Origin of the sequence: Yokenella regensburgei ATCC 49455, from assembly GCF_000735455.1 — a bacterium.
Classification (GTDB): domain Bacteria; phylum Pseudomonadota; class Gammaproteobacteria; order Enterobacterales; family Enterobacteriaceae; genus Yokenella; species Yokenella regensburgei.
On record NZ_JMPS01000068.1, the window covers coordinates 1 to 56,683 of the forward strand.

Here is a 56,683-nt window from a genome sequence, read left to right on the forward strand (position 1 = left end):
TAACCCGGATGCGGACTTAATGATGAACTGCTGCAAGCTCGAGGCCAAAGGCATTCGGACGGTGCTGCTCACCGATGAGTACGCCGGACGCGGCGGCGAGAGTCAGTCGCTGGCGGATGCACATCCGGCGGCGGATGCGGTGGTGACGGCCGGAAACGCCAATGCGCTTATCACACTGCCGCCGATGCAGCGGGTGATTGGGCATCCGGTGTATGCCGACATGATAGCGGGCGGCTTTGACGGCAGCCTGCATGAAGACGGCAGCATTACTGTTGAGCTACAGGCCATCACTGGCGCCACCAGTGAACTGGGGGTTCATACCCTCTCGGCGCATAGCGGATAAGGAGCACGCAAATGAGTTTACGGATCCTGCATTACCTGAACCAGTTCTTTGGTCAGAAGGGCGGGGAAGATGCAGCAGGCTATCTGCCTGAGACGCATCAGGGCCCCGTCGGGGTAGGTTTACAGCTGGAGAAGATGCTGGACGGCGGTGGAAGCATCGTTTCAACCATTATCTGCGGTGACAGCTATTTCAACGAAAACAACGAGGCCTGCAAACAGTACGTGCGCGAGGTGCTGCAGGAGGTACGCCCGGATATGGTCGTTGCCGGGCCAGCCTTTAACGCCGGACGCTACGGGATGGCCTGTGGCCAGGTGGCACAGGTGGCCGCCGAGATGGATATTCCGGTTATCAGCGGCATCTACCCGGAAAACCCCGGCTATGAGCTGTATCGCTCGTGGATGTACGCCGTCGAAACCGGCAACTCCGCCGCCAGTATGCGTACCGCGCTGCCGGCGATGGTGGCGTTGATTAAGCGGTTTATCGCGACCCACGGTAACCCCGGACTGCCGGAAGAAGCCGGTTATCTGCCGCGCGGCGTGCGTATCAACCATTTCGAGAAACAATCCGGCGCCGAGCGTGCCGCCGATATGCTGGTCAGCAAGCTGAAGGGGGAAGCGTTCCGCACCGAATATCCGATGCCGGTGTTTGACCGCGTCGACCCGCAGCCACCGGTGGCGGATATGTCGCAGGCCACTATTGCGCTGGTGACCTCGGGCGGGGTGGTACCGAAGGGCAACCCGGATCACATCGAGTCGTCGAGCGCTTCCCGCTACGGTGAATACTCTCTGGAGGGCATTAACGCGCTGAGCGCCGCAAGTCACCAGACCGCGCACGGCGGTTACGATCCGGTCGCCTGTAATGACGATCCGAACCGCGTGCTACCGGTGGACGTGATGCGCGACCTCGAACGTGAGGGGGTGATTGGCAGACTGTACTCGCACTACTACGCCACGGTGGGTAACGGCACGTCCGTTGCCAACGCCCGCAAATATGGTGCGGATATCGCCATGAAGCTGCAAAAAGCCGGAGTGACCGCCGCCATCCTCACCTCGACATGAGGCACTTGTACTCGTTGCGGCGCAACGATGGTGAAGGAAATTGAAAAAGTGATGCCGGTGGTGCATATCGCGACCGTGGTACCGATCTCACTGACCGTAGGGGCTAACCGTATTGTTCCTGCTGTGGCAATCCCGCATCCGCTGGGGAACCCGCTGCTGGAGCCTGCGGATGAGAAACAGCTTCGTCGTCAACTGGTGGAAAAAGCGCTGCAGGCGCTGCAAACCCCGGTGACGGAGCAGACGGTGTTTTAAAACCTGTGCGCCGGCCTGCGGGTCGGCGCCGTAAAAACGGCGGGCAAAGGTGATGGCAAAACGGCTGATTGTGACCAATAACCCGGTGGTTGCGGCGCGCTACGCCGGGCATTCGCTCAGCTGGCAGGCTAACTATTTGCAGGTTCTGCTGGCGGCACGCGATGCGATTCATCAGGGGCAGAAGCTGCTGATGCACCCGGAAAGCGGCAGCGTAAAGCCGGGGCAGACCCCGTATCGCTCGCTGCTGCTCGATGGGAAAACGTCGGCGCTGGATCTGCGCTCGCTTGAGATGATTGAAAACGCGCTGGCGCGTTACCGCCACTTCTCCGGTACCGGAAGGCCGCTGTCGGCCTGGTCGGAACAGATAAAGTGTGATTTTCAACTGATTGATTTGAGTCTGCTGCGTGAGGCTTTGCAGGCCACGGATAAATACGCGCTGACAGAGGGGTAACGCTATTTCCTTATGGAAGTTGATGGGGCCCGGTGGTCCCCGCGGTCTTCAAAACCGTCGTCAGCTTATCGGCTGAGGCAGGTTCGACTCCTGCCGCTTCCGCCACATTTTGGTATTCCTTTCATCTGTGACCAGGAGGGAAAGCACATCATGCATGCAGTCATTGGTACCGCCGGACACGTCGATCACGGTAAATCTGCGCTGATCCAGGCGCTGACAGGTATTCACCCTTCGCATCTTCCCCAGGAGTTCGCCCGCGGCATGACCATTGATTTAGGCTTTGCCTGCCTGCGCAGCCCGGACGGCGATGAGATTGGCATGATTGACGTTCCCGGGCATGAACGCTTCTTACGCAACATGCTGAGCAGCCTGTGGGGGCTGGATCTGGTGCTGTTCGTGGTGGCGGCAGATGAGGGGTGGTCACCGTTGAGCCAGGAGCACCTGCGGGTGATAAGCGCGCTCGGCCTGCGGCAAATCGTGGTGGCGATTAACAAATGCGACCTGGTTGATGAGGCGCGGATAGCCGAGGTTGAGGAGGAGATCCTCGAACACTTTCTCTGCGAGTGCGACATGCTGCCGGATATCTGGCGGGTGAGCGCCAGAAGCGGGGAAGGGGTGCAAGCGCTGCGCCAGGGGCTGCTGGCACGGGTGCGCTCGCTGGCAACGGCCAGTGCGCTGACCGCAGGACCACATTTGTACATCGACCGGGTTTTTTCCGTGAACGGCATTGGCACCACTGTGACCGGTACGCTGCGCGGTGAAGGTATCGACGTGGGCGACGTGCTGCGCCTCTATCCTGGCAATCAGCTGGTGAAAGTAAAATCTATTCAGAGCTATCACCGCGCCCGCGAGCGGGCACAGCCCTGCAGCCGGGTGGCAATGAGTTTTCGACAGCTGAAAAAAGAGTCGGTAGCGCGCGGCGATTGCCTGGCAAAACCGGAAGCTGGGATCTCCGGCAGCCGCGAGTGGGTGGTGCAACTTCTCCCGGGAAGCCAGCTCCCCAAAAAACAGTGTGAACTGGAAATCGCCCTCGGTACCTCTCATGCGCAGGTGCGCTGTTACTCGCTCGCCGACGGTCAGCTCGCCCGCCTGCTGCTTTCAAAGCCGCTGCCGGTGTTCTGGGGACAGACGGTTTTGCTGATGACCCCGGGCGGCAGCCGGATGGTGGGCGCCGGGCGAGTCGTGTGGAGCGGGGCACTCAACCGCGAGCAGCGGCCACGGCTTATTGCCACGCTTCGGGGGGCGCCGGACGGCGACCTGGCCAGTCTGCACTGTCGCGTACAGCTGGCGGTGAAGGGCTACGTGCGCGGCAGTGATGCGCTGACGCCGCCAGCGGCCTGTCATGTGCTTGAAGGCTGGTGGCTGGCGGAACATTACCTGCTTCTCGCCTTAGCTCGCCTCAACCTTATCCTCCAGCATGCCACTTCGGCGTTAACGCAGGACGAGCTGGCGGTGCGCGGGAATATGCCGCCGGATATGGTGAGTGCACTCGTCCACGAACAGTGTGCGGCAAAGTGCTGGCAGTTGAGTCCGGAGGGGGTTTCTCTCTATGGCGCAAGCTTCAGCCAGCTTAACCACGAACAACAGGAGCTGCTGGACGAAATCAGCACCGCGGGCAGGCTGTGCTTCTCAGCGATGCAGCACGAGCGCCCGCGCCTGAAGCAACAGCTCAAAGCGTTGATGGAGAAAAAATACATTGTGCCGATGGACGACAAGCTGTTTATCGCCCGCGAGCACTACCAGACGCTGCTGGAAGACATTTTCTGTGAATCTAATCCTGGTGAACTGCTGTCGATTGCCGATGTCCGGCAACGAACGGGACTTGCCAGAAAACAGCTGATCCCTCTGCTCAACAGAATGGAGCGGGACGGTTGGGTCCGGCGGGAAGGCGATCTTCGTCGGGTGCGAAAAAGTATGTTGGCTGAGGCTTAAACCTTGCCTTTGGGGGCCGGAGTTGAAAATTTAATCCTGAGAGTCTGATAACACAGGCTCTTACGCGCAAACGAGGAAACTCATATGTTAATTGGCATACCGAAAGAGATAAAAAACAACGAATGTCGGGTCGCGATGACGCCTGCGGGCGTCGCGACGCTGGTGAAGCACGGGCATTCCGTGATCGTCGAACAGCAGGCTGGCCTTGGCGCTGGCTTTGCGGATGAAGAGTATGTGCGCGCGGGCGCATCGCTCGCCACGGCGGAGAAAGCCTGGGCCGCTGAGATGGTGATGAAGGTCAAAGAGCCTCAGCCCGATGAGTTTAAATACTTCCGTGAAGGGCTGGTGCTGTTCACCTATCTGCACCTGGCCTGCGAGAAAGCGCTAACCAAAGCGCTGGTCGATAACAAAGTTGTCGGTATTGCCTATGAGACCATTGAGCTTGCGGACCATAGCCTGCCGCTGCTCGAGCCGATGAGTGAGATTGCCGGCAAGATGTCGGTGCAGGTGGGGGCCAATATCCTGTTCAAACATATGCAGGGTCGGGGGATCCTGCTCGGTGGCGTCAGCGGCGTGGAGAAAGGAACGGTAACCATCATCGGCGGCGGCTTTGCCGGAACCAACGCCGCGCGCATCGCCATCGGCCTTGGCGCGAAGGTGAATATTCTCGACACCAACCCACGGCGGCTGAGAGAGCTGGTGGATATCTTCGGCGACTCGGTGACGACGGTGATGTCGAATGAAGAGAATATCCGCAAATGCGTGACGGAGTCAGACATGGTGGTCGGCGCGGTGCTGATCCACGGCGCGCTGGCGCCGCATCTGGTTTCCGCCGAGATGGTGCAGCAGATGCGCCCCGGGGCGGTGATTGTGGATATTGCTATCGATCAGGGTGGGATCTTCGAAACCATCGACCGTGTGACCACCCACGATACGCCGGTGTACGAGAAATTCGGCATTGTGCACTATGCCGTCGCAAACATGCCCGGCGCCGTGCCGCGCACCTCAACCCAGGCGCTGACCAACGTCACTACCCGCTATGCGCTGACTATCGCTAACCACGGCTATCAGCAGGCCTGCCTGAACGACCCGGCGTTGCTGAAGGGCATCAACACGCTGAACGGATTTGTCACCTACGGCGCCGTCGCCGAGGCGCTGGGGTATCCGTACTGCCCGGCACAGACGCTGTTGCAGTAGTCCGCGCTGCATTTTAAAAATGTGATCGAAAATTGCGCACCAATGATGACGGATGTTATATTAAAATATAATATTTTGAGGTGCGCTATGTACATCACTCGTCTGAAAAAGGTTGGTGGATCCGTCATGCTGGCGGTTCCACCAGCAGTACTAAAAACGCTGTCGCTGTCGACGGACAGTGAGGTCAGCCTGACCATTGATAACGGCTGTCTGATTATTGAACCTCAGAAGCGACCCCATTATTCGCTGCAAGAACTGCTGGCGCAGTGCGATCCGCAGACTGAATTGAATGAAGAGGATCGGGCATGGGTTGATGCTCCGGCGGCGGGTAAGGAGATCCTGTAAATGGAGAGAGGGGAAATCTGGCTCGTGTCGCTTGATCCGACGAGCGGACATGAGCAAAACGGGAAGCGCCCGGTACTTATCGTTTCTCCCGCCGCATTTAACCAACTCACCCGATTACCCGTTGTGGTTCCCATTACCAGCGGTGGTAGCTTCGCCCGTACAGCGGGTTTTACCGTTTCTCTCGAAGGGGTAGGCTGTCAAACAACAGGGGTTATTCGTTGCGATCAGCCGGGAACCATCGATATGGAAGCCCGGCACGGTAAGCGTCTGGAATGTATACCTGAAGCTGTTGTTAATGAGGTGCTGGCCCGCCTGGAGGCGATACTTAGCTAAGCTTCAATCGCTCCCTAAGTTCGCTCACCAGAGACACATCATCCAGCTCTGCACTGATCTCATGGCGAATAGCGTAACTGAATTGTTCGCTACGCTCACAGCCATCATGGTAGCCATGAGAGAGCCAGTTCCAGCTGCCGAGTACAATGTAGCGGCCGTCGATCATCAGTACTTTTTCGTGCGTTCCCTCAGGCAGGCGTATGACGTTGTCCCGGCCAAGCTGTTCGCGATACTCCGCAACCAGCGATTCATCATTATCCTCAGCGCGTTCGAAGCGCTGGTGGAAATAGCCATAATAGACTTTCACGTTGACTCCACGCTGCTGCGTTGCGACCAGCTGCGCCAGCTCTGGTCGTTGATATCGTTTACCGCTACGGCGGATCCAGGGAGTTATTACAACCAGCTCTTGCTCGCTCTGTGCCGCCAGCGCGCTAAAAGCAGCTATATGTTCGCAGTCACGATAATAACGGTTCAGGCGAGGTGTTTGGCTCAGGTTAACGAAATCCGGATGCTGGCTACCATGTTCCAGTAGGAAATCTTCAGCAACACTGTCGGCTAAAACCTTCAGATAGCCACCGGCCTGCCGTAACCGGTGATAGTTGCCTACCACGATAAATTGCTGTTTCGCGCGGGAGACAACGACATTCAGCATATTAGGGGCATCGTTCTGGAAATTAGAGTTATCAAGAGGATGGAAAATTACGGGACTATAAATAATCACCTCAAAACCTACCCCCTGGAACTGGTGCACGGTGCCGATGCAGTTTTTCTCCCAGTGGCCCATACGTTCAGCAAGCCGTTTAATCAGCAATGATTTCTGGTTGGTATAGGGAGTTACAATACCGATGTCAGCAGTGAGAGAATATCCTGCATCTTCTAGCTTATTCAGTAGTTGCTCAATGGCATCAACCTCATCCAGATTGGTGTTAACCATATCGCCTTTTTGCCCTTCGACACTGTAGAACATGAGGTTATGCCCGCCAGATTTTTCAAAGGCGCTGGCGATGCGTTCAGAAGGTGGGGCGGTTTCCACGCTGACGCCGTGATAGCCTGCCAGCCTGATAAAGAGATTGGCGATGGGTTTTTGACAACGACGATGTTCATCAAGAATAATGCCATTTCCGGTGTCGTCGACTCTGCCTGAAAGGGCACCAGCAGCCCGGTGCCAGCCAGTTACGGTTGCCGGAGAGACTCGTTCGTAGAGTGAATTGTTACTGGCAAAGTGCTGCTCCCGAAGCTGTACTTGCATATTTTCAGAAAGGTTACGGATAGGTTCAATTTGCAGCGGATCGCCGACGATAATCGCTTTTTCGCTACGACTGAGTAAAGGAACCAGCGATTCCAGAGAGATCATTCCTGCTTCATCGCACAGGGCCAGATGCCAGGGTTTGCGGCCCTTAAGTTCACCGAGCTTACGGTAACCGGCAACTTTCCAGGCAGATACCAGCGTGGTGGCCATGACTGGATAAACCAGCGAGAGGGCACGGTAGAAGTCATCCAGTTTATCGAGCCAGCGATAATAGCCTGCGCTTTGCCGGCCACTCAGCAGCGCTCTCCAGTGGGTCAATACCTCTTCGAGTTCACTTTTACGCTTAAGTTGTTCCTGCCATAGGTAACCAATAGCGGCCTCAAACATCTGTCGGTGTTCATTGATAAAACGCTTACGTAAAATGTCACACCAGCTCCCTTCCGGATATTGCTGCTGGTACTGCGCCATAACCTGTTGAGCGTGAACCACCTGGCGCCATTGAGACTGCCGTTCGGTAATATTGATTAAAAGCCTCTCAAGCTCAGTTTCCTCTTCAGCGTCGGGTTCTTCCTGCAACAATTGTTGCAAAAGATTGAGATTGTCCGTCTGTTGCGCCAGCAATTCACCGGCATCTGCAAGCTCGGCCAACTGCTGGTGGTTGAGAGATGAAAGACCGAACGACTGAAAGTCTTCCGGGACAGCCTGATTCATTTGCGCTAATCGCGTTGAATATCTGCTTTCGAAGAGGCGAGTGAGGTGACGCATTAAACCTTTTCGCGGATAGTCCCGGTAATGCAGCTCCAGCGCTGGGCGCAACGGTGAATCTATCCAGTCTAGAATCTGCTCCAATCCGTGCTGATGGGGCCATGTGGCTTTTACCGTCTGATGAAGTCGATGTGCTTGTTGGCGCCGTTCTTTTATCTCGCGAATGTCCTGGAGGCGTTGTTCGACAAGGTGGGCTAGATTATTTAGCGAGTCAGGTTTTTTCAAAGAAACGTCTATTCCCCAGGCCTGTGCACGAGCGGCGAGAGAAGGAAGTTCATCCAGGAAAAGTGTTGTGAGTGCCTCGGCATTTATCGTGCCCAACGCGCAATCCGTGACGGCCTGAATTGCGGAGGTTTTGTGGTTCAGATAGGTCCGATAGCAGGAATCCAGCGTACTACGATGGCTAAATAATGTGGCTAAGTATTGTTGCTGAGCCTGCTCATCATAATTTTCCTGACGCCATTGGCTTATAAGCCGCTCCACCCGCGTGAGTTCCTGCTGAACCTGCTCCTTTGAACCACTATGGAACCAAAGCCAGTCAAGATTTTGCGTAACAGGATCGCTTCGCAGATCCTCAATAATATTTTCTACCGCTTTGATGGCTGTGGAGGTGACCAGCATGCCAAGATTGCGGTCATTTCCATCAGCAATTGCCAGCGCCCGAGAAACAAGTTGTTGGGCAATCAGGGATTTAAATAGAGTTGTTTTTCCTGTTCCCGGTGCGCCCTGTACGGCAATAAGACGTTCATCCTGATTAATGGCTTGAATTGCCTGCATCTGGCCCTGACCAAGCGGGTATTTTGATTCGAATAAACCGCCTGTGACGACCTCATAAAGGTCTGGTGTATTCTTCTCATCGTGAACATGATTGAGATATTGTTCCAGCAAAGGAAAATCCCCGTCAGCATTCTCGCTAAGCCAGGCAAAATCTTCCTCGTCACGCTTGAGGTTATAATCTTCATTGTGAAGCGGAGCGACGAGAGCGTTGAATGCAGTTTCCAGCTTTGCTTGTTTGCGTCCTGGTTGTTTTCCAACCCAGCTCAGGAGTGCTGTAAAAGCGTCAATGAAGGTTTCATATTTGCACCCTGTCAGCGCGCTGACAATGCTCATCATGTGCCGGTTTTCCCCCAGCTCATCCAACTGAATACCAAATAATTCACGAAACGCAAAAGGGAATGCGCTAACTAACTGTCCGTCCTTTACCGGAATCAATAAGGAAGGGTTATTACGTTCAAAGAAAGATTTAGGCAGCGGGAAAGAGAACAGGGGAAGGTATTTTGCGTTGTTTTTTCCGCGCTCTTTTTCGACACAACGAATCAGAGGAAAAAGCAGGTTGACGGATTCAACATGGGTTATCTTGCCTTCTTCATCATACTTGACGAAGCGCTTGAGCCAGTTTTTGCGCACTTCCGGTGGAACGTTTAGCATGACACCGTTTGGGCTTTCGGAGCAGTTCGTTCCACTCAACATGATTTGTTGATATTCGTGCACCTGGCTTGCAGGGATCTTACTTTTCTCTGCACCGCCAAGTCGTAAATAGTCTTGCCATGCAGAAAGGATGATTTTAGAGGTATTTTGCATTGGGTTAGCTACGCCGTATCGGTCCGTGACATCGAAATGTGATAACCCAGAATAACATAGGTGTATATTTATAATACAAACTGCTTACTTAAAAATGTTTTAAGTATGAGATAGTTGTATCAAAGTATCGGCTGGAAGCAGAAAAGCAAAAAGCCTGCTCGAAAGCAGGCTTTTCTAAATTTGGCTCCTCTGACTGGACTCGAACCAGTGACATACGGATTAACAGTCCGCCGTTCTACCGACTGAACTACAGAGGAATCGTGTGAACGGGGCGAATACTAATGGCTCCCCATTTTTGTGTCAACACTAAAATTAACATACTGATTCAATTGCATGAATTTAGCGCAGAGCGCTGTTTTAGTGTACTACGGGCGAATCGTTATCTTCATACAGCCCATTGTCACGTAATCTCGTCAGCGGATCCTGGCGATAGAACTGGCAGAAACGCTGCCACAGCGCCGGGAAGCGGGGGGCAAACAGCTCCGGGGCGCTGAAGAAGTATTCTGATAAAACCGCGAAGCACTCCGCCGGGTCGCTGGCGGCGTAGGCGTCGATGCTTGAGGCACTTTCGCCCACCATATCGATTTCATCCTGAATATTGTTCATTGCCGCATGCAGGTCGTGTTCCCATCCCGCCACTTCACGCAGGGCGATGAGCGGCACGCCGCTGGCGCGATCGCCGTTGCGGGTGTCGAGCTTGTGCGCCACTTCGTGGACAATCAGGTTAAACCCGGAGGCGTCGAAGGAGTCCTGGATATCGAGCCAGTTGAGGATGATGGGCCCCTGTTGCCAGCTCTGCCCGGACTGCACCACCCGCTGGCTGTGCACGAGACCGATATCGTCTTCCCATTCGTCGTCAACCACGAACGGGGCAGGGTAGATAAGCACTTCGTGAAAGCCGTCGAGCCACTCGATACCCAGCTCGAGCACCGGCAGGCAAAACAGCAGGGCAATGCGCGCCTGCTGCTCTGCAGCAAGCTCAAGCCCCTGGAGCGGAACCAGACGCTTTATCTGCAAGAAACGTTCTGCCAACTGGACGAGCTTGTCCTGTTCTTCATCAGTCAGGTTAGCTAAAACAGGAATAGCAAGCGCCTGCTCCCAGGGGAACTGCGGGTTGGGGGACGTTTCTTGTGCTTTCCAGGGCCACTTTATCATCGCTTTGCTCGCAAACTCGTCACTTGAACAGAATGGGAGGAACCGGGTCTGTTAAAATGCCAAATAACCTGGCATCATGGCAACCATCAAAACGGAGAGATGCCAGAGCGGCTGAATGGACCGGTCTCGAAAACCGGAGTAGGGGCAACTCTACCGGGGGTTCAAATCCCCCTCTCTCCGCCACTATTCAATCACTTACACCGTTTTGTTTCAACGATACCCATCACAATTGAAGCGCTGCTGGTGATAATTTCCTATCAGTATTATCCGCTTTCCTCATTTAGCAGAACAGTCTCAGTATGACTCCGTCCCGGAATGCCAGGCGTCGAAGCGGCACTCCCACAGGCGTGCGGTTGCGGCGTTGCGGTCACTGTGTCGACCACACAGGGTAGTGGCATCGGCGCAGTTTTTGATTTTACTGACCCAGCGGCCCTTCTGCTGAATAATACATCCCACCGGCTGGGTTCGGTAAAAGAGAATGGAAATATAATTTTTGTGCCGCAGAAAATATTGCTGGTTCATTTTATTAATACCTAAGTATTTGTGAATTACCGGCACCAGTAGGGCGGTATTCCTGTCTTCTCAACGATAAAATCAATAAAGGTGCGAACCTTACTCGAAACTATTTTTTTACTTGGATAAACAATCCATACAGCGGTTTCCGCATGGAACATGCTGAATTCCCACTCTGTCATCACTCGCTGCAGGCGCTGGTTTTTTTCATCCTTCCAGGCGAGCCAGTCGGGCAATATTGCGATACCCGCGCCGTCCCGGCAGGCAAGAAGCATGGCCTCATCGTCGTTCGCGCTAAAGCGGAAATTCACCGGTACCCGCACCCAGTCATCACCGGAATTCTCTTTGCGTGCATACCAGCCGTCGCCGTGCAGGCGTGAAAACATCAGGACAGGCGAGTCCTCCTTCTGACAATCGGCCAGCAGTGGCTTCGCATGATGGGCCAGCCATTCCGGGCTCGCCCAGGCATAGCGGCGCTGCGGCGCCAGCTTGCGGGCATGCATGGTGGAATCCGGCAGCGTGCCGATGCGCACGCTAAGATCGATATGCGTTTCGATCAGGTCCTGAATATCGTCGTTGAAAATAATATCCAGAGAGATATCCGGGTGCCGGTGGAGAAACTCGTCAACGAAAGGAATTATATGCAGACGTCCGTAGGCGCAGGGTACGCTAATGCGCAATAAACCCGCCGGACGCTGATTTAACGCTGAGGTCGAGCTGCGCGCATGTTCCCACTGCTCCAGTAACAGCGTAGCGTGAGAATAGAAAAGAATACCGGCTTCCGTCAGCGCTAAACCCCGGGTTGAGCGGTTAAATAATGAGACATGTAAATCATCCTCAAGGTGCGTAACATGGCGGGATACCGTTGAGGTCTCAATATTCAATACTTTAGCTGCAGCACTAAAACTGCTTAAATCCGCCGCGCTAACGAATGTCCTGATCGCAGCAAAGTAATTCATAATATTCATTCATCCTTTGAGGTGCCGCGGACACGATTTCTCCAGAGTTGTGCGCACTGGCTATTCATCAACATGCGGGTGGTTTGCGATCCGCACCTGACGGTACTTGAATCACCTGTGAGAAACAGCGTAACCCATTGTGGATGGGAAATTTAGCTACTGAGATCAATATTAAAGCGGGGAATTTGTCATTTTGAATGACTATTTCGATCATCAGCATCCTGCTCGCTAAGCGGCCCCTATGGGTACCTGAATTAAGGCAATACAGTTTTGCTGAAATTGGCCTTACTTGCCTGATTCTGCAAAAGCTAAAGTGACAATACGTTTCCACCAGGGTTTGACCTATCGCTCATAAAATAAAAAGGTAACACGATGAAATTAAATGTGTTGACGAGAAAGGCATTGCCGATAGCACTAAATACAATTCTCAACCATGTTGATGAAGCCGGAATGGAAAAACTATTCAGATTAGGAGCCCGAATAGCGAAAGAGAGTAAACAGGAATTACTGCAGTTGGCTGATATGTGTCGTGATAAAGATCCGCAGGTCCAGGGGTGGCTTGAAACGCTGCGCAAATTAAATCCTGTCGCGCGTAAAAAACTCATTGGTAATTTAATATTTAATCATATTGTTTCTGGCGCTAATCTGCGTGACGATGCCGGTGAAAAATATGCGACTCACATTCCCTTCCTGGTGCTGATTTCACCCACTTATGAGTGCAACCTCGAGTGTAAAGGCTGTTACTCGGCGCTGTATGGCAATCGCTATCATTACACCGAAGAGGAAATATTCGATCTTATCCAGCAGTTTTACGATCTGGGCGTGCGCTTCTTTACCTTCACCGGCGGAGAGCCCTTTGTCTATAAGCCGCTGATGAAACTCTTCGAGCACTTCGATGATTGCTATTTTATGGTCTTCACCAATGGCACCATGCTGACCGAAAGCCGGGTGAAAAAACTCGCCAGAATGGGCAACGTCGCGGTCACTATTTCGGTGGAAGGGTTTGAGGAGATGACGGACTGGCGCCGTGGCAACGGTACCTGGAAAAAAATCCTGGAAGCCTACGAGCGCCTGCAGCGCTACGGCGTCATGCGCGGGGCATCAGTGATGGCAACCTCGAAAAACCACGAGCAAATTTGCGGAAACGAGTTCTGGAACTTCATGCTGGATAAGCTGGAAATTCAGTATGCCTGGATCTTTCAGTACATGCCTATCGGTCGTGATGCGACGATGGAACTGGTGCCTAACGCGGAGCAGCGTTACGAGCGTTTTCACTTCCTTGAGGCGATGCGTACCTCGGGGCGTCTCGGTTTTCTGGCCGATTTCTGGAACCACGGATTCCTGGTGAACGGCTGCATGTCCGGCGGGGCGAACTACCTCCATGTTAACGCTAAAGGGGGAGTCGAACCCTGCGTCTTCCAGCCCTATGCCACCGACGATGTGCGTAAAAAACGTATTGTCGATATCCTGAAGAGCCCGTTCTTTGAAGGCTATAAGCAGCAGATACCGTTCAATGACAATCTGATGCAGCCGTGCCCGATAATTGATAACCCGGCCAAATTCCGCGAGCACATTGAAAAACACGGCGCGGTACCGCAGCACGACGGCTCTGACAGCTATTTTAAATTCTCGCACGAGCTGGATGAGCTGGCGGATGAATGGAAAAAATACGCCATCAAGATATGGAAAGATGAAGGGTACGGCGATGAATATCATGCCGAGCACGATCTCTATGTGAACCCCGAGAAATCTGCGAATAAAGCCGCCAGCGATGAGCATGTCGGGTCCTGATAATCGCGCAGGTCCCTCGTGGCCTGCGATATATCCTAATTATCACAAAGGGTTAGATTATTCATGATGTGAATGCTTATGATCGTGATCATATTTTGAAGTGATGCATCGATCGTAATATATATTTTTATATAGCGATCGAGCACCTTCATGAAAACGATAAGTAAAATAGCAGCGCTGATGCCGCTGTTCACCTCTTTTGCCCCACTTGCCGCCTCCACTCACACCAGCAACGAAGAAACCCTGGTCGTCACCGGAAAGACCACAACGCCTGAAGATGAAAGCGCTGCCGGTGCCGGGTTCAAAACCAGTGATATCGATATTGGCCCGCTGGGGAATAAAGCCTGGCTGGATACCCCCTATTCCTCAACCACCGTGACTCAGGAGATGATTGCCAATGAACAGGCAAAAAGCGTCAGTGAGTTGCTGAAATATTCGCCGAGCACGCAAATGCAGGCGCGGGGTGGCATGGACGTTGGCAGGCCGCAGAGCCGCGGGATGCAGGGGAGCGTGGTGGCGAACAGTCGACTCGATGGTCTGAATATCGTCTCTACCACGGCGTTTCCGGTAGAGATGCTGGAGCGGCTGGACGTGTTAAATAGCCTGACCGGTGCGCTTTACGGCCCGGCAAGTCCGGCGGGGCAGTTCAATTTTGTCGCCAAACGGCCCACCGAAGAGACCTTACGCCAGGTGACGCTCGGCTATCAAAGCCGTCATGCGATTAACGGCCAGGTAGACCTGGGCGGGCATATTGATGATGAGAAGAAATTTGGCTACCGAATCAATGCGCTCAGCGAAGATGGCGAAGGGAATGTTGATGACAGCACCCGGCGGCGTAAGCTGCTGGCGGTAGCATTTGACTGGAATATACAGCCGGGAACGCAGCTCCAGCTGGATGCCAGCCACTATGAATTTTTGCAAAAGGGCTACCCCGGGGGTTTTAGCTACGGTCCGAACGTGAAACTGCCTTCAGCCCCCGATCCGCAGAACAAAAACCTGGCGCTCAATACCGCCGGGAACGATCTCACCACCGACACCATCAGCACCCGCCTGATCCATTATCTTAACGATGACTGGTCCGTCACCGCGGGCGTGGGCTGGCAGCAGGCCGATCGCGCCATGCGCTCGGTGTCCAGCACCATCCTTAATGATAAAGGTGATATCAAGCGTTCACTGAGCGACTCCAGCGCGGCGGGGCGTTTTCGGGTGTTGAGTAACACCGTCACCCTTAACGGCCACGTTGATACCGGCGGCCTGGGCCACGATCTCGCGCTCTCGACGACCGGCTATGTCTGGTCGATGTACAGCGCGAAGGGGGCCAGTCAGCGTTACGATTTCGATAACAGCAATATTTACGATCCGTCGCAGATGCATGAGCCGGGTAATGGGCAAATCAATACCAACGGCGCCCGCTATAAGTCTGGGGTAAACACCCAGCAAAGCATAACCCTCGGTGACACGATTACCTTTAATCCTCAGTGGTCGGCCATGTTCTATCTGAGCCAGAGCTGGCTGCAGACCCAGAGTTTTGACAAGTCAGGCAATAAGACCAACCAGAACGATCAAAATGGGTTAAGCCCGAATGCGGCGCTGATGTACAAAATCACGCCGTCGCTGATGACCTACATCAGCTATGCCGATTCTCTGGAGCAGGGCAGCACGGCGCCAACCGGTGAAGGGATCAAAAATGAAGGACAGACGCTGGATCCTTACCGCAGCAAGCAGTATGAAATTGGCCTGAAAGCCGACGCCGGAGGAATGAATCTGGGCGCCGCGCTGTTCCGTCTTGAGCGCCCCTTTGCCTATGTTGACAGTAACGACATGGTGTTCAAAGAGCAGGGCAATCAGGTCAACAACGGCCTGGAGTTGACGGCAATGGGTCGAGTCTATGAAGGGCTTAATCTGTTTGGCGGGGTGACCTTCCTCGACCCGCGGCTGAAGGATACCGTCTCTGACAGTACCAGTAATAAGCGGGTGGTGGGTGTACCGAAGGTGCAGGCCAATATGCTGGTCGAATATAGTCTGCCGTCCATGCCGCAGTGGGTTTACAGTGCGAATCTCCACTACACCGGCAAGCGCGCCGCGAACGATACCAACACCTCCTGGGCCGACAGCTATACCACGCTGGATTTGGGGACGCGCTACACCACCACCATCAGCCAGGTGCCGACGACCTTCCGTCTGGCGGTGAACAACGTGACGAACGAACACTACTGGGCATCCATCTTCCCGTCAGGTACCGACGGCGACGGCGGCTCACCAAGCGCATTCCTCGGCGGCGGGCGTGAGGTCCGTGCTTCAGTCACGGTCTCCTTCTGAGAGGCATAACGATGAGAACAACACGTTTTGCTGCGCTGATGTTGCTCCTCGGCGCGTGTTTGAGTGCCAGCCTGTGGGCGGCTCCGCTGCATAATGATGTCCGTATTGCTTCGCCGTGGCCGGCGCAGAATACCATCATCACTATGCTGGGCTACGGCGATAATCTGGTGGGCACCTCGCTGGTGGCAAAGCAGATCCCGCTTTTTCGCCAGAGCCTGCCGGGTATCGAGGCGGTGCCGGTGGTCAGCGCCAACAGCGGCAACGAGCTAAACCCGGAGCAGATAATCTCTCTGGGTACCCAGCTGCTGTTTGTACCGAAGGGAATGAAGGTGCCGCAGCCTGAGCTGCTCGAGCAGGCGGGGGTGCGCATTCTGGCGTTCCCGGCGAACTCTATGGCTGCCCTGCGCGAGCGGGTGCAGAAAACAGCGGATGTCCTTGGCGAGGACGCCCGGCAAAAGGCGCAGGCCTACGAGGCGTATTTTGCCGACAACGTGGCGCGGGTCTCTGCCCGCCTGAAAGGGCTACCGGACGCTGAGCGTGTTCGTGTTTATCACAGCATGGGTAACCCGTTGACCACCACCGGAAGACCCTCGCTCAATCAGGACTGGATGGATCTGGCTGGTGCAATTAACGTGGCGGAGCACGGCTTTGGCATGAAAAAAACCAGCGCAGGCGAAGTGGCTCTTGAGCAACTGGTGGTGGCCAATCCGCAGGTGATTGTGACGATGAACAAGCGAGATGCCGTGGAGATCCGCCGTTCAGCGCAGTGGGCGGGTATTGATGCGGTCATCCATCATCGGGTGGTGGTGAATCCGAAAGGCATGTTCTGGTGGTGCCGTGAAACCAGCGAAGAGGCGCTGCAGTTCCTGTGGCTGGCGAAGACGCTGTACCCGCAACGCTTCGCCGATATTGACATGGTGCAGGAGACCAGGCGCTTTTATCACACCTTCTTCGGCCTGAACCTGACCGATGCCCAAATCAACGACATTCTTAATCCGCCACAATGACTGAGCTCACCCTTGATATTGCCCGACGCTACCGGCAGGCGCTGAGAAAACGGCTGCTGGTGCTGCTCCTTATGCTGCTGGCTATCGTTATGTCACTGTGGCTTGACGTTACCCTCGGCCCCTCCGGGCTGACGGTGGCGCAGCTCTGGCAAACGCTCATTAGCCCGGAGAGCGTCGCTGTCGGACAGCGCGTGATCGTCCTCGACATTCGTCTGCCCTATGCGCTGATGGCGCTGCTGGTGGGGATGGCGCTGGGCCTCGCCGGGGCAGAGATGCAGACTATCCTGAATAATCCCCTTGCCAGCCCGTTTACGCTCGGTGTTTCTTCGGCGGCAGCGTTCGGTGCTGCGCTGGCGATTGTCCTCGGCATTGGGCTTCCGGGTATCCCGGGACACTGGTTTGTTCCGGCAAACGCCTTTCTTTTTGCGCTGCTTTCGGCGCTGATGCTTGATGCCATCACCCGCTGGACGCGAATGGCGACCTCCGGCGTGGTGCTGTTCGGCATTGCGCTGGTTTTCACCTTCAATGCGCTGGTTTCTGTTCTGCAGTTTGTGGCGGACGAGGACACGCTGCAGGGGTTGGTGTTCTGGACGATGGGTAGCCTGGCGCGGGCATCGTGGCAAAAGCTGGCCGTGCTGCTGGTGGCGTTCGCGCTGGTGATGCCGTTCTCGCTGAAAAGCGCCTGGCAGCTCACGGCGCTGCGTTTGGGTGAGGACAGAGCGATGAGTTTTGGTATTAACGTACGACGGCTCAGACTGGCGTCATTGCTTCGTATCAGCCTGCTGGCAGCACTGTCGGTGGCCTTCGTCGGACCGATAGGTTTTATCGGCCTGGTTGCGCCGCACATTTCCCGCATGCTGTTTGGCGAGGATCATCGCTTCTACCTGCCCGGCAGCATCTTGACCGGCGGGCTGGTGCTGTCGCTGGCGTCGGTGGCCTCGAAGAATATCTTCCCCGGGATAATCATCCCGGTTGGGATCGTCACCTCTCTGGTGGGAGTTCCTTTCTTTTTAAGCATTATTTTGCGCCAGCGGGGAGGGCACTGATGGGGGAATTACGGATCCAACAGCTGAGCTGCGGCTACGGAAAAACGCGCGTATTCACTAATCTTCAGATACCGGCGCTGCCCCAGGGAGAGATCAGCGTACTGCTGGGGCCAAACGGCTGTGGAAAGTCCACGCTGCTGCGGGCGCTGGCGGGGCTGAACCCGGCGCAGGGGGACGTTTTACTGGCGGGGAACAATCTGATGACCATGCCCTTTGCTGAGCGTTCCCGGCGGGTGGTGTTTCTGCCTCAGTCGCTCCCGCAGGGCGTTCATCTTCATGTTCTGGAGTCGGTGATTGTCGCCATGCGGGCAGGCGGTGGTCGAACGGAGGGGAACGAAATGGCCCATGCGCAGGCGATACTGCGCCAACTGGGGATTGCCCATCTGGCAATGCATTATCTCGACCAGCTTTCCGGTGGGCAAAAGCAGCTGGTTGGTCTGGCGCAATCGCTGGTACGTCAACCGGAGCTACTGCTGCTGGATGAACCGCTTAGCGCGCTGGATCTTAACTATCAGCTGCTGGTGATGGAGCAGATAGCCCGTGAAACGCGGGCGCGGCGGATAGTCACCGTGGTTGTGCTCCACGATATGAATATTGCGCTACGCCATGGGAGCCACATTGTCATGCTCAAAGACGGGCAGCTGGTCGCCTGCGGCAGACCTGAAGAGGTGGTCACCTCCGCGACGCTTGCGGGAGTGTACGGCGTACGTGGGCGTGTCGAACGCACCCGCGACGGCCAGGCGCATGTGGTGCTGGAGGGGCTGGTATCAGCTTAAATAAAACAGAAAATCAGATGAAATAAAGCACCCGGAAAGTAATGGAATATGATGCAATATATATTATGCATTTTTATTTATATTTACTGGTAAGTAACGATGTTGTGGCGATAATATTGTTTCTGACTACGCTTAACACGACGCCATTTTGGCTTTCACATTGAAGGTGATCAAATGAACATGAATGTTTTGCGTTTGTCTTTAATCAGTGCCGGTGTATTTACCGCCATAGCTTTGAGTTTGCCGAGTGCTGGCGCGGCCAGCACTGAGAAGGAAAAAGCTCCGCGCCACGGTACGCCAAGCGAGCCCATATCACGCCAGCAGCTGTGCTTTGACGGTCAGGATTATCACTGGCCCGTAGATGGCAGCAATATTAAAAATGCCGCCTGTAAAGCCGCCTATCAGGTGAATTATAATAAGTATAAAGACACCGTGAAGTACCCTGAATTTAAAGATGAGCAAAAGCTCATTGAGCAGTCGAATTATCCGTTTGTACAGAAGAATGAATTTGCGCACCTGATCCCCGCTCCTGATTATAACGATCAGGAAAAGGTAAAAGCGGCTATCCCGGACGGGACGCTGTGTTCTGGGAATAACATAGGCCAGGCGAAAGACAGTAAAAAACCTTATCTGTATAACGATAAATCAGGTATGGATATTCCTGCTCCGTGGACCGCCAGCAAGGTTCACCTCAACGCCAAAGGAGAGATTGAGATTACCTATCACGCTTCAGCCACGCATGACCCAAGCTTCTTTGAGGTCTATCTCTCGAATGCTGACTATAAGGCCAGTGAAAGAGCGCTGAAGTGGAGCGACCTGACGCTGCTGGCAAAAGTGGATAAACCACAGCTGGTGGGCTCCGACTACAAGTTTGTTGCCCCGGCAAAAGAGGCGAAAGGACCACGGGTACTGTTCATCCGCTGGCAGCGTATCGACCCGGCGGGGGAAGGGTTCTACAGCTGCAGTGATATCGATATTCAATAGCGACGGGGTCAGAAAAGAAAAAGCCGCAGACGTCTGCGGCTTTTTGAGCGTTCCCGTCGGTCAGTTACATCATCAGAACTGATAAACCAGGCCCAGCGCGACGATATCGTCGGTAGAGATGCCGTTGCTGGAATAGAAGTCGTCGTTGTCATCCAGCAGGTTGATTTTGTAATCGACGTAGGTAGACATGTTTTTGTTGAAGTAGTAGGTGGCACCCACATCAACATACTTCACCAGGTCTTTGTCGTTGCCCCAGGCGGTGTTCAGGTCTTTACCTTTAGACTGCAGGTAGGAAATGGCCGGGCGCAGACCGAAATCGAACTGGTACTGGGCGGTCACTTCGAAGTTCTGCGTTTTGTTGGCAACGCCATCGTTGCCATATGGAGTCATGTTGCGGGTTTCGGCGTACATGGTCGCCAGGTAGATGTGGTTAGCGTCGTACTTCATGCCCAGCGTCCAGGCATCAGCCTTATCGCCACCGGCAACCAGACCACCTTTGTTAACCTGCTCGTTAGTACGGTCAGAGGAGGTGTAGGCCGCACCGGCGCTGAAGCCCATGCCGGTGTCGTAGGTGGTGGAGATACCGTAGCCGTCACCGTTGTCATAGCGAATATCTCCGCTGTCACCGCGGTTATTGGTGCCTACGTTTTCTTTGATGCTCTGATTTTCATTTTTACCCTGATACTGCAGGGCAAAGGCCAGGCCGTCGACCAGACCGAAGAAATTGCTGTTGCGGTAGGTGGCAACGCCGTTGGTACGGCCGGTCATGAAGTTATCAGAGTTGGTGTAGGAGTCGCCGCCAAACTCCGGCAGCATATCGGTCCAGCCTTCCACGTCGTACAGCACGCCGTAGTTACGGCCGTAGTCAAAGGAGCCGTAGTCGCCGAACTTGAGGCCCGCAAAGCCCAGACGGGTCCAGGAGTTATTGCTACCCTCGGTGCTGTTGGCCTGAACGTTGTACTCCCACTGACCGTAGCCGGTGAGCTGATCGTTGATCTGGGTTTCGCCTTTAAAGCCGAGACGGATGTAGCTTTGATCTCCGTCTTTCTTACTGCTGTCAGAGAAGTAGTGCAGACCGTCGACCTTGCCGTAAAGATCCAGCTTATTGCCGTCTTTATTATAAATCTCTGCCGCATTTGCTGCGCCTGCCATGAGTAATGCAGGCATAAGTAGTGCCAGAACTTTTCTGTTCATTATATATTCCCTTGAATTTATAATTAATGTGAATATCTGTAATGCCGGGCTGGATTACAGCTGAAATACTATCTATTAAGTTCATTTAAATTTAAAGGAAAAATGTAATTAAATTATATCTAATATTTCATTTTGTTTCTAAAGTGGGCGTTATAATTCAAATGAATAATAATGTTGGTTAGTATTAAGTTGCTGTATTTGTGTTATTATTCTTATAAATATCAATTGTTTTTGCATTCATTAATACAATTAAATTGAAGTGGTGTATGATTTTTGGCGTTACATGTGGGCGACGAATAAAAAAATACCCAACGGCGTTGGGTAAATGTTCAAAGTCAGAAAAGTATGAATAAGTACAGTGTAAAAACAACTTCAGGCTAATAACGAGTTAATGCTCTCATAGATTAACGGCAGAAAGAAGTCTGAAACTGGATAATTTTATATGCATTGCGTAAATTAATTAAGTTAAATAATTTGTTTGGTAAATGACATTAACAAGAATTAATCTTGCTACACAGAAAAGCGAACATGAGGCATAACCATGACCCCTGAACAGTGGCAGGAACGATTCGAAAACTGGATGGCACAGCACCACTCCCAGGAGGATGCGGCTCATGATGTCTCGCATTTTCGTCGCGTCTGGGGAACGGCCCGCCAGCTGGCGGAAGGGGAAGAGGCGGATCTGCTGGTCATTCTCGCGGCCTGCTATTTTCACGATATCGTGAGCCTGCCCAAGAACCACCCTGAACGTCATCTTTCATCAACGCGGGCAGCAGCCGAAACGCTGCAGATCCTGGCGCGTGATTTCCCGGATTATCCAGCCAGCCTTTACCCGGCGCTGGCACATGCGATTGCGGCGCACAGCTTTAGCGCGGCGATCGTTCCTGAAACGAAAGAAGCGAAAATTGTTCAGGATGCGGACCGGCTGGAGGCGCTTGGTGCCATCGGCCTCGCCCGGGTTTTTGCGGTGGCAGGGCAGCTCAACGTCCCGCTGTTTGACGCGAAAGATCCGTTTGCCGAACGGCGAATGCTGGATGACCGTGCCTTTGCGCTCGATCACTTCCAGACTAAACTTCTGCGTCTGCCACAGACCATGCAAACTGCACGAGGCAAAGCGCTGGCGGAACATAATGCGCAGTTCCTGGTGCAGTTTATGGCCAAGCTCGGTGCAGAATTAAGCGGTGATTATCGTAAGCCAGATGAGGCGGTGGTCCAGCGCTTTGGGTTCCAGCACCAGGAACCTACCCTTTAGGCTATCTTGCTTGTCAGTTTGGACCTGGGCAGTGCTCAAAATCCTCACGTACTTCGTGTACGCTCCGGTTTTTCCGCGCTGTCCGTGCCCAAACTGTCTTCGCCGATTACGCCTGATGGGGTAGGTTCTAAGACTAATCTCAGCAAGCTTCGGCTGTTGCGCCGGTTTTTTATGGTACTCTTTTGCCATAATTGACTGGTCCGGTTACCCCAATGCAGGAAAACATGTCATTCAAACTCTCCCCCCGTGGGGCAACGACAGAGCCCGCGCGGGATGCTAACGCGTTATTAATCCGCTTGCTGACCATCTATGATGCGAAAACGCTGGTAGCGCAGTTGAACGCGCAGGGCGAACAGCACTGGAGCCCGGCGATCCTGAAGAGAGTAGTCGCCCTTGCTAAAGCCGATAAACGCCTGAGCGAGGGAGAGTACGCGCGGCTGCATGAACTGCTGCCGAAGCCGCCGAAACACCATCCGCACTATGGTTTTCGTTTTATCGACCTGTTTGCCGGGATCGGCGGCATTCGCCATGGCTTTGAGGCGATTGGCGGGCAGTGCGTGTTCACCAGCGAGTGGAATAAGCATGCCGTGCGCACCTACAAGGCGAACTGGTATTGCGATCCACACGAACATCAGTTCAATACCGATATCCGCGACGTGACGCTAAGCCATCAACCTGAGGTCAGCGACGCGCAGGCAGCGCAGCATATTCGCGAGACGATCCCCGAACACGACGTGCTGTTGGCCGGTTTTCCCTGCCAGCCGTTCTCATTGGCGGGCGTATCCAAGAAAAATGCGCTGGGTCGGGCGCACGGTTTCGCCTGCGATACCCAGGGAACGCTGTTTTTTGACGTGGTCAGGATTATCGATGCCCGCCGTCCGGCGATTTTCGTGCTTGAGAACGTTAAAAACCTTAAAAGCCACGATAAGGGCAAAACCTTCCGCATTATTATGGAAACCCTCGACAGGCTCGGATACGAGGTTGCTGATGCCGCTGAGATGGGGGCCGATGATCCGAAGATTATCGACGGGCAGCACTTCCTGCCGCAGCACCGCGAGCGCATCGTGCTGGTGGGTTTTCGCCGCGATCTTAATCTGCACGAAGGCTTTAGCCTGCGCGACATTCCGGCGCTGTACCCGGAGCGTCGAACGACTTTTGGGGAACTGCTTGAACCGACGGTGGATGCCAAATTTATCCTGACTCCGGTTTTGTGGAAGTACCTCTACCGCTATGCCAAAAAGCATCAGGCCAAAGGTAACGGCTTCGGTTATGGTCTGGTAGACCCGCGCAATCCGCACAGCGTGGCGCGCACGCTTTCGGCGCGATACTACAAAGATGGTGCAGAAATCCTTATCGACCGTGGCTGGGACAAGGCGCTCGGTGAACAGAATTTTGACGATCCAACGAATCAGCAGCATCGTCCTCGTCGGTTAACGCCGCGCGAGTGCGCCCGCCTGATGGGGTTTGAAGCGCCGCAGGGCTATCAGTTCCGTATTCCGGTGTCAGATACCCAGGCGTATCGCCAGTTTGGTAACTCGGTGGTCGTCCCGGCGTTTGCTGCTGTCGCGAAACTGCTGGAGTCGCGCATCCGCCAGGCGGCGGCGCTGCGTGAGCAAGAGGCTCTGCATGGCGGACGTTCACGATAAGGCCACCCGCAGTAAAAATATGCGGGCGATTGGCACCCGCGACACCGCCATCGAAAAACGCCTGGCACTGCTGCTTGAGGAGGCCGGATTTACCTTCAACGTACAGGATGCCTCTCTGCCGGGAAGGCCGGACTTCGTGGTGCCGGAGTATCGCTGCATCATTTTTACCCACGGCTGTTTCTGGCACCATCACGACTGCTATCTGTTTAAAGTTCCTGCCACCCGTACCGCGTTCTGGCTTGGCAAGATTGGCAAAAACGTTGAGCGTGATAGCCGGGATCTTGCCCTGCTGCGCGCTGAGGGCTGGCGGGTGCTGGTCGTCTGGGAGTGTGCGCTGCGTGGGCGGGAAAAGCTAACGGATGAGGCGCTGCGTGAACGAATCGAGGAGTGGATCTGCGACGGCGGCAGCCCCGCCGCGCAGATAGATACTCAGGGCATTTCGCCGCTGACGGTTACTTCAGATCCTTACACGGCGTAGCGCTGGCGCGTGCCGGAAACAGATATTTGCCGAGCGTTACCAGAACCACCGCGAAAATAATCACCCCCAGTGCCAGCCACTCCACGGCAGAAAGGTGCTCGCCGCCGAAACCGGTGCCCAGCAGCACCGCGACCACCGGGTTCACGTAGGCATAGCTGGTGGCGACCGCAGGCGCGACGTTACGAATAAGATACATATAAGCGTTGATGGCAATGAGCGAACCGAAAATTGCCAGATAACCCACGGCGAGGAAGCCGGAGAGCGTTGGCATTGCCGTAAGTTTTTCGCCAGTTAAAAGCGATGCCGCCATCAGGACGATCCCGGCGGTTAGCATCTCAATGGCGCCCGCCATCATTCCGCTCGGCAGCTCAATGCGCGAGCCGTACACTGAACCAAACGCCCAACTGATGGAGCCAATCAGGATCAGAACCGCGCCCCACGGGTTGCCGTTGAGGTTGCCGCCGCTGTTGAGCAGAATAATACCGACCAGACCAATGGCAATACCTAACCACTCGAGTTTACGGGTGGCTATGCCAAAAAAGCGGCTGAAACAGAGCGTAAACAGCGGCACGGTGGCGACCATCACGGCGGCGATGCCGGAAGGTACGTGCTGATGCTCGGCCACGGTGACAAAGCCATTGCCAACCGCCAGCAGCAGAACGCCAATCAGCGCGGCGTTCAGCATCGGGCGCCGTGCGGGAAGTTTATGCCCGGTGGCCAGCAGAAAGCCCAACAGTAAAACGCCAGCAAACAAGAAGCGCACGCCCGCCATCATAAACGGAGGCCAGCTTTCAACGCCGATGCTGATAGCAAAATAGGTCGAACCCCAAATAATATACAGCGCAAACAGCGCGCCAATCAGGGGGAGTAAGGGTCTGGAGCGCATACTTCCTCACGGCAAGATAGAAAGGTCGCGTATAGTAAACGTGAAAACTATCCGCCTGGCGAGCGCTTTCACTGTCGGTGAATGTTTTAATTTTGTTGACAATTTGTATGAGTGGGCGCGTTGGCGCTTTTGTTACATACTATATGTTTAATAACGATAAATTGAAGGACGATTATTTTGGCGGGATCAAGTCTGTTAACGCTGCTGGATGATATTGCCACCTTGCTGGACGATATTTCACTGATGGGAAAACTGGCGGCGAAGAAAACCGCCGGGGTGCTGGGGGACGATTTATCCCTGAACGCCCAACAGGTTTCGGGGGTACGCGCCAACCGGGAACTGCCGGTGGTGTGGAGCGTGGCGAAAGGGTCGTTTCTTAATAAGGTGATCCTGGTTCCGCTGGCGCTATTGATAAGCGCTTTTCTGCCCTGGGCTATTACCCCATTGCTGATGCTGGGCGGCGCGTTCCTCTGTTTTGAAGGCGTGGAGAAAGTGCTGCATACCCTGCAGTCGCGCAAACATAAAAAAGATGAACAAGCGGCGGCGCAGCGGCTGGAGAGCCTGGCGAACCAGGACCCCCAGGTCTTTGAGCGGGACAAAATCAAAGGCGCCGTGCGCACCGACTTCATTCTTTCTGCCGAGATCGTGGCGATTACGCTGGGCATTGTTGCCGAAGCGCCGCTGCTGAATCAGGTGCTCGTCCTTTCCGGCATTGCAATTCTTGTAACAATTGGGGTTTATGGCCTGGTGGGGATCATCGTTAAACTGGACGACATGGGCTACTGGCTGGCGGAAAAAAGCAGCCAGCTGGCACAGAGTCTGGGCAAGGGGCTGCTGTTTATCGCACCGTGGCTGATGAAGTTTTTGTCGGTCGTCGGGACGGCGGCGATGTTCCTCGTCGGTGGTGGCATTATCGTGCACGGCGTTGCGCCGCTGCATCACGCCATTGAATATTTTACCGCGAGCCAGGCCGCTGCCATCCAGTGGATGCTGCCAACCTTACTCAATCTGCTGCTCGGTTTTGTGGTGGGCGCGGTGGTGGTGGGGGCCGTTTCTGTCGTCAGCCGTTTGCGCCAGACAAAAGCGTAAAATTCGTCCTGCCATTACGCAAATTTGACGGATTTCGTCTAAGGTTTGAGGGTTTCACCCTGATACAGGAGGCAACAATGGTCTTTTTGATCAGTGATGAAGTTAAGCCTAAAAACGGTGGGCCAAGCATGGTCGTGACCGGATTTTCCAGCGGGATGGTTGAGTGCCGCTGGTACGATGGTTACGGCGTAAAGCGTGAGGCGTTCCGGGAAGATGAACTGGTGCCGTGGCGGCAGTCGGTTCAGAACGAGGCGTAGCGACCCCGCCCGGCAACGTTGCCGGGCGTTTTACTGAGCAATCTGACAGTGCCCTGCCACGGCAATCATGGAGTTTTTGTGCACCGCGTAACATCTGTGGAAAAGCCCTCCTGGCTGAACTATCTCAGCCGCCGTACGAACCCGGGAAGGGTCGTCAACTATTGCTTTATCATCGTTTTACTCTGTTCCACGCTGCTCACCTGGCGCGAGATCGTCGTACTGGAAGATGCCTACATCTCCAGCCAGCGTAATAACCTCGAAAACGTTGCCCATGAGATGGATGCCCAGCTCCAGTTCAACGTCGATCGTCTGTTCTTTTTTCGTAACGGAATGCGTTCGGCAGTAGAAATCCCTCTCGGGTTTGAAGTGCTGCGCAATGCGAAAGATGACTTTGAACACAAGCGCCGTCAGCCTGAATGGACCGTGCTTATCGATAAAAGCCGCACGCTGCCGGTGTATGGCGTGTCGGATAAATTTGTCGATGAAACGTCGATCCTTAATCGCGACAACCCGCTGCGCGATAATGAGCTGACCGCAACGCTTGAACTTGGCTACCTGCTGCGTCTTTCTCATCCCTCCCAGCGCCTGGCTGACCGTATGCTGTACGTTTCCCGCGCCGGATTCTTTCTCTCAAGCAACCCGGACGAGAACCCGAAATCGGTGATTATGGCTTATTACGGCCTCGTTACCAGCCCGTGGTTTGCCCAGCAGTCACAGCGTAATAACCCGGCGCGCGGCATCCGCTGGTACACGCAGCCCGCTCCGAAAGGAGAAAGCATTGAGGCAAGCCTCGTCACCGCGTCTTTACCACTCGATTTTAAGCACTACTGGTACGGCGTACTGGCGATGGACTTCTCCGTCAGCGAAATGAAAAACTTCCTCCTGCGTGCCGTTGAGGGCGAGGAGGAGGGGGAATACCAGCTGTACGACAGCAAGATGAACCTGATCGCTTCTTCAGCGGTGGGGGCGGATATCATCCACCTCGACAAACTGGAAGAGGCGCAGTTAGCTAACGATTTTGAACATGACAACCGCGGCGGATTGCGGTTGGTGACCCGCTACATTAGCTGGGAGAAGCTGCGTAACTTCGACGGTGTACTGCTGCGAATTCACAGCCTGAATGAGGGGATACGAGGTGATTTTGGCACCATTACTATCGCGCTGGCGCTGGTATGGCTGCTATTCACCAGCATGCTGCTGTTCTCCTGGTGGCTTATCCGCAGCATGGTCGCCAACATGACCGGGTTGCAGGAGTCGCTGCAGTGGCGCGCCTGGCATGATGCGCTGACCCGCCTCTATAACCGTGGTGCGCTGTTTGAACGTGCGGTCACCGCCACCCAGGAGTGCGAAGAGAAGCTCCTGCCGATTTCGGTTATCCAGCTCGACCTCGACTACTTTAAGCAGATCAACGACAAGTATGGTCATCAGGCGGGAGATCGGGTGCTCTCGCATGCCGCAAGCCTTATCACCAGCAAGATCCGCGAGGCAGACATTGCCGGCCGCGTAGGGGGAGAGGAGTTCTGCGTGGTGCTGCCGGGGGCCTCGCTACGCACGGCGATGGAGGCGGCAGAGCGTATCCGTGAGCGTATCCATAGCCGGGAACTGCTGGTGGGCAAGGGGGCGACGCAGCGCATCAGCGCGTCGCTTGGGGTGAGTAGCAGCGACGAAACCGGGCAGTACGATTTTGAGGTTCTGCAGTCGATTGCCGACAAGCGCCTGTATCAGGCGAAGCAGAATGGCCGTAACCAGACCTGTGGCGCCGACGATTCCTGAAACGGCAGATGAGCCTCTTGCGGGAATAATTGAAATTTTTTGCCAAGGGATCGGTGGCCGCTGATTGGGACCGATCCCTTTATCACCAGGGCCGGAGCGGTAGTGCCCAAAAAAATCTATGCAAATTCAATTATTCACGTCAGGAATAATCCTTGTCACACAAAATTTTTGGCGATAATGTGTGAGCCACATCAGATTTTCTGGTGTAACGAATTTTAAGTGCTTCTTGCATATGCAAGCTTCATCCCGGGCCGAACGGCGCCGGGATTTTTTTCGCCTTAACGACTCATCTCCGTCACGCTGAAGTCGTGAATGTCCAGCTCGAACGCCTCGGCCATTTCACGCCACGTGTGATATTCGCGGCCGTCCACGCTGACGTGGCTGGGGTCATCGCTGGAACGGTGAACTTCGCTTTCGCAGATTTCGTTAATCGCGGCCAGTAGAGCGTCGACATCGACGTCGTCCCCGCCCCGGGTTCTGTCGGCATGCATTTTCCCATCTTTCATAAGCCCTGCCTCCGTAGGGTCATTGGCTCATCTATTAGTATAGACGCGTATACTCGTCATACTTCAAGTTGCATGTACGTTGCCTTCCTCGCTCACCCCAGTCACTGACTGATGTAAGCTCCCGGGGATCCACTGCGTCGCCTCCTTCCTGCAACTCGAATGATTTAGAGTATATAAAAGCACCGATCACACTCAGGCACGCTGATTGCGAATGCGTTTTGTTCTACACTGGCTGAAAAGCATTGTGGAGAGAAGCGTATGCAGGTCAACGATCGAGTGACGGTGAAAACCGATGGTGGTGAACGCAGGCCGGGCGTAGTGCTGGCGGTTGAGCCGTTCAGTGAAGGCACGATGTATCTGGTATCGCTTGAGGATTACCCACTGGGCATCTGGTTCTTTAATGAACTGGGACACGAAGACGGGATTTTCGTCGAAAAGAGTGAATAACCGCTGACGTTAAACCGGCGGCATGGCCGCCGGCTAACAGGCATCAACGCATGTTGACGTAGATCCCAGAGGTAACATGGTCGGTTAACCGAACAACATGGTAAATTACCTGCTTGTTATGTGTTTTTATTTTCTTTTTAATATTACCTTTATGTGAAGAAACTGTTTTTGCCTTTATATTCATCTGGTCGGATATCTGGATCGTACCCTGTCCCGACATCCACATTTTCAGCATACTGGATTCAGTACGGCTTAACGAAAGTGTAGGGAGATTAATATTACCAACCCCATTTGATTCTTTTTTGAGATAATCCCCTAAAATGTCATCCAGTGATTCCGGTTTAATTGATTTAGAGCTAATTAGTAAGTTTTTTCTGACCAGTAAATATTCATCAAAATGGATGTTTGCGATTGCCATAAATACGATAAACATTGTCCTGGTGTGTTGATTAATGATCTGCTTGATTTGCTGACTGCTTTGCGGATCATGAATAAAGCAGTCTTCATTAATAAACACGACAGACGGTTGACGGCTTTCACACACTTTTGCGAACTCTTCGACGCTGTCTACGTCACAGATGTCGCGCTTCTTCACCCCCCGGCTTGTCAGGTACCCGGTTAACCCCAGCCGGGTGTAACTGCACAGATCCATAATAATCGTTGACATGGCTTACCCCCACTCGATGTGTAACGATAATTAACCCATCACCTTCAATCAAAATCCCACGACCTGAATTAAACTTAAAATGAGCAGGGCGAACGAAATCAGGCGACCTCAACTATCCCGTAAAGTTACTTATAATTTGCCAGGAATCTTCTCAAAGTAAAGTAAATGTTGTGTTATGTGAATGTCTTAAAAGCAAATAAGCCGCGCCAGATATATCCTGGTAGATGTTTCCTCTAATTTTTTTTAGGAATATCCTTAGAATAACGGTGCGATAAGAAGGGGATTAAGGCGAGTTTATTTTCGGCAGTTCACTGATAATATCTGCGAGCAAATCAAAAATCTCACTAAATAAACGTTCGCAGAAAGGAGCAATCAACGGCATCAGTGCCGTCATCAATAAAATACCGACGGTAAGCGTAATCGGAAAACCGATAACGAAAACGGAGAGCTGCGGTGCCATTCGGTTCAGCATACCCAGCGCCAGGTTGATGGTCAGCAGCAGGGTAATCACCGGCAATGCCAGCATCAGACCGTTGAGGAAAATGAGCCCACCAGCGCGGGAAAGCGCCATAAACGCATTGCTGTTTAACGGCTCGCCGCCAATGGGCAAAGTATGGAAGGTATCGACCAGTAAAGAAATCAGCCACAGATGGCCGTTAAAGACCAGGAACAGCAGCAGCGCCAGCATATCCATGATGCGCGCCAGCACCGGCATGTTGAGGTTACTGCCCGGATCCACAAAGGTGGCAAACGACAACCCCATCTGCAGACCAATGATTTCCCCGGCGGTACGAATTGCCGCGAAGGCAAACTGCATGGTAAAGCCAAGGGCAATGCCAATCAGCACCTGCTGCAGCGCCAGCCACAGAGCGTTTGGTGAAAACAGCGTGACGTCGGTGGGCGGCAGCATCGGGGCGATGACAAAGGTAATCAGAAAACCGAGCCCCAGCTTCACCCGCTTAGGAACGGCTTTCTCACTGAGGATCGGCGCGGTCGAGATCAGCGCCAGCACGCGCAGCAGCGGCCAGAAATAGAGGCTTAGCCAGTGCAGCCACTGGTCGCTGGTGACGTGCATCATAGACGGTTAGCCAATGATGTAAGGCAGGTTGGAAAACAGCGTGCGCACATAGTCGAGCAGCAGATTCAGCATCCACGGACCGGCAACGATAATGGCGATAAACACCGCGATGATTTTCGGAATGAACGACAGCGTCATTTCGTTAATCTGGGTTGCAGCCTGCAGAATACTGATAAGCAAACCGGTAACCAGCGCTACCAGCAGCAGGGGAGCAGCGAGCGCGAGGGCGATTTTCATCGCCTCGGTGCCCATCATCATGACCGATTCAGGTGTCATCGTCAGACTCCTTAACTGTAGAAACTCTGGGCCAGAGAGCCGATCAGCAGCTGCCAACCGTCGACGAGAACAAAGAGCATGAGCTTAAACGGCAAGGCGATAGTCGCTGGCGGTACCATCATCATCCCGAGTGCCATCAGGACGCTGGCAATAACCAGGTCAATAATCAGGAACGGAATGAAAATGGTAAAACCGATCTGGAATGCGGTTTTCAGTTCGCTGGTCACATACGCGGGCAGCAGAATCCGCATTGGCACCGCTTCCGGCCCCTGCAACGGGGCGGTGTTGGCCAGGCGGGCGAACAGCGCGAGATCCGCCTCACGGGTCTGGCGCAGCATAAACTCACGCAGCGGCTGGGCGCCTTTGTCCAGCGCCTGCTCCATCGAAATCTTATCTTCGCTGAAGGGCTGGTAGGCGTCGGCATAAATCTTGTCGATAACCGGCGACATGATGAAAAAAGTCAGGAACAGCGCCAGGCCCAGCAGCACCTGGTTAGGCGGTGCCGAAGGGGTTCCGAGCGCGTTACGCAGCAGACCAAAGACGATGATGATGCGGGTGAAGCTGGTCATCATCAGTAAAATGGCCGGAATAAAGGTCAGCGAGGTAATAAAAACCAGCGTCTGTACCGGCAGCGACCAGCTCTGACCGCCGCCCGGCAGCGGCTGGCTAACCAGACCCGGCAGTTGGGCAAACGCGGCAGGGGAGAGCAACCACAAAGCGGTCAGCGAAAGGGATAACACGCGCTTCATCAGGATCTCCCGGAACGCTTGAGAGTATTTTTTATTATCGAGGCGAAATCGGGTTGGACCGTTTTCTGTTCTTCGGCAGCGGCTGGTGCAGGCGGCAGCGTATGCAGCAGGGTCACCTGACCCGAGGTCACGCCAAGCACCAGGCGGGCGTCCTCAACGTCAACAATGACCACCCGTTCACGTTGGCCCAGCGAAGCGCTGGCGCTGACTTTAAGCCCCCGGTTACCGCCGGATTTAACGCCGCTGAGTCCGACGCGTTTGGCAAGCCAGGCCGCCGCCAGGATCAGCAAAATAATGCCCAGCAGGGCACCGCTGACCTGAATCAGCGGTGACGAGTTGGGTGTAGCAGGTTGGCTGACGATGGCCTGGGTTTTCATCTTAGCGGCTCAGACGACGCATACGTTCGGACGGGGTGATGATATCGGTGATGCGCACGCCGTACTTATCGGCAACGACCACGACTTCACCCTGCGCAATCAGGTAGCCGTTGATGAGAATATCCAGCGGCTCACCGGCCAGACCGTCGAGCGCCACCACGGAACCCTGCGTCAGGCGCAGCAGCTCTTTGATGGTCATGCGGGTACGACCCAGCTCAACGGTCAGTTTGACCGGAATATCCATGATGAGATCGATATCCTGCAGCGTACCGCTGGCATCGCCACCGCCGAGCTGCTGGAACACCGCATCGGCAGCGCTCTTGCTGGTGGTGGTTTTCTGTTCGTTCAGTGCATCAGCCCACAAATCGTCCATTGCTCCGCTGTTGTCATCGGACGGGGTATTCATATCACTCATTTGGGCTGTTCCTCATTCAGCGAATTCAGTATCGGATTAATCAAATGCTCTACGCGTAACGCGTATTGACCGTTCAATGTGCCGTACTGGCTGGTCAACACCGGTACACCATCCACGTGGGCAATAATGCGGTCAGGTTTTTCGATCGGCAGCACGTCACCCGGTGACAGCTTCAGGATCTGCGACAACCGCATCGAGATATCGGCAAAGTTCGCCACCAGCTCCAGCTCGGAGTGCTGCACCTGGCGTACCAGGTTTTCACGCCAGTTCTGGTCTTCGCTGCGGGAGTTTTCCAGCGGCGGGTTAACCAGCACTTCGCGCAGCGGCTCAATCATGCTGAACGGCAGGCAAATATTGAACTCCCCGGTCAGGTTGCCAATTTCGACATGGAACGGCGTATTGACCACAATGTCGTTCGGAGAGGTGGTGATATTGGTAAATTTCACCTGCATTTCGGAACGCACATACTCCACTTCCAGTGGGTTGATGGCTTTCCAGGCATCGCTGTAACCTTCGAGCGCCAGCTTCAGCATGCGGTTAATCACGCGCTGTTCGGTATGGGTGAACTCGCGGCCTTCCACTTTGGTCGGGAAGCGGCCGTCACCACCAAACAGGTTGTCCACCGCAATGAACACCAGGCTTGGTGAGAACACGAACAGCCCGGTACCGCGCAGCGGCTTCAGGTGGATCAGGTTAAGGTTGGTTGGCACCGGCAGATTGCGGGCAAACTCATGATACGGCTGAATGCGAATTGCACCGACGGTGATGTCCGGGCTACGACGCAGCAGGTTGAACAAGCCCATACGGAACTGACGGGCAAAACGTTCGTTGATGATTTCCAGCGCCTGCAGGCGCTCACGCACCACGCGACGCTGGGTATTAGGATCGTAGGGACGAATATCGCTGTCGCTGACTTTCCCTGATTTGGGTTCGTCTGCATTGTCGCTGTCGCCGTTAAGCAGTGCGTCGATTTCGGCCTGAGAAAGAATACTATCGCCCATGGGATTACCGCAGAATGAAAGCTGTATACAGAACGTCAGTCACTTCCTGCTTCGGTTGACCTGCAACCAGCGGCTGGGCAAGCGTGCTCTTGATAGCGTCGACCAGTTTTTGTTTGCCGGTATCGGTGGCAAGGTCGGTTGCATTTTGACGAGAGAACAGCAGCAGCAGGCGGCTACGAACTTCCGGCAGATACTCGCTCAGGCGCAGGCGGGTGGCTTCATCCTTCAGGCGCAGCGTGATCCCGACGTACAGCACGCGGTCAGCATCGCCAAGGTTAACGGTGAAGGTATCAAGCGCATAGAACACAGGCGCAGGCGGCGGCGGAACCTCTTGTTTCGCGCTCGCGGCGGGGTGTTGCTGCAAACGCCAATAACTATATCCCGCGGTGGCGCAGGCGGCGAGCGTCACCAGCACTAACAACGGGATCCAGATTGAGCGTTTACGTTTTTTACTGAGAGCAGAGTCTGTCATCTGTTACGGTCATCCTGTTTACAGCTTATGGTGTGATTATCCCGTCTCCCGCGCGCGTCAAAGCGTGGAAAAGACGGGAATAATCACGTTACCTCTGGCGTTAGGCGAACGTATCGACCGCGCCAGTGCCTCGAGTGAGAGATTGCAGGCTGGCAGGCGCAAGCAGCGTGTCGTCTTCTTCAGCCGCGGCGGAGCCCTGAGCAGAAGAGCGGGATGCGTTCTGCTGCTGCGAGAACGACTGCTGTTGCTGCCCGGAGAAACTCTCGCTGCTGATGTTGCTTTGCCCCAGCTGAATGCCGCTTTCCGCAAGATGCGTGCGAAGGGTGGGCAGGGCGGCTTCCAGCGCCGCGCGAACGTGGCTGTGTGGTGAAACCATCTGCAGCTGGGCCTGATTGTCGTCAAGCTTGAGGGAAATATGGATCTGCCCCAGGTCTTCCGGGTGCAGACGCAGTTCGGCGGACTGCTGTCCCTGACGAGTAAACAGCGTGATGTGCTGGCTAACGTTCTGCTGCCAGTCCGGGCTACCCAGCGGTGCGCTGATGGTTGGGGTCGGCACGCTGGCGACCGCCGCAGGCTGCGCGGTGGCAGGACTCATCATCGGTGCGACGGGCGTGGTAGACGCGGTGGGCGTGGGCGCGCTTTCAGCCTCCGCCTTCACGGCCGCAGTGGCCGCCAGCGGGGAGTTTTGTGTCAGTGTTGGATTTTCACCGGCTTTTGCCGCCAGCGGTGCGTTTTTGCCTTCACCTTTACCCGGGAGCTCTGTGGCGGCCAGTGATGTCCCGCTTTGAGCCGCGGTGCTGGCAAGTCCGGACAGGGTGACGTTAGCCTGTGCGGATGGTGTGGTCGCCGGTACGTTCAATGTTTGCGCCTGCGGCAGCATCGCCATCAGCGCGCTTAAGCCTGCAAGGTCGTCTTCGCGCAGGCCGCGGGCATCAGATTTCAGCCCCGTTTTCACGTCAGCCTGTGCCAGAGTCTTTGCCGCATCCGTGTTGGCCAGCGGTGCGGTGAGCGAGGCCAGCAGCGCCTGCGCATCGCTCAGCGTTTCGGCATCTGACTTGCTGAGCGCAGCTTCAGGATGCTCCTGAGCCTGGCCCAACAGCTGGTTGAGCTTCTGGGCACCGGCCCTGGCGTCGCCTTTGGCAAGGCCCGCGGCGGCATTTTGCAAATCGGTCAGCGTCAGCGCAGTTTTACCATCGCCGCCTGTTTTGGCAGAAAGTGCTCCCGCCAGCAGCGAGAGAAAATCCTGCGCGTCACCGGGGAGCTTCGCCGTTTGCCCGGCGGCGGAGACGTCGGTATCGCTAAGGATAATTTTCGGCAAGCTAATCATTCTGGTTTCCTTAAGGTTGCTCGTTGGGCGAATTCGTCCATTTTTTTCTGGTCCAGACGGTTTTCTGCCAGCAGTTCGGCGGCAGCCTGTCTGTCCTGCAGCGTTTGCCATGCCTGTAAACGCTGTTTTTTCTCACGCCAGAAGGTCAGGGCCTGGCTGACACGGCTCTCCCACTGGGAAAGCTGTTCACGGTGCTGGTCGATGGCCTTTTCAAGCGTAGCAATAAACTGCTGATAGTTTTGCCAGCGCAGGCTGCCGATCCCTCGCGTCATGTCACCGGCAAGGTTGTTCTGGTACTCAAGCTGATAATCCATCAGCATTTTCAGCTGCTCTTCCGCTTGCTGAAACCCGCGACGCATTTCGCCTAAGCGCAGCGCGGCGTTATCCACTTCTTTTTCGGCCAGACCTTTTAATGTCGTTAATGCACCATGTTGCGCCATAATCGCAGACCTCCTGCTTCATCACGCCGTAGGGAAAATCAGTTCCAGCGCCTGCAGCGAATCGTCCCAGTCCGAACGTTCAAAAATGCCCTGCTGTAAGAAAGCTTCCAGCTGTGGCCAGAGCGTTATCGCTTTGTCGAGCATCGGGTCGCTGCCCTTGGCATAGGCCCCGACGCTGACCAGGTCACGGTTACGCTGGAAACTGGAGAGCAGCTGTTTGAAGTGACGGACGCGGGCGTAGTGCTCTTCGGTAATGAGCGATGTCATTGCACGGCTGATCGAGGCTTCTATATCAATCGCCGGATAGTGACCGGCTTCGGCCAGGCGACGCGAGAGCACCACGTGACCGTCAAGGATGGCGCGCGCCGAGTCGGCGATCGGATCCTGCTGATCGTCACCTTCGGTAAGCACCGTATAAAACGCGGTAATCGAGCCACCGCCGCTGATACCATTCCCGGCGCGTTCAACCAGCGCTGGCAGTTTGGCAAATACGGAAGGCGGATAGCCTTTGGTGGCCGGTGGCTCACCGATGGCCAGCGCAATTTCACGCTGGGCCATGGCGTAGCGGGTCAGGGAATCCATGATCAGCAGCACGTGCTGCCCGCGGTCACGGAAATCTTCGGCGATGCGCGTGGCATAGGCGGCACCCTGCATACGCAGCAGGGGAGAAACGTCCGCCGGTGCGGCGACCACCACGGAGCGGGCGCGACCGTCGGCACCGAGAATGTTTTCAATAAAGTCTTTAACTTCGCGACCACGCTCGCCGATGAGCCCCACGACGATAACGTCGGCCTGGGTGTAGCGTGCCATCATGCCAAGCAGCACGCTTTTACCCACGCCGGAACCGGCGAACAGGCCCATACGCTGGCCACGGCCAACGGTGAGCAGGGCGTTAATCGGGCGAACCCCGGTATCCAGCACGTGCTCAATGGCGGTACGCTGCAGTGGGTTAAACGGCGGGGTGATAAGCGCGCCGGTCTCGGTAGTGTCGGGCGCAGGCAGGCCATCCAGCGGCTTACCGCTGCCGTCGAGCACGCGACCGAGCAGAGCAGGGCCAAGGGGCAGCTGTTTGCCGCTTTGCAGGCCGTCGCCCGTGCTGTTGCGGGCGTACACGCGCGCACCGGGCAGAACACCTTCCACTTCTTCAAGCGGCATCAGGAACAGGCGATGGCCATTAAAGCCCACCACTTCGCTTTCCACTTCCTGAGTTTCAGTGCCATCCTGACGTTCAATAATGCAGGTTGCACCGAGCGGCAGCTGAAGCCCGGTGGCTTCGAGCACCAGCCCGGTTGCGCGGGTTAAGCGCCCGTAGCGACGAACCGCAGGCAGCTGCGCCATGCGGGTTTCGAAGTTGTCGAGGGTCGTGAGCCAGCGGGTCAGACGTGCAGTCATCAACAGGCTCCGGGTGCCGCCAGGCGGCACAGTTCCTGCCAGCGGGTTGCCACGCTGGCATCAAGATCGCCTTCATCGGCAGAAACTTTGCAACCGCCAGGATGCAGCGTCGGATCGCCGCGCAGCCGCCAGCCGTGCAGGTTAAGGGTTGCGCCGAGCATCTCTTCAACGCGCTGCAGATCGTCCGGATGCACCCGTAGCTGCGGTTTGCCACTGAACAGCGGCTCCTGCTGCAGAAGACCCTGGATCTGTTTAATCAGCGCTGAGTTATCCACCGTCGGCGCATAGCCGATAACCTGACGCGCGGCTTCCAGCGCCATCTGCATCAGACGTGAGGCAATCACGCTGTCGAGGGCATCGAGGGTGTGCTGGAACTCGCTGACCAGCTGCTGCATGCGGGCGTGGAGCGGTGCCTGCTGCTGCTGTGCCTGTACCAGACCTTGCTCAAGGCCTTTCGCCAGACCTTCCTGATACCCCTGGGCGTGCCCGTCGCTGCGGCCTTCTTTAAGACCGGCCGCATAGCCCTGCTCGTGCGCCTGCATCTGCATCTGGGCGAGCTGCTGCTGAAGCTTCTCTTCTTCGCTGCGCTCGTCCACCGCTTCGCCGTCGAACACCTCTTCAGGCTCCTCAAAAGCAGGAGCGAAGGAGGGCATCGGCGGTGCGAGATCGTCGGGCTGCCAGACTTTCCATGCCGAATTATCAGACATAGGTGTCGTCTCCGCTGCCAATCACCATCTCGCCGGTTTCTGCCAGACGACGAACAATAAGCAGGATGGCTTTCTGTTCGTTCTCGACCTGCGACAGACGGACCGGACCACGGTTGGCGAGGTCGTCGCGCAGGATGTCGGCAGCACGCTGCGACATGTTGCGCAGGAACTTCTCGCGCAACGGTGGCTCGGCGCCTTTGAGAGCGATAAGCAGCGATTCGGAATCCACTTCCTGCAGCAGGCGCTGGATACTGCGATCGTCGACTTCGACCAGGTTTTCGAACAGGAACATCTCGTCGATAATCTTCTGCGCCAGCTCGCCGTCGAATTCGCGCACGGCGGTGATAACCGCTTCTTCCTGCTGCGTTTTCATCAGGTTGATAATCTCGGCTGCGGTTCTCACGCCGCCCATTTTGCTGCGCTTGAGGTTCTGGCCGTCGAGCAGGTTGTTCAGCACTTCGGTCAGTTCCGCCAGTGCGGCAGGCTGGACGCCGCCGAAGGTGGCAATACGCAGCATCACGTCGTGACGCAGACGTTCGTCGAACAGCGCCAGAATATCTGCCGCCTGGCCACGTTTGAGGTGCACGAGGATGGTGGCGATGATCTGCGGGTGCTCGTCGCGGATAAGGTCGGCCGCGCTCTGTGGCTCCATAAAGTTGAGCGTTTCGATCCCGCTGGTGGTCTCGTTGGTTTCGAGAATATCCTCCAGCAGGCTGGCGGCACGCTCTTCCCCGAGGGCTTTCACCAGCACGGAACGCAGGTATTCGTTGGCGTTGACGTTCAGCGCCGCAAACTGTTCGGCTTCCTGCTCAAACTCTGCCAGTACGTCGGTCAGCTGTTTGTTGGAGATCTGACGCACGTTGGCCATTGCCGCACTCAGCGTCTGTACTTCGCGGGTGGAGAGGTGTTTAAACACCTCTGCCGCACGGTCTTCGCCAATGGTCATCAACAGGATGACGCTTTTATCGGTTCCGGAAAGATTACTCATGGTCGTTATTCATCCACTGGCGAATGACCAGCGCCACCACGCGCGGATCGTTGTCTGACAATTCACGGATGCGCTGGCTCATCACCTCGGCACCCAGGCGCTGGTTAGCACGGCGCTGCTGAACTTGTTCGTCTTTGCTGAGGCGAACTTCCACGGCGTCTTCGGTTTCCTGACGCACGCGGGCTTCTTCCACGGCAACTTTCGCCATCTCCTGGCGGCGGATGATTTGCGGGCGAACCGCTTTCCGCCACAGCAGCCAGGCGACCAGGGCAACCAGCAGCCAGCGTCCGGCGGACATCAGCTGATCGATAAACCACGGCTGTTTCCAGAACGGCAGGTCGCCGCTGGTGTCTTCGGTGCTGTTGAACGGCGAGTTCACCACGTTCAGGGTATCGCCACGGCTGTCGGTAAAGCCCATCGCTTCGCGGGTCAGATTCTCAATCTGTTTAATCTGATCGGCGGTCAGCGGCAGCGGTTTGCCGTCCGGCAGGTTGCGATAGTTCACCACCACGGCAACCGACAGACGCTTCACGTCGCCCACATTCATTTTGGTGTGACGAATGGTACGGTCGACTTCGTAGTTACTGGTTTCGTTACGCTGAGTATTGCTTGGACCATTGCTGGTATTACGCTGAGCGTTGGTCTGCGTATTTTGCTGGTTGGCAGGCGGCGTAGAGATAGGCGCATTTGGTGCTGGCGCCGGGGAGTTCGACAGCGCCCCAGGTACACCACCAGGATACGGGCTACCGAGCTGCTCGCTCTCGCTCACCTGACGGGAACGAAGGACGGCCTGGCTTGCATCACCGTTCGGGCGATACTGCTCTTCGGTCTGCTCTTTATTATCGAAGTTAATCTGGGCGGTAACCTGCGCATGCACGTTGCCGCTGCCGACGATAGGTAAGAGGATGGATTCAATGCGACGCTGAATACGCGCTTCGACATCGGCAGAGTATTTCAGCTGTGCGTCGTTAAGGTCACGATCGCCGGTATTGGACTGGGTCAGCAGATGACCGCCCTGATCGACCAGCGTCACATTGCCCGGCGGCAGGCCCGCTACGGCGCTGGAGACCAGATGAACGACGGCTGCGATTTGTCCTTCGTCGAGCGCGCGGCCTGGTTCCAGGTTCAGCGTGACGGAGGCAGAAGGGGATTTTTGTTCACGGACGAACAGCGTTGGTTTGGGCATTGCCAGGTGGACGCGAGCGCTTTTTACCGGACCTAAGGTTTCAATGGTCCGCGCCAGCTCACCTTCCAGTGCGCGCTGGTAGTTAACCTGCTCGCTGAACTGGCTGATGCCAAATTTTTCCTGATCCAGCAGTTCAAAGCCAACGGCGCCGCCTTTCGGCAGCCCTTGCTGAGCGAGGCGTAAACGCAGTTCGTGAACTTTTTCTGCCGGAACTTCAATCGCACCGCCGCTGTCAGCGAAGCGATAAGGCACATTCATTTGCTGCAGTTGGGTGACGATGGCGCCCCCCATCCTGATCGGACAAATTCGAAAATAGTGTGCGGTAGTCCGGGCTTTTCGCCCAAAGCACAAGGGCCACAACGATAGCGACCGCTGCGGCACTGGCCACCATTAACGGAATTTTCGGATTGGCACGCAGGCGATTGATCCACTCTGGAATTTTAGTTTGTGGCGTGGTCGTTGCAGTCGCGCTCATTGCGCACCTCGTAAATCCTGGCCAGTGGCGAAAAAGAGATTGAGAAACAAAACAGACTCCCGGGTCGACAAACGCATAAAAAAAGCTATGCCATTATTTGATGCTTCAGAATTTTTGATGGGCCAAATAACCCGTTTTTTGTCGCTAATTAGCGCCTTTATCTCATTGACAAGCTGGTAATCTCAGCCCCAGAAATTCATAAAAGAGGAAAGATCATGGCTGTTCAGGGTATCGAGGGCGTACTGAGCCAGATGCAGATGACGGCGAGCGTCGCGCGCAATCAGGCCGTTGAAGCACCGCAGGGCGTCAGCTTTGCCGGGCAGCTTACCGCTGCGCTGGACCGCATCAGCGACACGCAAACCGCGGCACGTGCACAGGCAGAAAAGTTTTCACTGGGTGAACCCGGCGTTGCGCTCAACGACGTGATGACCGATCTGCAAAAATCGTCTGTTTCACTGCAGATGGGGATTCAGGTGCGCAACAAGCTGGTAACGGCGTATCAGGAAATGATGTCCATGCAGGTGTAGGTATCGTCCTGGTAGTTATATTCGTTTGCCCCACAGTCATCCGATATAGATGGGGCAAACGCTGAAAATTGCTCCTCAAATACATTCTTTTAATGCAGTTTGAACATAAACCTTGTTCCGGATGGCTCGTTATTAGAAGATCAAATGAAATCCTGTAGTCAAGATTTCTGTAACGCGCTGTTAGCCGCCTTCACCTGGCAACATTACTGCAGTCGCCTTCGTAAGATAATTGCCTGAAATTCAAAGAATCACCACTTTATTTCAGAGCCTGATGACTACGTGATTACTTTGTGCCGGTGATTAGACATAAATTGTGGCGCGTGACTGCACCTGGAGTACGATTGTTGGTACTTCATGGGTTTGTTGACCACTATTCGCCTACCTGTAATAATCCGGCAACTACTGAAACGTTAAACGTGCAATAATTGTCATGTTCAGGTGTTCATGCAAAACGAAAAACGTAATATAGAGTTTATTCAGGCACTTCGCGGTATCGCTGCGCTCGCTGTAGTTTTACGGCATGCTGCAGAGTTCATTCCCGGCATCATTGTCTATGATACGAAAGCTATCTCCTGGATGCTTTTCTGGGGTGGTGCAGGATTCGGAGTTGATCTGTTTTTTATCATTAGCGGTTTCATAATGGTATGCACGACATGGAGTGGGGACGGCTCTATCCGTTATACCATTGAGTTTTATATTAAGCGTTTTACCAGAATCTTTCCCGTATACACAACATTAACATTAATATCCATTTTTACACTTCATGGTGGGATGGCGTTTTTCGATTCGGGGAGTAATGTTAATTCATTATTCAAAGCGTTACTTTTCCTTCCACAAGGTGACATTTCTGCTAAACCTGTATACGGCGTTGCACCATTGTTTGTTGGATGGACGCTGAACTATGAAATGTATTTTTATCTCATATTTGGTGCCAGTTTGCTTCTTGGACGGGCACGCTGGATCGCGCTTGCTACAGTTGCAGTGATGACATTAGTTGTATTGCCATACTTAACTACAGGTTCAGTAACTGCAAGCGTTTATCCGGATTATGCCTATTCATTTTTTTATCTTAATATCATTTCTAATCCAATTATTTGGCTGTTCATTGCCGGAGTAGGAATTGCTTTGATATATAAATCAAAAGTTAGAGTTGAAAGTCAGTTTTGGTGTCTGATCCTGGTGTCAACGGCTACAGCTTTTACAATATACCAGTATTTATCGTGGTACAGAGCGGATCATGGTATTTTTATGTGGGGTATATCTCTAGTCCCGCTTGTATTATCACTAGCGATCGCTAGTAAAACCATCCGAATCCCTGCACCTCATGTTTTTACTTACCTTGGTGATATATCATTTTCACTCTATCTGGTACATTTACCTGTCAAAGGGGCGCTTGATATAGTTTTCAGATATATTGGTGCGGTACCTGAGGGAGCTCCATTTTTTGTCTTAATGGTCCTGATGTCGATTATTGCTGCAGCAATCTCACATCGTTATTTGGAACAATCACTTGCTAATTGGCTTAAGTCAAAAATACTCACCGAATTCCAACATCGATTTGGAAAGATTGGTCAAGATGTCTTGATGAAATAAAAATAAGACAGAATAAAGGGATACCCATTTAGAACTGGATATCCCTTTTTACTCAAGCCAGATTTTCGGAAAAGTTGTTTTTTCGTCTGAATGTTGGTGCCAGCATGATTCGTTGCATGATGAACCATGCCACCAGGTACAACTCTCCGTGAAGCGGAACCATATACATCGTTATTGTGGCCTGCGCCGCCATTGAAAATGCAAAGACGCTGTTAGGGTTGCGTCTAAAGAATTCATAAGCTGACCACGACATAAAGCCGACAAACAGGCCGGAGAGCATCACACCAACCCATTCAAAATCAAGATACAGGAATGACCAGGAACTGAAAGCAGGGTAATAACCTTGATCCGCAGCACCTGGATATAAAGCTTCCTGGATCATTAACTGACCGTAAATAACGGGCTTATCTGGATCTATAAATCGTGGAATGTATCCCCAGAAGCTACTCAGGAATGACTCACCTAGCTTCGGACCAACCTTATCGTAGTTACCAACAAAATCAATTGTTTTCTGGAAGTAATCGAAGTACGCCAATGCGCCAAAAATATTATTTGTAGTTCCTTGAATTAGCTGGATTGCTAAGAATAAAGAAAGTAGCGATACGCCAATCAATGCAAATTTTGAGAGCTTTATTTGTTTTATAAAATGAGAATAGTAAAATATTATAATTAAAACGATGATTAGGATGTTTTGTTTTGAACCGGTAAAGTAGCTAATGGCTAAACAAAACAACACATATGGAGAAATCTTAAGCAGTTCACGTAAAGAAGTCGGTTTTCTCGTATAAAGAATATAAATCATGAAAAGCGATATGCTCCATACCCAGAAAAGGTAGAAGTTGCCAGCTCCAAATTTATTTTCAATATATGCATCCCTTGGGGATAAGAACCACTTTTCTCCACCACCACCCACTTTGGCCAGCATGATGAAGTTAACTGCCATAAATGTTATTATCATAAATGCAGATAATCCACTTTTCTTCATTACCCGGTCAGAATCATTCAGTCGGAAGCAATAAATAAAGCCTTTAAATACAGAATACGCATGCTCTGATCTAAGGAAAAATGGTGCGATAAAACAAAATACATATAGGAAATGTAGCAGAAGTGCGTGAGTTATATCGCTGTCTTTAAAAGCAGTAGCGCCACCAATAAATAGCATTGCGCAGCTAAGAATTACCCTTAGCCCACTATCAAAAGCAAGATAGTAGGATGCCGGATTAAATGGATTTCCGTAATACTTTGAAAACAAAACGATCAAAGAAAATACAAAAATTGCCATTGCCGACAGTGTAATATATGAAAGTATGTAATCCATGGTGTTTTCTTTGTGTCAGACGTTATACGAAATTTAACATGGAGGCATAGATAAGTCCAACGGCAACCTTGGTCACAAAATGGCCATCATGGGGCTCCATAGCCGGAATGTTTAGACGATGCCAGCAATCTACTGACAAAGATATGAGATTATAGCCAGATATAGAGTACAAGTTATGAATTGAGAAAAAACTTGTGCGTGGAAACAGTTAGTAGGACTTTAAGAACACGTAAAAGGACGTGTAATGGGATGGCACGGAAGTAGTTCCAACGAACCCGCCCGAAACACTGGCGCTGTTAATCCGTTAATGCCACAATATTTTTTTCTCCGTTTGCAGGAAAAGTGATGAAAAAATTAGCAATGGCGGGCGCGCTGCTGGCGCTGGCGGGATGCGTACAGGTGGATAATTACCACAACGTGGTGAAGGCGCCCGCACCGGCGAAACTTGCGGGTTACTGGCAGTCGAAAGGGCCGCAGAGCGTGATGGTGAGCCCGGAGGCAATAGCCAGCCTGATTATTACCAAAGATGGCGATACGCTGGATTGCCGCCAGTGGCAGCGGGTGATTGCGGTGCCGGGTAAACTGATGCAGCGCAGTGACGATTACTACAACGTCACCAGCAAGCCGGATGTCTACAGCCTGGATCTCGACGGTAGTACGCTTGAATACGATCGTATGGAGCTGCAGCGTGTCGATCGTCCGACGCAGGAATGCGCCGATGCGATGGCGAAAAATAACATCAAACCGCTGAAGTAATCGGCTTCCCCGGCATTATCGCCGGGGATTTTGTTACAGCACATCCTCTATTACCCACACGCTGACGCTGCCGCCTTCGCAGGTAAACGTCGCGTTGCCGTTGTCGTCGGTCTCGATGATTTCCTGACGATTGCCAAGAAAATCCTTCCAGCGTTTGCCGCCGTAGTTATCGCCAAGCGTCAGCGCTTTTTCACCATCGTCGCCGTTTGACATCACCACCACGCAACCGGGCGCATTGTCGGTACCGCTACGGCTGAAAGCGATACAGTTAGGGTGGTCGAAGTAAAGCGTCTGCACGCCGTGGGCGAAACGTTGACGGGCATCGATAAGCTCGTGCAACTGCTCGATGACCGGCATCTCGATGTTGTACTGGTTACCGTCGCGGCCAGTGTCCTCATAGCTGGCACCGAACAGATCCGGGTAAAACACGGAAGGCACACCGTTCTCGCGCAGCAGGATAAGCGCGTAGGCCAGCGGCTTAAACCAGGCTTCTACGGGGGCCTCCAGTGCCTGCAGCGGCTGGGTATCGTGATTGGCAACCAGCGTGACGGCGTGGAAGGGGTCTGCTTCGACCAGCGTGTTGGTAAAGATCTGACTCATGTCGTAGTCGCGGCCAAGGCGGGAAGCCTCGTGGAAATGCATTTGTAGCGGCGCGTCGAACAGCATGGTTTGCCCGTCGACCTGGTCGATGTAGTTCTGCAGCTTATCGACCTCGTGCGACCAGTATTCCGCAACAATAAACAGCGGTTTATCGGTGACTTCCTGAACGTGCTCAATCCACTCCTTATAAAACCAGGCCGGAATGTGTTTGACCGCATCAAGGCGAAAACCGTCGCAATGGGTCTGCTCCATCACCCAGCGTGCCCAGTATTTTATCTCTTCAGTTACCGCATGATTGCGAAAATCAATGTTTTCGCCCATCAGGTAGTCGAAGTTGCCCATCTCATCATCGACCTGATCGTTCCAGCCGTCGCCGGTGTAGTCGTTGACGATTTTAAACACCCCGTCTTCATCGGGGTTCTCGATATGGTCGACGCCGCTGAAGCATTTAAAATCCCAGATAAACTGTGAATACTGCCCTGCGCGAGCGGGGAAGGTGTAACGGGTCCATGCCTCGCATTCGACAATTTCATCGTCAATTTGGGTGCGATCCTGCTCGTTTACCCGCTGCACGCGGATCTGTTCTTTCTCGTCAGCGCCCATTTTGTGGTTGACCACCACATCGAGTAACACGGCAATGTCATGGTTTTTCAGTGCGTTAATGGCGGCCTGTAGCTGCGCCTTGTCGCCATATTTGGTGGCAATAGTGCCTTTCTGGTCAAATTCTCCGAGATCGAATAAGTCGTAGCTGTCGTAACCGACAGAGTAACCGCCCGATGCCCCTTTGTAAGCCGGGGGAAGCCAAATCATGTTGACGCCGATTTCGTTGAGATTGGGGGCCAGCGCTTCAACTTCTCGCCACAATTCACCGCCCGCAGGGTAATACCAGTGAAAGCATTGTAGTAAGGTGGGGTTGCGCATTCCGCTGCTCCATAAGATGAGGAGCCTCAAGTATGGCTGACGAAGCGGGAAAATGCCTGGCGCGCAGTGCGCGCCAGCGAATCTCTGGAGGGGATGTTTCCGGAATTACTGGGAGTTGAATTCGTTGGGGAACAGAATATTACCTGAGAGACTGCCATAGGCCGTGGTCACGGATTTTTGCTTTCCGGTCTGGTTTATCAGTACCTGAAGCTCACTCATCCTTTCCTGCAACAACGTTTTAAGTCGGGCTTCGTTGTCGAGGATCTGTGCCAGCAGTATCCGGGCTTTATCCTGAAACAGCGTGTTATTGGCGGGCAAGGGCTGCCCGGCAATACGTTCGACCATCGTCACGTAGGTGACCTCATGTTCAACCAGCTCATCCCATTTACCCTCATGGGCAAGACTGAGCAGGGTATGACTTAAAGCCAACAGGGCGTGCCAGTTCTGAAGTGATGGGATGGAGTCGGTCATCAGAACACGTCCTGGAGTGAAGGTGAACTTGGGCCAATCTGTTTCCATGCGTCAGCAATATTATTCAGCAGTGCTTCCACTTCTGAAATTGCTGCGACATCGTTACGCAGGTTGGCATGCAGCAACCGCCTGACCATATAGTCATACAACGCTGACAGGTTATGGGGGAGTTCTCCACCAACGTCCATGTTCAGTCCGGCCTTCAGTCCATTATCGATGATATTGATAGCCTTAGAGAGTGATTCTCCCTTAGCCACAATATCACCTTGCTCCAGAAATAGACGGGCACGCACCATTGCACTGAGCGCGCCGTCAAACAGCATCACGACGAGCTGGTGCGGGCTGGCGCTCAGCACCGCACTTTCCAACCCGACTTTCTGGTAGGCCTGAACACCAGAATTGTTGTACATATCAGTTCCTTAACTGCTTTTGGTGAATTGCTGAGTCAGATAGTTAGAGGTGTTGGTTAACTTGTTCACCAGCGAACTCAGGTTTGTAAACTGCGTTTTGTAACGCGCCATAGTGGCATCGATAGACGCCTGCATATCGTCGTAGCGTTGGTCCAGGCTCTTCAGCGTGCTGTTGATACCGTTTTTGGCGTTCTGCACCACACCTTCTTTACCGGTGGTGGTACTCAGCATGGTGGTGAGCTTGTTGTTCATCATGGTGGCGAAACCGGTGGTTTTACCATCGCCCATGAAGTAGCTCTGCACGCCTTCCGGGTTATCGGTTAATGCCTGGGTCAGTTTCTTGTCATCAATTTTCAGGTTACCGAGCGAGCCGTCAGCGCCAATGTTCGGATCCTGGGTGATACCCAACTGGGTCATCAGCTTGTAAGCGCCGCCGCTCTGAACTTCAGTCAGCAGGCCGCGTAAATCGGCTTGTACGGAGCGAACCTGGCTGTCACCAATCAGCGGGCCGCTGTCGGTAGACTGCGCTTTGCCTGGGTCAACTTTGACGTATTTGGTCAGGCTGGCAATCGTCGACTGCAGCGAGTTGTATGCTGCCACCCAGTCGGTGATCGCTTTTTTGTTTGTATCGGTTGAGCGTGATAACTCGAGGTTTTCATCAGCCTTGCTTTGCGCTTTCAGTGACAGAGTCACACCCGGCAGTACGTCAGAGATGGTGTTGGACTCGCGCTCAATGTCGATATTGTTCACGGTCACTTTCGCATTCTGCGACTTTGTTTGCAGGGTCATGGCACCGGTTTGGCTGCTGGAGTCGAAGCCAATCACACCCTGCAGGGTGTCATCACCCGTAACGGTCACGGTCATATCACCGCTGACGCCGGTGGATTTAGAGGTCAGCATCAGGCGGTAATCGCCGTCGGTGGCCTTTATCACGGTGGCATTCACGTTGCCGCCGGATTTGTTAATCGCGCTCGCGATACCGTTCAGGGAGGTGTCGGAGTCAGACAGCGTCACCTTCAACGGCGTTTTGGTACCCGGCTGGGTAATCGTAATGTCTCGCGTGCCTCCGGTAGTGGCACCCAACTGCGCGGTGTTGCTGGCCTGCTTACCGGTGGTCAACGCCTGAGCTTTGGCGAGTTGAGCAACGTTAATCGTATACGAACCCACTGACGCGCCGCTGGTTGAGGTGGCGGTAAACGCGGTGTTGGTACTGGTTACCGTCGTGGAGCTCCAGGTATCCGCTTTACCCAGGTTGGCGGTTGCAGTCTGCAGGCTCTGCAGGGAGCTTTGCAGCTTGCCCCACGCGCTCAGCTGCGCGTTATAAGTGCTCTGCTGACGGGTGATGATGTTCAGCTTGCTTTGTTCTGCCGTTTCCAACTGGGTGTAAAGGTCATTAAGGTTCAGGTTTGTTCCCGCACCAAGGTTGCTGATTGAAGCCATACAAATTTTCCTTTATGTATTTTGGTCGTTTGAGACTTTTATCGGCGCGGTGTCGGAAAAGTTTACATAAAGAGGAAAAAAATAATCCCTGGAATAGCCGAGGGGATTGCGGGCTTATGCAGGGATTGCCTGTGCATAAAATTAACGCAGTAGAGAAATTCGCCATTGGCGATCGCGTATTAATAATAAGGAAGAAAGTCAGAAAGGGCAGGCAGGTAAAAATTCCCCTTAAATAACGCCAATATATTTACCTGAGGAAAAATATAATATTAAAAATCCTTATATATCAATGGTTAATGATTTTTTTCATTTTGATTCTAAAGTCTTGTTAACTGCCGCCGATACCCTTTTTGACGGTGAGAGACGCCGTGGGTGTTAGGCACCGACCCTAGAATCTAATTTATGAAGGAAACGAATCATGGCAGTTATCAATACTAACCTGTTGTCCCTGACCACTCAGAACAACCTGAACAAATCTCAGTCTTCTCTGGGCACCGCTATCGAGCGTCTGTCCTCCGGTCTGCGTATCAACAGCGCGAAAGATGACGCTGCTGGTCAGGCGATTGCTAACCGCATGAACTCTCAGATCAAGGGTATGACCCAGGCCGCTCGTAACGCGAACGACGGTATCTCCATGGTGCAGACCGCTGAAGGTAACCTGAACGAAATCAACACCAACTTACAGCGTATCCGTGAACTGTCTGTACAGGCAGCAACCGACACCAACGGCGCAACCGACCTGAAATCAGTTAACACTGAAATCACTCAGCGTCTGGCTGAAATCGACCGTATCGCTGGTTCCGCGAACTTCAACGGTAAAAAACTGCTGGACGGTTCTGTCACTGGCGCCCTGAAAATTCAGGTTGGTGCAGGTACTTCTGCTAACGATACCATCGCTATCGACAGCACTGCGCTGATCAACGCCACTTCCGGTACCCTGGACGCTGGCCTGAGCACCTCCATCACTGATAACTCCTCTGCACAGGCAGTTATCTCTGCGGCCGATGCTGCTATCGCGAAAATCGATACCGCTCGTTCCAACATGGGTGCGATTCAGAACCGTTTCGAATCTACCATCAACAACCTGAACAACTCTATCAACAACCTGTCTGCTGCTCAGTCCCGTATCCAGGATGCTGACTACGCGACCGAAGTTTCCAACATGTCCCGCGCGCAGATCCTGCAGCAGGCTGGTACTTCTGTTCTGTCTCAGGCAAACCAGGTTCCGCAGGCAATGCTGTCCCTGCTGCGTTAATATCGACGCACTTTGCACAAAAGGTTGCTGGCGACAGCAACCTTTTTTTCGTCTCTCTCCAGGGAAGCCTGAGAGACAATGTACAAAATAAGCCCCTGATCCTGCGTTTTATCCCCTCATCACTCCTGCATCTGCGGTGATACCGTAATCAGAATGACTTCTCTTTGCCTGAGCGAAGGCTGCTCCGTTTGCATCAACATTGAGCTAATAACATGAATAAGTTTTCACGTACCCGTGCGTTGCATCAGTACTATCGCGATGTATTTACCAAAGTCATCGATTTACCTGATTCAGACAGGCTTCCTGCCCAGGCGGTTGCTGAAATTTTGCAGTTCCGCAACACCGACCTCGATACGATGAAACCCATTATCATGGCGACGGAAACCGGGCTCAGTGCGGAGAAAGAGGCGGCCCTGAAGGCCATGATGTATGCGCTAACCCTGGCGAACAATGCTTTCGATGTGAAGAACGAAGGGCAGCGTTATACCGTTCCGCCGGAAATGGCTGAGAGCATCACCAACTATATTGTTGCTGCTCTGCAGAGCGACAATTCGGTTACCAATCTGGTTGTCGCTATTCAGATTTTATTCCGTATCAATGAAATTGAATCCGCGCTATTCCTTATATCTAATAATCTCTCCACGCTCAGCCAGCAGGCGGCGGTGCTTAAAATTCTGCTGCTGATTTGCCTGATGGAAGAAGATGACAATCAACTGCAGATAGTGATCCAGCATATGACGGCGGATTCTGAGCTGATTGGTGAGGATCCGTTCACGCTGCTGATGATCGTCTGCGGTATTTATAAGCTGGGCGGTTGCCCTGATTCATATATTGATTTTACGCCGCTACAGAGCGCGCATACCGAACTTGATACCTCGCGCTATCAGTGGCTTATTCCGCACAGCAAAAATGGTAAAACCACGGTGCTGATTGCCTGCGACAAAGGCTATTTCCTCCAGCACGCCAAAGCGCTGGTGGCCTCTGTCTATGAGACTAACGGCTGCGAGCTGAATGTGCATCTGCATATTTATAACTGCGACGACGGGCTCGAAGCTCAGGTTCATGAACTTGCTGCCTGCTTCCCGGGGTTAGCGCTTTCTCTGAGTCATGAAGAGGTGAAAACCACGCAGGGGATCAACGTCCACTATGCTTCCCGTCGATTCGTATTCATGAGCCATGCGCTGGAAGTCTTTGCCGCACCGATCCTGCTGCTCGATGCCGACTGCCTGGTGCGCAATTCATGGCAAGCAACACTTACTGCGCTCGGAGCGCAGAAATTATTCCTGACCAACAACGAATCGGCACCGCTGTGGGAGCGTGTTCAGGGCGGCTTCCTGTACGCCGAGCCGGACACGATTTCACAGCGCTATCTCGATATCGTCGCGCGCTTTATCGATCACAACCTGATGCGCGGGAATGTGGTCTGGTTCCTCGACCAGGTGGCGTTGTCGTTTGCCGTTGATGCGATGCCTGCCATTGAGCAGATGAGCATTGGTCGGGTTGACCCCTCGCTAGTTATCGACACACGTCACCATGACCAGACGTTCAGTTGGGTGGTCACCACCTACAAAAAAGGCGGTGGCAACTGGCAGCAGTATAAAACCGCACTCTGCGAGAAATATTTCCCGGCACATTAACCCTGTGCCGTCTGTACAGATTTGAATACGGAAGCGACCAGTGAAAACGTTGTACCAGAATCGATACCTTACGCCCGCGTCTTTGCGCGCCAGCGCCATGCTGAGCGGCATGGAGACGGCACCTTCCGCCCATGCCCGCATCATGGAGCTGGGATGTGGCAGCGCAGAAACGCTCATTGCCCATGCTCGCGCATGGCCACAGAGCGTGTGCATTGGCATTGATATTGATGAGCAACTGATAGCGCAGGCAGGTAGCACCATTGCCGCCCTTGAGCTCAGCAACGTTGCGACTTATGCCATCGGGTTGAACGATCTGCTGGCCGTCTCTCCTGGAGAGCTTGATTACATCATTTTGCATGGCGTCTTTGCCTGTCTGGGTGAGGCCGAGCGTGAGGCGGTGCTGGCATGGTGCCAACAGCACCTGGCTGCTAACGGTATTATCAGTCTACGGCACGCCGTATTACCCGGAGGTAGCGAAGCGCAGCAGCTTCGCGATGCACTGGCGTTTCATATTCAGCGTGGCGATGCCAACGACTCCCCGTTGGTGAGCGCCAGAGCCATGCTCGGATGGATGGCGCTGACTTTGCCTGAGGGGAGCCTCAGGCAAACGGTGCTGGAAGCCGAAGCGCTGGACGATAACGCGCTGACCGTTCAGTGGCTGCTGGAGCCCGCGCCGGCTCGCTGGTATAGCGAATTCTGCCAGCAGTTGGCAGGACAAGGCCTGTACCCGCTGGGCGATGCACTCCCGCACGCTTCGCTGGCAATTGCCTGTGGGGAGAGTATTCATCAGTTGCACAGTGCAATCGCCAGCGGTACGTCGCACGCGATTGCCCAGCAGTATCTCGACATTGCAACAGGTCGGGGGGAGCGGGTGACGCTGCTGACCACTCAGGCAGAACGTGGCGTTCCTGCAGAACCCAATCTTGCGAGGCTCGAAGACCTGCACTGGGCGGGTAATTTCACCCGAATGGTGACCGACAAAGGGTTTATTGCCAACGGGCATCTCAGCGCCAGCGGTCAGCCGCTCAGTACGGAAAACCCGGTCATGCTGCAAATTCTCGATCTGCTGGGCGCGGCGTGGCCGCTGAGCCTCAGCGTGGAGCAACTGATCTTCAACACACGGCTGCCGGAAAAAAATGATGAGGTCCGTGAGCCAGTGCTCGCTGCGTTAACCGAACTTTTTCTGCTCCGCCCGGAAGGGCTGCACTGGAGCGCCGAGCCGGGGCCGTATAACGCGAATAGCCAAAACACGCTGCTGGTGCTGGGGGATAGCGAACTGACCAACCTGTGGGGCGTCGGCGTTGAGGTCACCGCTGGGGAGCGGGAGTACCTGGCCGGTGCGATGACGACGGTGGATGATGAGAGCTGGCAGCATTTCTTATCGCTGCGCGCTAAAGGTGTGCTGATTGGTTCTGCTCAGGCCTGGAAAGTGGCGATACAGCGGTTCCTACGCGAAGGAACACTTTCCCGCCTGAAGCCGATGATTACTACGCTGCTGTTACTGAGCGTGGGTATGAAACGGGGTGGCCTGCTCGCCGATAACGTCGGCGTACCGGAGTTACCTGCGCCAGAAGACGATGGTGCTATTGATGAATTATACAGCCACGTCAATTTGCTGATTCGTCAGGGGAAATCCCAGCAGGCGCGCGAATATACCTTCGCGTTATTGAACGAATCACCCGACGATCTGCATATTCTGCGCTGCTATTCGCGCACCTGTGTCCTGACCAGCGCCTGGCAGGAAGCGCTGTCGGCGCTTTGCCAACTGATGGGGCACTTCTGCTCCAGCCTCGATATTTACTACGACCTGGCGACGGCGTTGCAAAAGACCGGCGATCGTCATCATGCGCAGAAAATTATCCATGGTTTGCTGCGCCTGGACAGCAAAAGTGCCGGGTTCTGGCACTCGCTGGCTACGCTACACCAGATGCAGGGCCAGGCGCAGTTAGCGGAAAAATGCAGCCGTGAGGCTTTCCGCCATCAGCCAAATAATGCCCGCTATCTTGGGACGCTGGGAGTGATCCTCAGCGATAACCAGAAGCTGGATGAAGCCAGATACTTCCTCGAAAAAGCGCTGGAGCTGAAGCCGAATGATTTTGACTGCTTCACCAGCCTGCTGTTCGTGTTGACCCACGATCATACGGTGACCGCGCAGCAGCAGCTGGAGATGCATAAAGAGTACGGCCGCCGGGTGGATGCCTGGGCGGCGGGCGAGATGCTCGAGCACTATGCGCCAGTGGATAAAAATCCGACGCGGAAATTACGCATTGGTTTTGTCTCGGGCGATCTGCGTAACCACCCGGTCAGCAACTTCCTGCTGCCGTTCTGGGACAGCTTTAACCGCGAGCACTTTGAACTGGTGGGCTATAACGCCTCGCCGACCCACGACTGGATGACCGACAGGTTACAGGCAGGGGCGGTGCTGTGGCGCAATGTCGAGCTGATGAGCGATGTAGAACTGGCAAAACAGATTAACGCTGATGCCATCGATATTCTTATCGATCTCTCGGGGCATACCACCTACACGCGTATTCCGGCGTTTGCACTGCGACCGGCACCGGTACAGATGACGTGGATTGGTTATCCGGGCACTTCCGGTATTGCGGCGATGGATTATCGCCTGCTGTCGATGGGCTGTCTTAATCCACCGGGTCTGGAAAAACAGTTCCTCGAAAAAGTGATTTACGTACCGATGGATAAGCTGTTTTCACCCGAGAAGAACAGTCCGGAAATCAGCGAACTGCCCGCGCTCAGTAAGGGTTACATCACCTTTGGTAGCTTCAACCGACCAAAGAAAATTAACCCGGAAGTGCTGCAGCTGTGGGCTTCGATCCTCACTCAGTATCCGCAATCACGGCTGCACATTGGCTTTATGGATGATGAACGTATCAGGCGGCAGATAACGCGGCAGCTCGTCGAGCTTGGCGTGGCGGAAGAGCGCCTCTCGTTCCAGGGGCGTATGCCGCTGCTGGAGTATCTGGCAAGCCACGATCGGGTAGATATTTTGCTCGATACCTTCCCATATACCGGCGGCACGACGACAAACCACGCGGCGTGGATGGGCGTACCGACCCTGACGTTGTGCGGTGAAACCCTGGCCTGCAGACAGGGCGTTGAAAATATGAACAGTTATGGATTGCACCAGTTTATCGCCATGGATAAGGCGGATTTCGTCAGCAAAGCGCTGTACTGGCGCGATCATTTTGACGAACTGAACGCAATTCGACGTGGCATGCGCAGCCAGATCCCGGTGGAAACTGAAAACGGATTCAGCGCGGCCGGACATCTGGAGTATGCGCTGCGTCACGCATGGGCGCTGTACTGCAAGGGCCAGCCTGCGCAGTCATTTGTGATTGAAGAATCAGGCAACGCAGTACCACTAGTACGTTAACAGGTTAAACAGGCGATTTTCGGTTTCAACTACACCGTCTCGCAGAGGTCATTGATGAAAGATATCTACGTCACCAGCCCACTACTGCCTCCTCTGGAGGAGTTTATTCCGTACCTGGAGAAAATCTGGGACAACAAAAATCTCACCAACGGGGGAGAGTGGCACCAGCGCCTGGAAAAAGAGCTGGCTGAGTATCTGGGCGTGGAGCATTTGTGCTTGTTTGCCAATGGCACCCTGGCATTGTTAACGGCGCTGCAGGCGCTGCGTATCACCGGCGAAGTGATAACCACACCGTACTCGTTCGTCGCTACCTCACATTCGCTGCTGTGGAACGGGTTAACGCCGGTATTTGCCGATATCGACCCGGTCACCTGCAACATCGATCCGGATAAACTGGAGGCGCTGATCACACCGGCTACCTCCGCTATTCTGCCGGTGCACTGCTATGGCATTCCGTGCGACGTCGATAAAATTCAGTCGATTGCCGATGCCTGGGGACTGAAAGTGATATATGACGCGGCTCACGCGTTTGGGGTGAAGAAGAATAACCAGAGCGTGCTGAACTACGGCGATCTCTCCATCCTGAGCTTCCACGCGACCAAGGTGTTCAACACCTTTGAAGGCGGCGCGATTATCTGCCCGGATGCCCGCATGAAGCAGCGCATCGATTATCTGAAAAACTTTGGTTTTGCCGGCGAAACTACCGTGGTGGCACCGGGGATTAACGCCAAAATGAACGAAGTGCAGGCGGCGTTTGGCCTGGTACAGCTCGGGCATATTGATAACGCACTGGCGAGCCGGGCGGAGATATACCAGCGTTACTGCGAATGGCTCAGTGATATTCCCGGCATCAGCATGTTCTCTGTGACCGATGACGTAGAATGGAACCACGCTTATTTCCCGATTCGCATTGAGAGCGAGTTTCCGGTAAGCCGTGACTGGGTGTATGACGCGCTGAAAGCGCAGGGAATATACTCGCGCCGCTATTTCTATCCGCTCATCAGCTCCTTCTCAATGTACCGACACTTGCCGTCGGCGCAGCCGGATACATTACCGGTCGCCAATGACATTTCGGAGAAAATATTGTGTCTGCCGATCTTCCCTTATTTAAGCATCGACGATCAGGCGCGGGTGGTGAATATTATCCGTGAGCAGGCAGGATTAGCCATGGTGGATAAAGTGGCATGAGACTCGGTATTTATGGTGCGGGCGGGCAGGGCCGGGAGACGT

53 protein-coding genes, 3 tRNA genes and 1 pseudogene (1 of these 57 cut by a window edge) are annotated in these 56,683 nt (G+C 54.0%); 30 read left to right on the plus strand and 27 right to left on the minus strand.

Translation table 11 applies throughout. From position 1 onward, the window contains the following. The 8 genes from GYRE_RS16320 to GYRE_RS16355 form a co-directional block, all read left to right on the plus strand. Positions 1 to 343: glycine/sarcosine/betaine reductase component B subunit (locus GYRE_RS16320; RefSeq protein ID WP_038256701.1), on the plus strand; the 343-nt coding region annotated here is incomplete at its 5' end. 11 nt (positions 344 to 354) lie between these two features. Next, positions 355 to 1,653, plus strand: coding sequence for a glycine/betaine/sarcosine/D-proline family reductase selenoprotein B (locus tag GYRE_RS16325; RefSeq protein ID WP_081874667.1), 1,299 nt, complete (start codon positions 355 to 357; stop codon positions 1,651 to 1,653). 52 nt (positions 1,654 to 1,705) lie between these two features. After that, complete coding sequence (locus tag GYRE_RS16335; RefSeq protein WP_006820619.1) at positions 1,706 to 2,104, plus strand: GrdX family protein; 399 nt, start codon at positions 1,706 to 1,708, stop codon at positions 2,102 to 2,104. Positions 2,105 to 2,118: 14 nt separating this feature from the next. Next, a tRNA-Sec gene (locus tag GYRE_RS24580) sits at positions 2,119 to 2,209 on the plus strand. Between the two features lie 45 nt (positions 2,210 to 2,254). Further along, entirely contained in the window at positions 2,255 to 4,036 is a 1,782-nt protein-coding gene (gene selB / locus GYRE_RS16340) for a selenocysteine-specific translation elongation factor (protein WP_038256705.1), read from the plus strand. A gap of 84 nt (positions 4,037 to 4,120) precedes the next feature. Further along, positions 4,121 to 5,233 (plus strand): alanine dehydrogenase, encoded by a 1,113-nt coding sequence (ald, locus tag GYRE_RS16345; RefSeq protein ID WP_038256708.1) that lies wholly within the window; start codon positions 4,121 to 4,123, stop codon positions 5,231 to 5,233. Between the two features lie 87 nt (positions 5,234 to 5,320). After that, positions 5,321 to 5,578 (plus strand): AbrB/MazE/SpoVT family DNA-binding domain-containing protein, encoded by a 258-nt coding sequence (locus GYRE_RS16350; protein WP_038256710.1) that lies wholly within the window; start codon positions 5,321 to 5,323, stop codon positions 5,576 to 5,578. After that, complete coding sequence (locus tag GYRE_RS16355) at positions 5,579 to 5,911, plus strand: type II toxin-antitoxin system PemK/MazF family toxin (protein ID WP_038256714.1); 333 nt, start codon at positions 5,579 to 5,581, stop codon at positions 5,909 to 5,911. On the opposite strand, the gene GYRE_RS16360 is transcribed toward GYRE_RS16355, so the two are convergent. From GYRE_RS16360 to mtfA, 3 genes are all read right to left on the minus strand, one after another. Then, a complete protein-coding gene (locus GYRE_RS16360) occupies positions 5,904 to 9,506 on the minus strand; it encodes an AAA domain-containing protein (RefSeq protein ID WP_038256716.1) in 3,603 nt (1,200 codons plus the stop codon). The two genes, GYRE_RS16355 and GYRE_RS16360, sit on opposite strands and share 8 nt — an antisense overlap. A gap of 181 nt (positions 9,507 to 9,687) precedes the next feature. After that, positions 9,688 to 9,763 (minus strand) — tRNA-Asn (locus tag GYRE_RS16365). A 100-nt stretch (positions 9,764 to 9,863) separates the two neighbouring features. Beyond that, entirely contained in the window at positions 9,864 to 10,661 is a 798-nt protein-coding gene (gene mtfA, locus GYRE_RS16370) for a DgsA anti-repressor MtfA (protein WP_038256718.1), read from the minus strand. Between the two features lie 93 nt (positions 10,662 to 10,754). On the opposite strand from mtfA, the gene GYRE_RS16375 reads away from it, so the two are divergent. Beyond that, positions 10,755 to 10,844 (plus strand) — tRNA-Ser (locus GYRE_RS16375). A gap of 111 nt (positions 10,845 to 10,955) precedes the next feature. Here GYRE_RS16375 and GYRE_RS24585 read toward each other — a convergent pair. Both GYRE_RS24585 and GYRE_RS16385 read right to left on the minus strand, forming a co-directional pair. Further along, on the minus strand, positions 10,956 to 11,183 hold the full coding sequence (locus tag GYRE_RS24585; RefSeq protein WP_006820606.1) for a hypothetical protein: 228 nt from the start codon (positions 11,181 to 11,183) through the stop codon (positions 10,956 to 10,958). 26 nt (positions 11,184 to 11,209) lie between these two features. Then, positions 11,210 to 12,133, minus strand: coding sequence for a LysR family transcriptional regulator (locus GYRE_RS16385; protein WP_038256805.1), 924 nt, complete (start codon positions 12,131 to 12,133; stop codon positions 11,210 to 11,212). 522 nt (positions 12,134 to 12,655) lie between these two features. Here GYRE_RS16385 and GYRE_RS16390 point away from each other — a divergent pair. From GYRE_RS16390 to GYRE_RS16415, 6 genes are all read left to right on the plus strand, one after another. After that, on the plus strand, positions 12,656 to 13,924 hold the full coding sequence (locus GYRE_RS16390; protein WP_237723314.1) for a radical SAM/SPASM domain-containing protein: 1,269 nt from the start codon (positions 12,656 to 12,658) through the stop codon (positions 13,922 to 13,924). Positions 13,925 to 14,074: 150 nt separating this feature from the next. Beyond that, entirely contained in the window at positions 14,075 to 16,243 is a 2,169-nt protein-coding gene (locus tag GYRE_RS16395; RefSeq protein WP_006820602.1) for a TonB-dependent receptor, read from the plus strand. An 11-nt stretch (positions 16,244 to 16,254) separates the two neighbouring features. Continuing rightward, positions 16,255 to 17,250: an ABC transporter substrate-binding protein gene (locus tag GYRE_RS16400; RefSeq protein ID WP_038256724.1), complete on the plus strand. Its 996-nt coding sequence runs from the start codon at positions 16,255 to 16,257 to the stop codon at positions 17,248 to 17,250. Continuing rightward, complete coding sequence (locus GYRE_RS16405) at positions 17,247 to 18,296, plus strand: FecCD family ABC transporter permease (protein ID WP_038256726.1); 1,050 nt, start codon at positions 17,247 to 17,249, stop codon at positions 18,294 to 18,296. The genes GYRE_RS16400 and GYRE_RS16405 overlap by 4 nt, the downstream gene beginning before the upstream one ends. Further along, positions 18,296 to 19,072, plus strand: coding sequence for an ABC transporter ATP-binding protein (locus GYRE_RS16410; protein ID WP_038256728.1), 777 nt, complete (start codon positions 18,296 to 18,298; stop codon positions 19,070 to 19,072). The genes GYRE_RS16405 and GYRE_RS16410 overlap by 1 nt, the downstream gene beginning before the upstream one ends. Positions 19,073 to 19,246: 174 nt before the next feature. After that, positions 19,247 to 20,056, plus strand: a complete 810-nt coding sequence (locus GYRE_RS16415) for a lytic polysaccharide monooxygenase (RefSeq protein ID WP_038256729.1) — start codon at positions 19,247 to 19,249, stop codon at positions 20,054 to 20,056. Between the two features lie 72 nt (positions 20,057 to 20,128). Here the strand turns inward: GYRE_RS16415 and ompC are convergent, their stop codons facing one another. Continuing rightward, positions 20,129 to 21,250 (minus strand): porin OmpC, encoded by a 1,122-nt coding sequence (gene ompC, locus GYRE_RS16420; protein ID WP_038256731.1) that lies wholly within the window; start codon positions 21,248 to 21,250, stop codon positions 20,129 to 20,131. A gap of 541 nt (positions 21,251 to 21,791) precedes the next feature. On the opposite strand from ompC, the gene GYRE_RS16425 reads away from it, so the two are divergent. From GYRE_RS16425 to GYRE_RS16435, 3 genes are all read left to right on the plus strand, one after another. Next, entirely contained in the window at positions 21,792 to 22,502 is a 711-nt protein-coding gene (locus tag GYRE_RS16425; RefSeq protein WP_038256733.1) for a phosphohydrolase, read from the plus strand. 212 nt (positions 22,503 to 22,714) lie between these two features. Continuing rightward, positions 22,715 to 24,148, plus strand: a complete 1,434-nt coding sequence (locus GYRE_RS16430) for a DNA cytosine methyltransferase (protein WP_038256734.1) — start codon at positions 22,715 to 22,717, stop codon at positions 24,146 to 24,148. Further along, a complete protein-coding gene (locus GYRE_RS16435) occupies positions 24,129 to 24,626 on the plus strand; it encodes a very short patch repair endonuclease (protein WP_038256735.1) in 498 nt (165 codons plus the stop codon). Before GYRE_RS16430 ends, GYRE_RS16435 begins: the two co-directional genes overlap by 20 nt. On the opposite strand, the gene yedA is transcribed toward GYRE_RS16435, so the two are convergent. Beyond that, the gene (gene yedA, locus GYRE_RS16440; protein ID WP_006820592.1) at positions 24,601 to 25,512 is read right to left on the minus strand and encodes a drug/metabolite exporter YedA; all 912 of its coding nucleotides are present in this window, start codon (positions 25,510 to 25,512) and stop codon (positions 24,601 to 24,603) included. The two genes, GYRE_RS16435 and yedA, sit on opposite strands and share 26 nt — an antisense overlap. A 171-nt stretch (positions 25,513 to 25,683) precedes the next feature. Between yedA and GYRE_RS16445 the strand changes: the two genes are divergently transcribed. The 3 genes from GYRE_RS16445 (at position 25,684) to dgcQ (ending at position 28,631) form a co-directional block, all read left to right on the plus strand. Next, positions 25,684 to 26,601: a DUF808 family protein gene (locus GYRE_RS16445; protein WP_112471385.1), complete on the plus strand. Its 918-nt coding sequence runs from the start codon at positions 25,684 to 25,686 to the stop codon at positions 26,599 to 26,601. Positions 26,602 to 26,678: 77 nt separating this feature from the next. Further along, the gene (locus GYRE_RS16450) at positions 26,679 to 26,858 is read left to right on the plus strand and encodes a YodC family protein (protein WP_006820590.1); all 180 of its coding nucleotides are present in this window, start codon (positions 26,679 to 26,681) and stop codon (positions 26,856 to 26,858) included. Between the two features lie 96 nt (positions 26,859 to 26,954). After that, complete coding sequence (gene dgcQ / locus GYRE_RS16455; RefSeq protein ID WP_038256740.1) at positions 26,955 to 28,631, plus strand: cellulose biosynthesis regulator diguanylate cyclase DgcQ; 1,677 nt, start codon at positions 26,955 to 26,957, stop codon at positions 28,629 to 28,631. A 278-nt stretch (positions 28,632 to 28,909) separates the two neighbouring features. Here the strand turns inward: dgcQ and yodD are convergent, their stop codons facing one another. Beyond that, positions 28,910 to 29,137 (minus strand): YodD family peroxide/acid resistance protein, encoded by a 228-nt coding sequence (yodD, locus tag GYRE_RS16460; RefSeq protein ID WP_038256743.1) that lies wholly within the window; start codon positions 29,135 to 29,137, stop codon positions 28,910 to 28,912. A gap of 258 nt (positions 29,138 to 29,395) precedes the next feature. On the opposite strand from yodD, the gene dsrB reads away from it, so the two are divergent. Next, entirely contained in the window at positions 29,396 to 29,584 is a 189-nt protein-coding gene (dsrB, locus tag GYRE_RS16465) for a protein DsrB (RefSeq protein WP_006820586.1), read from the plus strand. Positions 29,585 to 29,627: 43 nt separating this feature from the next. Here dsrB and rcsA read toward each other — a convergent pair whose 3' ends face one another. The 14 genes and pseudogenes from rcsA to fliF all read right to left on the minus strand — a co-directional run bounded on the left by rcsA (position 29,628) and on the right by fliF (position 41,134). Next, positions 29,628 to 30,251, minus strand: coding sequence for a transcriptional regulator RcsA (gene rcsA / locus GYRE_RS16470; protein ID WP_006820585.1), 624 nt, complete (start codon positions 30,249 to 30,251; stop codon positions 29,628 to 29,630). A 283-nt stretch (positions 30,252 to 30,534) separates the two neighbouring features. Beyond that, positions 30,535 to 31,329, minus strand: a complete 795-nt coding sequence (fliR, locus tag GYRE_RS16475; protein ID WP_038256745.1) for a flagellar biosynthetic protein FliR — start codon at positions 31,327 to 31,329, stop codon at positions 30,535 to 30,537. Between the two features lie 6 nt (positions 31,330 to 31,335). Then, on the minus strand, positions 31,336 to 31,605 hold the full coding sequence (gene fliQ / locus GYRE_RS16480; protein ID WP_038256747.1) for a flagellar biosynthesis protein FliQ: 270 nt from the start codon (positions 31,603 to 31,605) through the stop codon (positions 31,336 to 31,338). Between the two features lie 11 nt (positions 31,606 to 31,616). Further along, entirely contained in the window at positions 31,617 to 32,354 is a 738-nt protein-coding gene (gene fliP, locus GYRE_RS16485) for a flagellar type III secretion system pore protein FliP (RefSeq protein WP_006820582.1), read from the minus strand. Further along, the gene (gene fliO, locus GYRE_RS16490) at positions 32,354 to 32,731 is read right to left on the minus strand and encodes a flagellar biosynthetic protein FliO (protein ID WP_038256749.1); all 378 of its coding nucleotides are present in this window, start codon (positions 32,729 to 32,731) and stop codon (positions 32,354 to 32,356) included. Before fliO ends, fliP begins: the two co-directional genes overlap by 1 nt. Position 32,732: 1 nt before the next feature. Next, positions 32,733 to 33,146: a flagellar motor switch protein FliN gene (fliN, locus tag GYRE_RS16495; RefSeq protein WP_006820580.1), complete on the minus strand. Its 414-nt coding sequence runs from the start codon at positions 33,144 to 33,146 to the stop codon at positions 32,733 to 32,735. Then, positions 33,143 to 34,147, minus strand: coding sequence for a flagellar motor switch protein FliM (gene fliM / locus GYRE_RS16500; protein WP_006820579.1), 1,005 nt, complete (start codon positions 34,145 to 34,147; stop codon positions 33,143 to 33,145). The genes fliN and fliM overlap by 4 nt, the downstream gene beginning before the upstream one ends. A gap of 4 nt (positions 34,148 to 34,151) precedes the next feature. Continuing rightward, the gene (gene fliL / locus GYRE_RS16505; protein ID WP_006820578.1) at positions 34,152 to 34,619 is read right to left on the minus strand and encodes a flagellar basal body-associated protein FliL; all 468 of its coding nucleotides are present in this window, start codon (positions 34,617 to 34,619) and stop codon (positions 34,152 to 34,154) included. Positions 34,620 to 34,719: 100 nt separating this feature from the next. Continuing rightward, a complete protein-coding gene (fliK, locus tag GYRE_RS16510) occupies positions 34,720 to 35,946 on the minus strand; it encodes a flagellar hook length control protein FliK (RefSeq protein ID WP_038256752.1) in 1,227 nt (408 codons plus the stop codon). Continuing rightward, on the minus strand, positions 35,943 to 36,386 hold the full coding sequence (gene fliJ, locus GYRE_RS16515; protein WP_006820576.1) for a flagellar export protein FliJ: 444 nt from the start codon (positions 36,384 to 36,386) through the stop codon (positions 35,943 to 35,945). The genes fliK and fliJ overlap by 4 nt, the downstream gene beginning before the upstream one ends. Positions 36,387 to 36,407: 21 nt before the next feature. After that, on the minus strand, positions 36,408 to 37,778 hold the full coding sequence (gene fliI, locus GYRE_RS16520) for a flagellar protein export ATPase FliI (protein ID WP_006820575.1): 1,371 nt from the start codon (positions 37,776 to 37,778) through the stop codon (positions 36,408 to 36,410). Further along, a complete protein-coding gene (gene fliH / locus GYRE_RS16525; RefSeq protein ID WP_038256754.1) occupies positions 37,778 to 38,485 on the minus strand; it encodes a flagellar assembly protein FliH in 708 nt (235 codons plus the stop codon). Before fliH ends, fliI begins: the two co-directional genes overlap by 1 nt. Beyond that, a complete protein-coding gene (fliG, locus tag GYRE_RS16530; protein ID WP_006820573.1) occupies positions 38,478 to 39,473 on the minus strand; it encodes a flagellar motor switch protein FliG in 996 nt (331 codons plus the stop codon). Before fliG ends, fliH begins: the two co-directional genes overlap by 8 nt. Beyond that, a pseudogene (gene fliF, locus GYRE_RS16535) lies at positions 39,466 to 41,134 on the minus strand (flagellar basal-body MS-ring/collar protein FliF). The gene fliG and the pseudogene fliF overlap by 8 nt, the downstream one beginning before the upstream one ends. 215 nt (positions 41,135 to 41,349) lie before the next feature. Between fliF and fliE the strand changes: the two are divergent. Together fliE and GYRE_RS16545 are read left to right on the plus strand one after the other, a co-directional pair. Further along, positions 41,350 to 41,661, plus strand: coding sequence for a flagellar hook-basal body complex protein FliE (gene fliE / locus GYRE_RS16540; protein WP_006820570.1), 312 nt, complete (start codon positions 41,350 to 41,352; stop codon positions 41,659 to 41,661). A 444-nt stretch (positions 41,662 to 42,105) separates the two neighbouring features. After that, on the plus strand, positions 42,106 to 43,254 hold the full coding sequence (locus tag GYRE_RS16545) for an acyltransferase family protein (RefSeq protein ID WP_006820500.1): 1,149 nt from the start codon (positions 42,106 to 42,108) through the stop codon (positions 43,252 to 43,254). A 52-nt stretch (positions 43,255 to 43,306) separates the two neighbouring features. On the opposite strand, the gene GYRE_RS16550 is transcribed toward GYRE_RS16545, so the two are convergent. Beyond that, positions 43,307 to 44,572 (minus strand): oligosaccharide repeat unit polymerase, encoded by a 1,266-nt coding sequence (locus GYRE_RS16550; RefSeq protein ID WP_006820499.1) that lies wholly within the window; start codon positions 44,570 to 44,572, stop codon positions 43,307 to 43,309. Positions 44,573 to 44,917: 345 nt separating this feature from the next. Here GYRE_RS16550 and yedD point away from each other — a divergent pair, with 345 nt between their 5' ends. Further along, complete coding sequence (gene yedD, locus GYRE_RS16555) at positions 44,918 to 45,328, plus strand: lipoprotein YedD (protein WP_006820498.1); 411 nt, start codon at positions 44,918 to 44,920, stop codon at positions 45,326 to 45,328. Positions 45,329 to 45,361: 33 nt separating this feature from the next. Here the strand turns inward: yedD and amyA are convergent, their stop codons facing one another. From amyA to fliD, 4 genes are all read right to left on the minus strand, one after another. Beyond that, a complete protein-coding gene (gene amyA / locus GYRE_RS16560) occupies positions 45,362 to 46,849 on the minus strand; it encodes an alpha-amylase (protein ID WP_006820497.1) in 1,488 nt (495 codons plus the stop codon). A 105-nt stretch (positions 46,850 to 46,954) separates the two neighbouring features. Then, positions 46,955 to 47,320, minus strand: coding sequence for a flagella biosynthesis regulatory protein FliT (fliT, locus tag GYRE_RS16565; protein WP_006820496.1), 366 nt, complete (start codon positions 47,318 to 47,320; stop codon positions 46,955 to 46,957). Continuing rightward, entirely contained in the window at positions 47,320 to 47,730 is a 411-nt protein-coding gene (gene fliS / locus GYRE_RS16570) for a flagellar export chaperone FliS (protein WP_006820495.1), read from the minus strand. Before fliS ends, fliT begins: the two co-directional genes overlap by 1 nt. A 9-nt stretch (positions 47,731 to 47,739) precedes the next feature. Beyond that, positions 47,740 to 49,170, minus strand: coding sequence for a flagellar filament capping protein FliD (gene fliD, locus GYRE_RS16575; RefSeq protein ID WP_038256757.1), 1,431 nt, complete (start codon positions 49,168 to 49,170; stop codon positions 47,740 to 47,742). A 418-nt stretch (positions 49,171 to 49,588) separates the two neighbouring features. Here fliD and GYRE_RS16580 point away from each other — a divergent pair, with 418 nt between their 5' ends. The 5 genes from GYRE_RS16580 to GYRE_RS16600 form a co-directional block, all read left to right on the plus strand. Next, positions 49,589 to 50,425: a flagellin N-terminal helical domain-containing protein gene (locus GYRE_RS16580; RefSeq protein WP_006820492.1), complete on the plus strand. Its 837-nt coding sequence runs from the start codon at positions 49,589 to 49,591 to the stop codon at positions 50,423 to 50,425. Between the two features lie 212 nt (positions 50,426 to 50,637). Then, entirely contained in the window at positions 50,638 to 52,062 is a 1,425-nt protein-coding gene (locus tag GYRE_RS16585) for a hypothetical protein (protein WP_038256759.1), read from the plus strand. 40 nt (positions 52,063 to 52,102) lie between these two features. Further along, positions 52,103 to 55,453 (plus strand): O-linked N-acetylglucosamine transferase family protein, encoded by a 3,351-nt coding sequence (locus tag GYRE_RS16590; RefSeq protein ID WP_038256761.1) that lies wholly within the window; start codon positions 52,103 to 52,105, stop codon positions 55,451 to 55,453. A gap of 54 nt (positions 55,454 to 55,507) precedes the next feature. After that, positions 55,508 to 56,641 carry a DegT/DnrJ/EryC1/StrS family aminotransferase gene (locus GYRE_RS16595; protein ID WP_006820489.1) on the plus strand — a complete coding sequence of 378 codons (1,134 nt, stop codon included), beginning with the start codon at positions 55,508 to 55,510 and terminating at the stop codon, positions 56,639 to 56,641. Further along, positions 56,638 to 56,683 carry the start of a NeuD/PglB/VioB family sugar acetyltransferase gene (locus GYRE_RS16600; RefSeq protein ID WP_038256764.1) on the plus strand. The gene runs 593 nt beyond the window's last position, so only the first 46 of its 639 coding nucleotides appear in the window; the start codon lies at positions 56,638 to 56,640; its stop codon lies beyond the right edge, outside the window. The genes GYRE_RS16595 and GYRE_RS16600 overlap by 4 nt, the downstream gene beginning before the upstream one ends.

What these genes read in the sequence shown, in the direction of transcription:
- GYRE_RS16335 (WP_006820619.1), top strand. Translation starts at nt 1,706, where the DNA reads ATGGCAAAACGGCTGATTGTGACCAATAACCCGGTGGTTGCGGCGCGC.
- selB (WP_038256705.1), top strand. Translation starts at nt 2,255, where the DNA reads ATGCATGCAGTCATTGGTACCGCCGGACACGTCGATCACGGTAAATCT.
- ald (WP_038256708.1), top strand. Translation starts at nt 4,121, where the DNA reads ATGTTAATTGGCATACCGAAAGAGATAAAAAACAACGAATGTCGGGTC.
- GYRE_RS16350 (WP_038256710.1), top strand. Translation starts at nt 5,321, where the DNA reads ATGTACATCACTCGTCTGAAAAAGGTTGGTGGATCCGTCATGCTGGCG.
- GYRE_RS16355 (WP_038256714.1), top strand. Translation starts at nt 5,579, where the DNA reads ATGGAGAGAGGGGAAATCTGGCTCGTGTCGCTTGATCCGACGAGCGGA.
- GYRE_RS16360 (WP_038256716.1), bottom strand. Translation starts at nt 9,506, where the DNA reads ATGCAAAATACCTCTAAAATCATCCTTTCTGCATGGCAAGACTATTTA.
- mtfA (WP_038256718.1), bottom strand. Translation starts at nt 10,661, where the DNA reads ATGATAAAGTGGCCCTGGAAAGCACAAGAAACGTCCCCCAACCCGCAG.
- GYRE_RS24585 (WP_006820606.1), bottom strand. Translation starts at nt 11,183, where the DNA reads ATGAACCAGCAATATTTTCTGCGGCACAAAAATTATATTTCCATTCTC.
- GYRE_RS16385 (WP_038256805.1), bottom strand. Translation starts at nt 12,133, where the DNA reads ATGAATTACTTTGCTGCGATCAGGACATTCGTTAGCGCGGCGGATTTA.
- GYRE_RS16390 (WP_237723314.1), top strand. Translation starts at nt 12,656, where the DNA reads ATGTGTCGTGATAAAGATCCGCAGGTCCAGGGGTGGCTTGAAACGCTG.
- GYRE_RS16395 (WP_006820602.1), top strand. Translation starts at nt 14,075, where the DNA reads ATGAAAACGATAAGTAAAATAGCAGCGCTGATGCCGCTGTTCACCTCT.
- GYRE_RS16400 (WP_038256724.1), top strand. Translation starts at nt 16,255, where the DNA reads ATGAGAACAACACGTTTTGCTGCGCTGATGTTGCTCCTCGGCGCGTGT.
- GYRE_RS16405 (WP_038256726.1), top strand. Translation starts at nt 17,247, where the DNA reads ATGACTGAGCTCACCCTTGATATTGCCCGACGCTACCGGCAGGCGCTG.
- GYRE_RS16410 (WP_038256728.1), top strand. Translation starts at nt 18,296, where the DNA reads ATGGGGGAATTACGGATCCAACAGCTGAGCTGCGGCTACGGAAAAACG.
- GYRE_RS16415 (WP_038256729.1), top strand. Translation starts at nt 19,247, where the DNA reads ATGAACATGAATGTTTTGCGTTTGTCTTTAATCAGTGCCGGTGTATTT.
- ompC (WP_038256731.1), bottom strand. Translation starts at nt 21,250, where the DNA reads ATGAACAGAAAAGTTCTGGCACTACTTATGCCTGCATTACTCATGGCA.
- GYRE_RS16425 (WP_038256733.1), top strand. Translation starts at nt 21,792, where the DNA reads ATGACCCCTGAACAGTGGCAGGAACGATTCGAAAACTGGATGGCACAG.
- GYRE_RS16430 (WP_038256734.1), top strand. Translation starts at nt 22,715, where the DNA reads ATGCAGGAAAACATGTCATTCAAACTCTCCCCCCGTGGGGCAACGACA.
- GYRE_RS16435 (WP_038256735.1), top strand. Translation starts at nt 24,129, where the DNA reads ATGGCGGACGTTCACGATAAGGCCACCCGCAGTAAAAATATGCGGGCG.
- yedA (WP_006820592.1), bottom strand. Translation starts at nt 25,512, where the DNA reads ATGCGCTCCAGACCCTTACTCCCCCTGATTGGCGCGCTGTTTGCGCTG.
- GYRE_RS16450 (WP_006820590.1), top strand. Translation starts at nt 26,679, where the DNA reads ATGGTCTTTTTGATCAGTGATGAAGTTAAGCCTAAAAACGGTGGGCCA.
- yodD (WP_038256743.1), bottom strand. Translation starts at nt 29,137, where the DNA reads ATGAAAGATGGGAAAATGCATGCCGACAGAACCCGGGGCGGGGACGAC.
- dsrB (WP_006820586.1), top strand. Translation starts at nt 29,396, where the DNA reads ATGCAGGTCAACGATCGAGTGACGGTGAAAACCGATGGTGGTGAACGC.
- rcsA (WP_006820585.1), bottom strand. Translation starts at nt 30,251, where the DNA reads ATGTCAACGATTATTATGGATCTGTGCAGTTACACCCGGCTGGGGTTA.
- fliR (WP_038256745.1), bottom strand. Translation starts at nt 31,329, where the DNA reads ATGATGCACGTCACCAGCGACCAGTGGCTGCACTGGCTAAGCCTCTAT.
- fliQ (WP_038256747.1), bottom strand. Translation starts at nt 31,605, where the DNA reads ATGACACCTGAATCGGTCATGATGATGGGCACCGAGGCGATGAAAATC.
- fliP (WP_006820582.1), bottom strand. Translation starts at nt 32,354, where the DNA reads ATGAAGCGCGTGTTATCCCTTTCGCTGACCGCTTTGTGGTTGCTCTCC.
- fliO (WP_038256749.1), bottom strand. Translation starts at nt 32,731, where the DNA reads ATGAAAACCCAGGCCATCGTCAGCCAACCTGCTACACCCAACTCGTCA.
- fliN (WP_006820580.1), bottom strand. Translation starts at nt 33,146, where the DNA reads ATGAGTGATATGAATACCCCGTCCGATGACAACAGCGGAGCAATGGAC.
- fliM (WP_006820579.1), bottom strand. Translation starts at nt 34,147, where the DNA reads ATGGGCGATAGTATTCTTTCTCAGGCCGAAATCGACGCACTGCTTAAC.
- fliL (WP_006820578.1), bottom strand. Translation starts at nt 34,619, where the DNA reads ATGACAGACTCTGCTCTCAGTAAAAAACGTAAACGCTCAATCTGGATC.
- fliK (WP_038256752.1), bottom strand. Translation starts at nt 35,946, where the DNA reads ATGATTAGCTTGCCGAAAATTATCCTTAGCGATACCGACGTCTCCGCC.
- fliJ (WP_006820576.1), bottom strand. Translation starts at nt 36,386, where the DNA reads ATGGCGCAACATGGTGCATTAACGACATTAAAAGGTCTGGCCGAAAAA.
- fliI (WP_006820575.1), bottom strand. Translation starts at nt 37,778, where the DNA reads ATGACTGCACGTCTGACCCGCTGGCTCACGACCCTCGACAACTTCGAA.
- fliH (WP_038256754.1), bottom strand. Translation starts at nt 38,485, where the DNA reads ATGTCTGATAATTCGGCATGGAAAGTCTGGCAGCCCGACGATCTCGCA.
- fliG (WP_006820573.1), bottom strand. Translation starts at nt 39,473, where the DNA reads ATGAGTAATCTTTCCGGAACCGATAAAAGCGTCATCCTGTTGATGACC.
- fliE (WP_006820570.1), top strand. Translation starts at nt 41,350, where the DNA reads ATGGCTGTTCAGGGTATCGAGGGCGTACTGAGCCAGATGCAGATGACG.
- GYRE_RS16545 (WP_006820500.1), top strand. Translation starts at nt 42,106, where the DNA reads ATGCAAAACGAAAAACGTAATATAGAGTTTATTCAGGCACTTCGCGGT.
- GYRE_RS16550 (WP_006820499.1), bottom strand. Translation starts at nt 44,572, where the DNA reads ATGGATTACATACTTTCATATATTACACTGTCGGCAATGGCAATTTTT.
- yedD (WP_006820498.1), top strand. Translation starts at nt 44,918, where the DNA reads ATGAAAAAATTAGCAATGGCGGGCGCGCTGCTGGCGCTGGCGGGATGC.
- amyA (WP_006820497.1), bottom strand. Translation starts at nt 46,849, where the DNA reads ATGCGCAACCCCACCTTACTACAATGCTTTCACTGGTATTACCCTGCG.
- fliT (WP_006820496.1), bottom strand. Translation starts at nt 47,320, where the DNA reads ATGACCGACTCCATCCCATCACTTCAGAACTGGCACGCCCTGTTGGCT.
- fliS (WP_006820495.1), bottom strand. Translation starts at nt 47,730, where the DNA reads ATGTACAACAATTCTGGTGTTCAGGCCTACCAGAAAGTCGGGTTGGAA.
- fliD (WP_038256757.1), bottom strand. Translation starts at nt 49,170, where the DNA reads ATGGCTTCAATCAGCAACCTTGGTGCGGGAACAAACCTGAACCTTAAT.
- GYRE_RS16580 (WP_006820492.1), top strand. Translation starts at nt 49,589, where the DNA reads ATGGCAGTTATCAATACTAACCTGTTGTCCCTGACCACTCAGAACAAC.
- GYRE_RS16585 (WP_038256759.1), top strand. Translation starts at nt 50,638, where the DNA reads ATGAATAAGTTTTCACGTACCCGTGCGTTGCATCAGTACTATCGCGAT.
- GYRE_RS16595 (WP_006820489.1), top strand. Translation starts at nt 55,508, where the DNA reads ATGAAAGATATCTACGTCACCAGCCCACTACTGCCTCCTCTGGAGGAG.